At 35.2% G+C, this 57,671-nt stretch carries 59 protein-coding genes (2 of these 59 running past the window's edge); 48 read left to right on the top strand and 11 right to left on the bottom strand.

All coding sequences use genetic code 11. The features are described from left to right. The 8 genes from ACS8MM_RS13295 to argH form a co-directional block, all read left to right on the top strand. Positions 1-551, top strand: partial view of a GNAT family N-acetyltransferase gene (locus tag ACS8MM_RS13295; RefSeq protein WP_379717725.1) — the 3' portion only. The gene continues 22 nt to the left of window position 1, outside the view; 551 of the gene's 573 nt are visible here — the last part of the coding sequence; its start codon lies off the left edge, out of view; it ends in the stop codon at positions 549-551. Further along, positions 520-1,731, top strand: coding sequence for an argininosuccinate synthase (locus ACS8MM_RS13290; RefSeq protein WP_379717723.1), 1,212 nt, complete (start codon positions 520-522; stop codon positions 1,729-1,731). Before ACS8MM_RS13295 ends, ACS8MM_RS13290 begins: the two co-directional genes overlap by 32 nt. Next, a complete protein-coding gene (gene argC / locus ACS8MM_RS13285; RefSeq protein WP_379717721.1) occupies positions 1,718-2,680 on the top strand; it encodes an N-acetyl-gamma-glutamyl-phosphate reductase in 963 nt (320 codons plus the stop codon). The genes ACS8MM_RS13290 and argC overlap by 14 nt, the downstream gene beginning before the upstream one ends. A 129-nt stretch (positions 2,681-2,809) precedes the next feature. Continuing rightward, positions 2,810-3,934, top strand: a complete 1,125-nt coding sequence (locus ACS8MM_RS13280) for an aspartate aminotransferase family protein (protein WP_379719022.1) — start codon at positions 2,810-2,812, stop codon at positions 3,932-3,934. 33 nt (positions 3,935-3,967) lie between these two features. Then, positions 3,968-4,915, top strand: a complete 948-nt coding sequence (locus ACS8MM_RS13275; RefSeq protein WP_379717719.1) for an N-acetylornithine carbamoyltransferase — start codon at positions 3,968-3,970, stop codon at positions 4,913-4,915. 4 nt (positions 4,916-4,919) lie between these two features. Then, positions 4,920-5,693 carry an acetylglutamate kinase gene (gene argB, locus ACS8MM_RS13270; RefSeq protein ID WP_379717717.1) on the top strand — a complete coding sequence of 258 codons (774 nt, stop codon included), beginning with the start codon at positions 4,920-4,922 and terminating at the stop codon, positions 5,691-5,693. Positions 5,694-5,696: 3 nt separating this feature from the next. Then, positions 5,697-6,791: a M20 family metallo-hydrolase gene (locus ACS8MM_RS13265; protein ID WP_379717715.1), complete on the top strand. Its 1,095-nt coding sequence runs from the start codon at positions 5,697-5,699 to the stop codon at positions 6,789-6,791. Continuing rightward, a complete protein-coding gene (argH, locus tag ACS8MM_RS13260; protein ID WP_379717713.1) occupies positions 6,763-8,073 on the top strand; it encodes an argininosuccinate lyase in 1,311 nt (436 codons plus the stop codon). Before ACS8MM_RS13265 ends, argH begins: the two co-directional genes overlap by 29 nt. Here argH and ACS8MM_RS13255 read toward each other — a convergent pair. Together ACS8MM_RS13255 and tatA are read right to left on the bottom strand one after the other, a co-directional pair. Then, complete coding sequence (locus ACS8MM_RS13255) at positions 8,070-8,531, bottom strand: Lrp/AsnC family transcriptional regulator (protein WP_379717711.1); 462 nt, start codon at positions 8,529-8,531, stop codon at positions 8,070-8,072. The two genes, argH and ACS8MM_RS13255, sit on opposite strands and share 4 nt — an antisense overlap. Positions 8,532-8,554: 23 nt before the next feature. Then, positions 8,555-8,728, bottom strand: a complete 174-nt coding sequence (gene tatA, locus ACS8MM_RS13250; RefSeq protein WP_379717709.1) for a twin-arginine translocase TatA/TatE family subunit — start codon at positions 8,726-8,728, stop codon at positions 8,555-8,557. A 146-nt stretch (positions 8,729-8,874) separates the two neighbouring features. Between tatA and ACS8MM_RS13245 the strand changes: the two genes are divergently transcribed. Genes ACS8MM_RS13245 through ACS8MM_RS13205 form a run of 9 tightly spaced genes read left to right on the top strand, consistent with a single transcriptional unit; the run spans position 8,875 to position 18,000 of the window. Continuing rightward, positions 8,875-9,351 carry a peptidase gene (locus tag ACS8MM_RS13245; RefSeq protein ID WP_379717707.1) on the top strand — a complete coding sequence of 159 codons (477 nt, stop codon included), beginning with the start codon at positions 8,875-8,877 and terminating at the stop codon, positions 9,349-9,351. 52 nt (positions 9,352-9,403) lie between these two features. Then, positions 9,404-10,885, top strand: coding sequence for a GH3 auxin-responsive promoter family protein (locus tag ACS8MM_RS13240; RefSeq protein ID WP_379717705.1), 1,482 nt, complete (start codon positions 9,404-9,406; stop codon positions 10,883-10,885). Between the two features lie 12 nt (positions 10,886-10,897). Beyond that, a complete protein-coding gene (locus tag ACS8MM_RS13235; protein ID WP_379717703.1) occupies positions 10,898-11,776 on the top strand; it encodes a carboxypeptidase-like regulatory domain-containing protein in 879 nt (292 codons plus the stop codon). Positions 11,777-11,818: 42 nt separating this feature from the next. Next, positions 11,819-13,504: a DUF6909 family protein gene (locus ACS8MM_RS13230; RefSeq protein ID WP_379717701.1), complete on the top strand. Its 1,686-nt coding sequence runs from the start codon at positions 11,819-11,821 to the stop codon at positions 13,502-13,504. After that, entirely contained in the window at positions 13,504-14,055 is a 552-nt protein-coding gene (rfbC, locus tag ACS8MM_RS13225; protein WP_379717699.1) for a dTDP-4-dehydrorhamnose 3,5-epimerase, read from the top strand. The genes ACS8MM_RS13230 and rfbC overlap by 1 nt, the downstream gene beginning before the upstream one ends. Beyond that, positions 14,049-14,900, top strand: coding sequence for a dTDP-4-dehydrorhamnose reductase (gene rfbD, locus ACS8MM_RS13220; RefSeq protein WP_379717697.1), 852 nt, complete (start codon positions 14,049-14,051; stop codon positions 14,898-14,900). Before rfbC ends, rfbD begins: the two co-directional genes overlap by 7 nt. A gap of 1 nt (position 14,901) precedes the next feature. Next, entirely contained in the window at positions 14,902-15,885 is a 984-nt protein-coding gene (locus ACS8MM_RS13215; protein WP_379717695.1) for a UDP-glucuronic acid decarboxylase family protein, read from the top strand. 3 nt (positions 15,886-15,888) lie between these two features. Continuing rightward, the gene (locus tag ACS8MM_RS13210) at positions 15,889-17,247 is read left to right on the top strand and encodes an undecaprenyl-phosphate glucose phosphotransferase (protein WP_379717693.1); all 1,359 of its coding nucleotides are present in this window, start codon (positions 15,889-15,891) and stop codon (positions 17,245-17,247) included. After that, entirely contained in the window at positions 17,248-18,000 is a 753-nt protein-coding gene (locus tag ACS8MM_RS13205; protein ID WP_379717691.1) for a glycosyltransferase family 2 protein, read from the top strand. Here ACS8MM_RS13205 and ACS8MM_RS13200 read toward each other — a convergent pair. After that, positions 17,997-19,307: a phenylacetate--CoA ligase family protein gene (locus ACS8MM_RS13200; protein WP_379717689.1), complete on the bottom strand. Its 1,311-nt coding sequence runs from the start codon at positions 19,305-19,307 to the stop codon at positions 17,997-17,999. The two genes, ACS8MM_RS13205 and ACS8MM_RS13200, sit on opposite strands and share 4 nt — an antisense overlap. Before the next feature lie 112 nt (positions 19,308-19,419). On the opposite strand from ACS8MM_RS13200, the gene purD reads away from it, so the two are divergent. Then, positions 19,420-20,694: a phosphoribosylamine--glycine ligase gene (gene purD / locus ACS8MM_RS13195; RefSeq protein ID WP_379717687.1), complete on the top strand. Its 1,275-nt coding sequence runs from the start codon at positions 19,420-19,422 to the stop codon at positions 20,692-20,694. On the opposite strand, the gene ACS8MM_RS13190 is transcribed toward purD, so the two are convergent. Beyond that, complete coding sequence (locus ACS8MM_RS13190; protein WP_379717685.1) at positions 20,686-20,916, bottom strand: DUF6341 family protein; 231 nt, start codon at positions 20,914-20,916, stop codon at positions 20,686-20,688. The genes purD and ACS8MM_RS13190 overlap by 9 nt on opposite strands. 46 nt (positions 20,917-20,962) lie before the next feature. On the opposite strand from ACS8MM_RS13190, the gene ACS8MM_RS13185 reads away from it, so the two are divergent. Beyond that, positions 20,963-21,895, top strand: coding sequence for a DUF6427 family protein (locus ACS8MM_RS13185; protein ID WP_379717683.1), 933 nt, complete (start codon positions 20,963-20,965; stop codon positions 21,893-21,895). Here ACS8MM_RS13185 and upp read toward each other — a convergent pair. Beyond that, positions 21,890-22,543 carry a uracil phosphoribosyltransferase gene (gene upp / locus ACS8MM_RS13180; RefSeq protein ID WP_379717681.1) on the bottom strand — a complete coding sequence of 218 codons (654 nt, stop codon included), beginning with the start codon at positions 22,541-22,543 and terminating at the stop codon, positions 21,890-21,892. The two genes, ACS8MM_RS13185 and upp, sit on opposite strands and share 6 nt — an antisense overlap. 74 nt (positions 22,544-22,617) lie before the next feature. Between upp and ACS8MM_RS13175 the strand changes: the two genes are divergently transcribed. Beyond that, complete coding sequence (locus ACS8MM_RS13175; protein WP_379717679.1) at positions 22,618-23,223, top strand: DUF4254 domain-containing protein; 606 nt, start codon at positions 22,618-22,620, stop codon at positions 23,221-23,223. A gap of 9 nt (positions 23,224-23,232) precedes the next feature. Continuing rightward, positions 23,233-24,264 (top strand): glycosyltransferase family 9 protein, encoded by a 1,032-nt coding sequence (locus ACS8MM_RS13170; protein WP_379717677.1) that lies wholly within the window; start codon positions 23,233-23,235, stop codon positions 24,262-24,264. A gap of 11 nt (positions 24,265-24,275) precedes the next feature. On the opposite strand, the gene ACS8MM_RS13165 is transcribed toward ACS8MM_RS13170, so the two are convergent. Both ACS8MM_RS13165 and ACS8MM_RS13160 read right to left on the bottom strand, forming a co-directional pair. Continuing rightward, on the bottom strand, positions 24,276-25,061 hold the full coding sequence (locus tag ACS8MM_RS13165; protein ID WP_379717675.1) for a hypothetical protein: 786 nt from the start codon (positions 25,059-25,061) through the stop codon (positions 24,276-24,278). Between the two features lie 155 nt (positions 25,062-25,216). Continuing rightward, the gene (locus ACS8MM_RS13160; protein WP_379717673.1) at positions 25,217-26,269 is read right to left on the bottom strand and encodes a 2Fe-2S iron-sulfur cluster-binding protein; all 1,053 of its coding nucleotides are present in this window, start codon (positions 26,267-26,269) and stop codon (positions 25,217-25,219) included. Between the two features lie 161 nt (positions 26,270-26,430). Between ACS8MM_RS13160 and ACS8MM_RS13155 the strand changes: the two genes are divergently transcribed. Genes ACS8MM_RS13155 through ACS8MM_RS13140 form a run of 4 tightly spaced genes read left to right on the top strand, consistent with a single transcriptional unit; the run spans position 26,431 to position 30,032 of the window. Continuing rightward, positions 26,431-29,034 carry a tetratricopeptide repeat protein gene (locus ACS8MM_RS13155; protein WP_379717671.1) on the top strand — a complete coding sequence of 868 codons (2,604 nt, stop codon included), beginning with the start codon at positions 26,431-26,433 and terminating at the stop codon, positions 29,032-29,034. A gap of 6 nt (positions 29,035-29,040) precedes the next feature. Beyond that, entirely contained in the window at positions 29,041-29,427 is a 387-nt protein-coding gene (locus ACS8MM_RS13150; protein ID WP_379719019.1) for a bactofilin family protein, read from the top strand. Positions 29,428-29,446: 19 nt separating this feature from the next. Beyond that, positions 29,447-29,641, top strand: coding sequence for an AtpZ/AtpI family protein (locus ACS8MM_RS13145; protein WP_379717669.1), 195 nt, complete (start codon positions 29,447-29,449; stop codon positions 29,639-29,641). Beyond that, positions 29,631-30,032 carry a hypothetical protein gene (locus ACS8MM_RS13140; RefSeq protein ID WP_379717667.1) on the top strand — a complete coding sequence of 134 codons (402 nt, stop codon included), beginning with the start codon at positions 29,631-29,633 and terminating at the stop codon, positions 30,030-30,032. Before ACS8MM_RS13145 ends, ACS8MM_RS13140 begins: the two co-directional genes overlap by 11 nt. On the opposite strand, the gene ACS8MM_RS13135 is transcribed toward ACS8MM_RS13140, so the two are convergent. Next, complete coding sequence (locus tag ACS8MM_RS13135; protein ID WP_379717665.1) at positions 30,022-31,410, bottom strand: RCC1 domain-containing protein; 1,389 nt, start codon at positions 31,408-31,410, stop codon at positions 30,022-30,024. The genes ACS8MM_RS13140 and ACS8MM_RS13135 overlap by 11 nt on opposite strands. A gap of 300 nt (positions 31,411-31,710) precedes the next feature. Here ACS8MM_RS13135 and atpB point away from each other — a divergent pair, with 300 nt between their 5' ends. The 7 genes from atpB to ACS8MM_RS13100 all read left to right on the top strand — a co-directional run bounded on the left by atpB (position 31,711) and on the right by ACS8MM_RS13100 (position 37,998). Continuing rightward, positions 31,711-32,886 carry a F0F1 ATP synthase subunit A gene (gene atpB / locus ACS8MM_RS13130; RefSeq protein WP_379717663.1) on the top strand — a complete coding sequence of 392 codons (1,176 nt, stop codon included), beginning with the start codon at positions 31,711-31,713 and terminating at the stop codon, positions 32,884-32,886. 34 nt (positions 32,887-32,920) lie between these two features. Then, complete coding sequence (gene atpE, locus ACS8MM_RS13125) at positions 32,921-33,115, top strand: ATP synthase F0 subunit C (RefSeq protein WP_379717661.1); 195 nt, start codon at positions 32,921-32,923, stop codon at positions 33,113-33,115. 78 nt (positions 33,116-33,193) lie between these two features. After that, entirely contained in the window at positions 33,194-33,694 is a 501-nt protein-coding gene (locus ACS8MM_RS13120; protein ID WP_379717659.1) for a F0F1 ATP synthase subunit B, read from the top strand. 7 nt (positions 33,695-33,701) lie between these two features. Next, entirely contained in the window at positions 33,702-34,235 is a 534-nt protein-coding gene (gene atpH, locus ACS8MM_RS13115) for an ATP synthase F1 subunit delta (RefSeq protein WP_379717657.1), read from the top strand. Positions 34,236-34,249: 14 nt separating this feature from the next. After that, positions 34,250-35,827, top strand: a complete 1,578-nt coding sequence (gene atpA / locus ACS8MM_RS13110; RefSeq protein WP_379717655.1) for a F0F1 ATP synthase subunit alpha — start codon at positions 34,250-34,252, stop codon at positions 35,825-35,827. 73 nt (positions 35,828-35,900) lie between these two features. After that, on the top strand, positions 35,901-36,758 hold the full coding sequence (gene atpG, locus ACS8MM_RS13105) for an ATP synthase F1 subunit gamma (protein WP_379717653.1): 858 nt from the start codon (positions 35,901-35,903) through the stop codon (positions 36,756-36,758). Between the two features lie 85 nt (positions 36,759-36,843). Then, complete coding sequence (locus ACS8MM_RS13100) at positions 36,844-37,998, top strand: hypothetical protein (RefSeq protein ID WP_379717651.1); 1,155 nt, start codon at positions 36,844-36,846, stop codon at positions 37,996-37,998. Positions 37,999-38,067: 69 nt separating this feature from the next. Here the strand turns inward: ACS8MM_RS13100 and ACS8MM_RS13095 are convergent, their stop codons facing one another. Then, complete coding sequence (locus ACS8MM_RS13095) at positions 38,068-40,152, bottom strand: prolyl oligopeptidase family serine peptidase (protein ID WP_379717649.1); 2,085 nt, start codon at positions 40,150-40,152, stop codon at positions 38,068-38,070. A 53-nt stretch (positions 40,153-40,205) separates the two neighbouring features. Here ACS8MM_RS13095 and ACS8MM_RS13090 point away from each other — a divergent pair, with 53 nt between their 5' ends. The 14 genes from ACS8MM_RS13090 to ACS8MM_RS13025 all read left to right on the top strand — a co-directional run bounded on the left by ACS8MM_RS13090 (position 40,206) and on the right by ACS8MM_RS13025 (position 54,530). After that, positions 40,206-40,646 carry a GNAT family N-acetyltransferase gene (locus ACS8MM_RS13090; RefSeq protein ID WP_379717647.1) on the top strand — a complete coding sequence of 147 codons (441 nt, stop codon included), beginning with the start codon at positions 40,206-40,208 and terminating at the stop codon, positions 40,644-40,646. Between the two features lie 88 nt (positions 40,647-40,734). Continuing rightward, entirely contained in the window at positions 40,735-41,397 is a 663-nt protein-coding gene (locus tag ACS8MM_RS13085; protein ID WP_379717645.1) for a hypothetical protein, read from the top strand. Position 41,398: 1 nt separating this feature from the next. Then, the gene (locus tag ACS8MM_RS13080) at positions 41,399-42,520 is read left to right on the top strand and encodes a hypothetical protein (protein ID WP_379717643.1); all 1,122 of its coding nucleotides are present in this window, start codon (positions 41,399-41,401) and stop codon (positions 42,518-42,520) included. A gap of 29 nt (positions 42,521-42,549) precedes the next feature. Continuing rightward, positions 42,550-44,364 carry an OmpA family protein gene (locus tag ACS8MM_RS13075; protein WP_379717641.1) on the top strand — a complete coding sequence of 605 codons (1,815 nt, stop codon included), beginning with the start codon at positions 42,550-42,552 and terminating at the stop codon, positions 44,362-44,364. Between the two features lie 45 nt (positions 44,365-44,409). Continuing rightward, complete coding sequence (locus ACS8MM_RS13070) at positions 44,410-45,180, top strand: ABC transporter permease (RefSeq protein ID WP_379717639.1); 771 nt, start codon at positions 44,410-44,412, stop codon at positions 45,178-45,180. Positions 45,181-45,184: 4 nt separating this feature from the next. Beyond that, positions 45,185-46,015, top strand: a complete 831-nt coding sequence (locus tag ACS8MM_RS13065) for an ATP-binding cassette domain-containing protein (RefSeq protein WP_379717637.1) — start codon at positions 45,185-45,187, stop codon at positions 46,013-46,015. Between the two features lie 11 nt (positions 46,016-46,026). Continuing rightward, complete coding sequence (locus ACS8MM_RS13060) at positions 46,027-47,541, top strand: AAA family ATPase (protein WP_379717635.1); 1,515 nt, start codon at positions 46,027-46,029, stop codon at positions 47,539-47,541. Positions 47,542-47,543: 2 nt separating this feature from the next. Further along, complete coding sequence (locus ACS8MM_RS13055) at positions 47,544-48,023, top strand: hypothetical protein (RefSeq protein WP_379717633.1); 480 nt, start codon at positions 47,544-47,546, stop codon at positions 48,021-48,023. Positions 48,024-48,049: 26 nt separating this feature from the next. Continuing rightward, positions 48,050-49,498: a lipopolysaccharide biosynthesis protein gene (locus ACS8MM_RS13050; protein ID WP_379717631.1), complete on the top strand. Its 1,449-nt coding sequence runs from the start codon at positions 48,050-48,052 to the stop codon at positions 49,496-49,498. A 169-nt stretch (positions 49,499-49,667) separates the two neighbouring features. After that, positions 49,668-50,102 (top strand): dUTP diphosphatase, encoded by a 435-nt coding sequence (gene dut, locus ACS8MM_RS13045; RefSeq protein WP_379717629.1) that lies wholly within the window; start codon positions 49,668-49,670, stop codon positions 50,100-50,102. 53 nt (positions 50,103-50,155) lie between these two features. After that, positions 50,156-51,169: a sugar phosphate nucleotidyltransferase gene (locus ACS8MM_RS13040; protein WP_379717627.1), complete on the top strand. Its 1,014-nt coding sequence runs from the start codon at positions 50,156-50,158 to the stop codon at positions 51,167-51,169. 66 nt (positions 51,170-51,235) lie between these two features. Beyond that, on the top strand, positions 51,236-52,516 hold the full coding sequence (locus ACS8MM_RS13035) for a tetratricopeptide repeat protein (protein ID WP_379717625.1): 1,281 nt from the start codon (positions 51,236-51,238) through the stop codon (positions 52,514-52,516). A 5-nt stretch (positions 52,517-52,521) separates the two neighbouring features. Further along, the gene (locus ACS8MM_RS13030; protein WP_379717623.1) at positions 52,522-53,301 is read left to right on the top strand and encodes a DUF4292 domain-containing protein; all 780 of its coding nucleotides are present in this window, start codon (positions 52,522-52,524) and stop codon (positions 53,299-53,301) included. 14 nt (positions 53,302-53,315) lie between these two features. Next, a complete protein-coding gene (locus ACS8MM_RS13025; RefSeq protein ID WP_379717621.1) occupies positions 53,316-54,530 on the top strand; it encodes a murein hydrolase activator EnvC family protein in 1,215 nt (404 codons plus the stop codon). Between the two features lie 37 nt (positions 54,531-54,567). Here ACS8MM_RS13025 and ACS8MM_RS13020 read toward each other — a convergent pair whose 3' ends face one another. Next, a complete protein-coding gene (locus ACS8MM_RS13020) occupies positions 54,568-55,080 on the bottom strand; it encodes an acyl-CoA thioesterase (RefSeq protein WP_379717619.1) in 513 nt (170 codons plus the stop codon). A gap of 79 nt (positions 55,081-55,159) precedes the next feature. After that, positions 55,160-56,095, bottom strand: a complete 936-nt coding sequence (locus ACS8MM_RS13015; protein WP_379717617.1) for an SPOR domain-containing protein — start codon at positions 56,093-56,095, stop codon at positions 55,160-55,162. A gap of 101 nt (positions 56,096-56,196) precedes the next feature. Between ACS8MM_RS13015 and dprA the strand changes: the two genes are divergently transcribed. Continuing rightward, positions 56,197-57,300: a DNA-processing protein DprA gene (gene dprA / locus ACS8MM_RS13010; protein ID WP_379717615.1), complete on the top strand. Its 1,104-nt coding sequence runs from the start codon at positions 56,197-56,199 to the stop codon at positions 57,298-57,300. A gap of 74 nt (positions 57,301-57,374) precedes the next feature. Continuing rightward, positions 57,375-57,671: the 5' end (the start) of an oxygen-dependent tRNA uridine(34) hydroxylase TrhO gene (gene trhO / locus ACS8MM_RS13005; RefSeq protein ID WP_379717613.1), read on the top strand. 1,071 nt of this gene lie beyond the right edge of the window; only the first 297 of its 1,368 coding nucleotides appear in the window; it begins with the start codon at positions 57,375-57,377; its stop codon lies off the right edge, out of view.

The raw sequence follows: 57,671 nt of genomic DNA, 5'->3' as shown, positions 1-57,671 counted from the left end.
ATAATAACCACATTCACTTCGCCCAGACGATATGCGACGAGATGGAAGCGTCCGCGAAAGTGAGAGGAACGGGAATTGCAAAGCGATCGGCAGAATATATTATTGAAAAAATTCAAGAAGGAAAAGCGGTAATTGCTTTGACAGAAAATAACGAATGGGCAGGGTTTTGTTACATCGAAACTTGGCAAAACGAAAAGTATGTGGCCAACTCGGGTTTGATTGTTTCACCTGAATTCCGTCAAAGTGGATTGGCTCGGCAGATCAAGGCAAAAATTTTTGAATTGTCACGAACCAAATACCCGAATTCCAAAATCTTTGGATTAACCACAGGTTTAGCCGTGATGCGCATCAATTCGGAATTGGGTTATGCACCAGTAACGTATTCAGAGCTAACCACTGATGAAAAATTCTGGAATGGATGTCAGAGTTGTGTGAATTTCGAAATTCTGCAAAGTAAAAATTATAAAAATTGTTTGTGTACAGCCATGCTGTATGATAGTAATATAAAAGAACAGAAAAATGCAAAAGAAGAAAATAGTATTAGCGTATAGTGGTGGTTTAGACACGACGTATTGTGCAGTGTATCTGAGTAAAGTTGAAAATTACGAAGTGCATGCGGTGACCATTAATACAGGAGCTTTTGATCAGAAAGAGATTGAAGTCTTAGAAGAAAAAGCATTGCAGTGTGGTGCTGCTTCTTATACCTGTATTGATGTACGCAAGGAATATTATGACGATTGCATTAAGTATCTGATCTTCGGAAATGTATTAAAAAACGGAACTTATCCACTAAGTGTCAGTGCGGAAAGAGCGGTTCAGGCAAAAAGCATCGCTGAATATGCTATCCAATTGGGAATTAATACAATTGCTCACGGAAGCACCGGTGCCGGAAACGATCAAGTACGTTTTGATATGATTTTTAATCATTTGTTACCCAATGTGGAAATAATCACTCCAATCAGAGATCAAAAATTAAGCAGAGAAGCCGAAATCGAATTCTTGAAGTTGCATGGTGTAAACTTCAATTTCGAAAAAGCAGTGTACAGTATCAATAAAGGATTGTGGGGAACTTCTGTGGGAGGCAAGGAAACCTTGACTTCACATCAAAATTTACCCGAAGAAGCTTGGCCTACACCAGTTTCGTCAACAGAATCAATAGATATTATATTGGGTTTTGAAGCTGGAGAACTGATTTTAATTAATGGGGAATCCTTCGAACATCCATCAATCGCTATTGAATATTTACAACAATTGGCACAACCTTTCGGAATTGGAAGACACATCCATGTGGGGGATACGATAATAGGAATCAAAGGAAGAGTAGGTTTTGAAGCAGCTGCTCCGGAATTGATTATCAAAGCACACCATTTGTTGGAAAAACACACGCTGACCAAATGGCAATTGTTTTGGAAAGAACAATTATCAAGCTGGTACGGCAATTGGCTGCATGAAGGGCAAATGATGGATCCAACTATGAGAGATATTGAAGCCTTTTTAACCAATACTCAAAAAACAGTAAGCGGAGAAGTTCACATTACACTTCATCCGTACAGATATGAATTGAATGGGATTGAAAGTCCTTATGATTTAATGTCGGCTGAATTTGGATCGTATGGCGAAATGAATAATGGTTGGAGTGGAGAAGATGTAAAAGGATTTACCAAAATATTCGGGAACCAAACCTCGATTTACCATCAGGTTACAAAAGATTTGACACATGCAGACAATTAAAGCCGGAATTATTGGTGGCGCAGGGTATACAGCAGGGGAATTATTAAGACTCCTGATCAACCATCCGCAGGTAGAAATTGGGTTTGTACACAGTAAAAGTAATGCTGGCAAGTTCATTTATGAAGTACACGATGATTTGTTCGGAGATACCGATTTGAAATTTTCTGAAACTTATAATTCAAGTGTTGATGTGGTTTTTTTATGTGTCGCTCATGGTGAAGCTAAAAAAATAGTAAGCGAGTTTTCGTCTTCAGTGAAAATAATCGATTTAAGTCAAGACCACAGAATTAAAGGAGAGCATTCTTTTGTTTACGGTTTACCGGAATTAAACAAAGAAGCGATTCAAAATGCGGATTATGTAGCAAATCCGGGTTGTTTCGCAACAACAATCCAGTTGGCTATTTTGCCTCTGGCTGAAGCCGGATTATTGAACGGTGAAGTGTATGCTTCGTGTACAACGGGTTCAACTGGAGCCGGACAATCTTTGGCTGAGACTACGCATTTCAGTTGGAGACAGAACAATTTGTCGGTGTACAAAGCCTTTACACACCAGCATTTGGCAGAGATTAATCAAAGTCTAATGCAAGTTCAGAAAAACGATTTGGGCAACCTACATATTTTACCACAAAGAGGTTCTTTTACCAGAGGTATTTTGGCGTGTATTACATTAAAATCTGATTACTCTTTGGAGCAATTGATTGCCTTATTTGAAGAAAAATACAAAGACGAACCTTTTGTGTTTTTGTCACCCAAGAATTGTCATTTAAAACAAGTCGTGAATACCAATAAATGCTTGTTATATATCGAAAAAAATGAAGAGGACGTAATGATTGTAAGCGTAATTGATAATTTATTAAAAGGAGCTTCGGGACAGGCAGTACAAAATATGAATCTAATGTTTGGTTTACCCGAAGCAACCGGATTAAAATTAAAACCAAGTGCATTTTAAGTATGAAATCGCCACTAAATTTCAGTTTGCGTAAGCAAACACTAATGACAAAAAGGCGATAGTATATGTTACCGCTGAAAAATAAAATCAGAACATATGAAAACAAAAATTATAGATAGTTCAACAGGAATGAATTTGTTCGATGTGTATTCGGTTTCAGATATTGAAATCGTTAAAGCATCAGGATCTGATTTGTGGGATAAAAACGGAAAACACTATTTGGATTTATACGGTGGGCATGCCGTGATTTCCATTGGTCACACACATCCTCATTATGTTTCTAGCCTTACGAAACAATTGCAGAAAATTGGTTTTTATTCCAATTCGATTGTGATTGATCAACAGAAGCAATTAGCAGCAAAATTAGGCCAACTTTCGGGTTATACCGATTATCAGTTGTTCCTGTGTAATTCAGGCGCCGAAGCAAACGAAAATGCCTTCAAACTGGCATCTTTCCATAACGGAAGAAAAAAAATTATCGCTTTTAGTAAAGCTTTTCATGGTAGAACATCATTGGCTGTTGCCTGCACGGATAATCCTGCAATTGTGGCGCCAGTGAATGAAAACAACAACACAACTTTTTTACCATTAAATGATAGTAATGCTTTTGATCAGGCTGTAAACGATGAGATATGTTGCGTGATTATTGAAGGAATTCAAGGTGTAGCCGGAATCCAGGTTCCAGAGAAACAATTCTTAAAGTATGTTTCCAAAAAATGCAATGACTTGGGAATTGTTCTGATTCTGGATGAGGTACAGTCCGGCTACGGAAGAACGGGTAAATTCTTCGCGCATCAACATGCCGATATTCAACCGGATATCATCACTGTGGCCAAAGGAATGGGTAACGGTTTTCCAATTGCCGGAGTTTTGATTGCTCCCCACATTCAACCTAAAAAGGAAATACTTGGAACTACTTTCGGAGGAAACTATCTGGCTTGCACTGCCGGTTTAGCAGTTTTGGAAGTGATTGAAAAAGAGAACCTGATGGAGAATGCCCAAAAATTAGGAGATTACCTAAAAGAACAATTGCATACCATTACGAATATTAAGGAAATAAGAGGAAAAGGATTGATGATTGCCATCGAATTGTATGAGCCTTGCGCCGATGTCCGAAAAAGATTATTGGAGGAATTCGGAATTTTTACTGGAACCGCGAGCAATAAAAATACCCTAAGAATTTTGCCTTCATTGGCAGTAACCAAAAAAGAACTAGATGCCTTGTTAAAAGCTTTAAAGATTATTTTAAAGTAAACATCAGGATTTGAAACGATTAATGAAAGAGAAATGAAACATTTTACATCTGTAAACGATATAGAAAACCCTAAAACTTTGGTTAAAGAAGCTATAGCATTAAAAAATACTGAAAAGCAATCGGAGATTGGTAAAGGCAAAACTATCGGATTATTGTTTTTTAATTCAAGTCTTAGAACCAGAATGAGTACGCAAAAAGCAGCTCAAAATCTGGGAATGGAAGTCATGATTCTCAATGTGAACAACGATGGTTGGGCATTGGAATTTGAAGAAGGAGCCGTAATGAATGGTAAAACAGTGGAACACATTAAAGATGCAGCAGCTGTAATGGGTTTGTATTGTGATATTTTAGCCATTCGTTGTTTCCCGAATCTGGAAAATAAAGAAGAGGATTACGCTGATAAAATTATCAATCAGTTTGTTCAATACGCGAAAGTTCCGGTAGTGAGTCTGGAATCGGCAACGAGACATCCTTTGCAGAGTTTGGCTGATATGATCACAATTGAGGAGCACAAAACCAAAGAAAAGCCCAAAGTGGTGCTGACTTGGGCGCCACATATCAAACCGATTCCGCAAGTGGTTGCGAATTCGTTTGCTGAATGGACTTTGGCTAGCGGTTATGATTTAACCATTACACATCCTGAAGGATATGAATTGAGCGAGGAGTTTACAAAAGGCGCAACAATCGAATTCGATCAGGAAAAAGCATTACAGGATGCCGATTTTGTCTATGTGAAAAACTGGTCTTCGTATACCGATTATGGAAAGGTTTTACCAGTTACGGAAGATTGGATGTTAACTAATAAAAAATTAGAAGTTACTAATTCAGCTAAAGTAATGCACTGTTTACCGGTGAGAAGAAATGTGGAATTGTCGGATGAGGTTTTGGACAGCGAAAACTCTTTGATTCTGCAGCAAGCCGAAAACAGAGTCTATGCAGCACAGACAGTTTTGAAAAATATACTGGAAACTAATTTTTAAAGCTATGGTACATGTAATAAAGATTGGTGGAAATATTATTGATGATGCAACAAAATTGGATGATTTCCTCAACAGATTTGCCAAACTGAAAGGTTCAAAAATATTGATTCACGGTGGCGGAAAATTGGCTACCAGTTTAGCAAAAGATTTGAATATTGAACAGCAAATCATTGATGGTAGACGTGTTACTGATGCCGAAACTTTAAAAATTACAGCGATGGTTTACGCTGGATTGGTGAATAAAACCATTGTCGCCAAGTTACAGTCAAAAGCATGTAATGCCATTGGATTAAGTGGTGTGGACGGAAATATCATCCAATCGGCAAAAAGAAATCATTCGACTATTGATTACGGTTGGGTAGGTGATGTGGAAAGTGTTAACGCCGGGTTTTTGCAAAGTTTGATAGACAACGGAATTGTACCTGTTATCAGTCCGATTACCCACGATGGAAAAGGAAATTTATTAAATACCAACGCCGATACTATAGCAACAGAGGTGGCTATGGCACTTTCTGAAACCAACGAAGTGAATCTTAGATTTTGCTTTGAAAAATTAGGCGTGTTGACAAATCCTGAATTGGACGGTTCATGGTTAAGAGTTTTGGATAAAAACGAATACGATTATTTAAAAGAAGGAAAAATCATTTCAAAAGGTATGCTTCCGAAATTAGAAAATGCGTTTAGAGCCAGCGAATCAAATGTAGCAAAGGTGGAAATCTGTCATGCGGATTATGCGAGCGAGCAAGGCGAATCTTTTATCGGAACATTAATACTGTAAAAAATGGAACAATTACAAATAGAAGTGTTGGAACTTTTGCGAAAACTGATTGCCACACCTTCTTTCAGTAAAGAAGAAGGTAGAACAGCAGAAATTCTGAATGATTTCTTTATTCAGAAAGGAATTCCAACAACGAGATTGTTGCATAATGTTTGGGTAAAGAATAAGTATTTTGACGATTCAAAACCAACAATCTTACTGAATTCGCATCACGACACCGTAAAACCGAACAAACAATACACAAGAGATCCTTTTAGCCCGGATATCGAAGATGGAATTTTGTATGGTTTGGGAAGTAACGACGCTGGCGGACCGCTTGTTTCTCTAGCTGCCTGTTTTTTGCATTTTTATGACAGACAGGATTTGCAGTTCAACTTGGTTTATGCTGCGACTGCCGAAGAAGAAATATCCGGGAATAACGGAGTGGAAATCGTCTTACCGGAATTAGGAAAGATTTATTTCGGAATTGTGGGCGAACCAACAAAAATGGATATCGCCATCGCCGAAAAAGGACTTTTTGTGATTGACTGTATTGCACACGGAAAATCAGGACATGCCGCTAGAGAAGAAGGAGAAAACGCAATTTACAAAGCGTTGAAGGATATTGAATGGTTTCGAACGTTTGAATTTCCCGAAGAATCCGAGATGCTGGGCAAAGTGAAAATGTCGGTAACCATTATCAACGCAGGTGTACAGCATAATGTGGTTCCGGAAAGTTGTCAGTTTACGGTCGATATCAGAACGACGGATAAATACAATAACGAACAAGCTTTGGAAATCATTAAACAACATGTGGATTGTGAAGTGATTCCACGCTCGACTCGATTGAACCCTTCTTTCGCACCGAAAGAGCATCCGATTGTACAAAGTGGTATTGCATTGGGAAGAGCTGTTTATGCTTCACCAACCACTTCAGATCAGGCTTTAATGAACGGTTTTCCAACATTTAAAATGGGACCGGGCGACTCGGCAAGATCACATACGGCGAATGAATATATTTATGTTGAAGAGATCAACAAAGGCATTGAAATTTATATCAAAATGCTCGAAAAATTTAATACGATAGACTATGAAGTTGTGGCAAAATACATCAGGTAACGTAAAAACTTCCATCGAAGAAATGGTGGAACAATTTACGATAGGTCAGGATACAATTTGGGATTTATATTTGGCAGAAGCAGATATTAAAGGTTCCATCGCACATACTTCCATGTTGCACGAAATAGGATTATTAACGACTGAAGAATTAAAGGAAGCCCACGACGGGTTACAAGCCATTCTAAAAACAGTATATGATAAGACTTTTGTTATTGAAGATGGAGTAGAAGATGTACATTCTCAAGTGGAACTTTTGCTCACTCAAATGAAAGGGGAAGTCGGAAAAAAAATCCATGCCGGACGTTCCAGAAACGATCAATCATTGTTGGATATTAAATTATTCATAAAATCAGAATTGAAACAAATTGTTGAAAAAACAGAGAACGTGTTCAATAGTCTGATAGATTTGAGCGAGAAGCATAAAAACGATTTATTACCAGGGTATACGCATTTCCAATTGGCCATGCCTTCATCATTTGGTTTATGGTTTGGTGCCTATGCAGAAAGTCTTTGTGATGATCTGGAATTGATTCTTGCTGCATATCATATGGCAAACAAAAACCCATTGGGATCAGGCGCTGGCTATGGCTCTTCTTTTCCCTTGAACAGAACATTCACAACGTTGCTTCTTAATTTTGAATCGATGAATCATAACGTGGTCTACGCCCAAATGACAAGAGGTAAAATTGAAAAAGTGACAGCCATGGCTTTGTCCGGAATTGCTGCTACTTTGACAAAAATTTCAATGGATGTGTGTTTGTACATGAACCAAAATTTCGGATTCATTAGTTTTCCGAAAGAATTGACAACAGGAAGCAGTATCATGCCACACAAAAAAAATCCGGATATTTTTGAATTAATCAGAGCCAAATGCAATAGAATTCAGTCATTACCAAATGAGTTGACGCTACTGACCAACAATTTGCCTTCGGGTTATCACAGAGACATGCAATTAACCAAGGAATGTTTATTTCCAGCCATTATAACTCTTAAAGAATGTTTGGACATGCTTGAAGTGATGTTGGAAAATATGACTATTAAAAAGGATATTTTATCAGACGAAAAGTATTTGAATCTATTTACTGTTGAAGCTGTTAATGAATTGGTGTTATCAGGAATTCCATTCCGTGAAGCTTATAAAATAGTTTCAAAACAAGTGGAGGAAAATCAGTTTTTGTATAATAGCAAAACGATTCATCATACCCACGAAGGAAGTATTGGTAATTTGCAAAATGATAAAATCATTGCAGAATTTATTCAAAAGAAAAAGCAATTGGTTTAATCTTCCGGTAAGTAGTAGGAAGTTTCGTTTTTCACCATGCTCATCACAATATTACTGTGATATTGACCAATGTTAGGAATATTGGCTAATTTATTCACTACAAAGTCATTGTATGCTTCTATATCTGTAGTGGCAATTTTCAATACATAATCATAAACGCCTGAAAGACTGGTTACTTCCAGAATTTCAGGCATTTTCATTACTTCTTCTTCGAAGCATTGTAAATTTTCCTTGGATTGTTGTTTTAAGGTTACATTGCAGTAGGCAAACAGCTTGATTCCCACTTTTGAAGGATTCAAAATCACCGCACTTTTTTTAATAACTCCAGATTCTTCAAGATGTTTAATTCTTTCGTACGTTGGAGTATAAGATAACCCTACCATAGCCGCCACATCTTTCACAGAAAGCGTACAATCTTTTTGTAAAATATTCAGAATTTTTGCGTCTATTTTATCCATAAGAGAAAAGTAAACAGTTATGCTTACTCTTTAGTTTCGTCTTTTTTTGCAGCAGTATCTTCGCCTTTAGAAGCTTTTTTGAATTCATTCAATCCACTTCCTAAACCTTTCATTAATTCCGGTATTTTTTTACCTCCAAAAAGTAATAAAACAACAACTAATATTACAATAATTTCAGTAGTTCCAAATCTTCCCATGATAAATAAAAATTATGCTTCCGCATCTTAAATTATTCAACAAAGATATTAAAGAAAAGAACAACACTTTCATTTTTTAACGATTTATTATTTATTGTCTTCAGAAAATTCGAAATTGCTATATTTGTAGATTAAGTTGCCCTCTTATGACTAAAAAAAGATTAAAAAGAAAAGCTTTTTTTGATGCGATCAAAGCCAGACGACGCTTGGTTATTATCAATGAAGAAACTTTTGAAGAGCAGTTTTCTTTGAAATTAAGTATACTTAATGTGTTCATTTTAGGAAGTATTGGAGCAATTTTCCTGATTTCTGTTACTAGTTATCTTATCGCTTTTACACCACTCCGCGAGTACATTCCGGGGTATTCTTCAACACAATTGAAACAAGACGCTTTGTTATTAGGGATTAAAGCCGATTCATTGGAATTTCAACTGAATAAAAATGATGAATACATCAAATCGGTAAAAAAAGTATTGACAGGCGACCTAGAATATGCCAAAGTCAATAAAGATTCTATTCTAGCTTCTGATTATGTCGATCCATCCGAATATGAAATGGAAGCAAGCAAAGCCGAATTAGAACTTAGAAAACAAGTACAACAGGAGGCACAGAAGAGTAAATAATTCATCAGAATACATCCTATGAAAGTTTCTAGGAAAATAATACGTATCGACAATGTCTGTTAAATCAATAATTGCCAAGCAATTTGCCAAATACATTTATCGTAAAACCCAACGCTGGGCTAATAATCCGGTAAAAACTCAAAATAAGGTTTTTCAAAAATTAATCGCACAAGCAAAAGAAACGCAATTTGGTCAAGAGCATCATTTTCGTGAAATTCGATCATTTGAAGATTTTGCAAATCGGGTTCCTGTTAGAGATTACGAACAATTACGACCGTACGTTGATCGTGTGGTACAGGGTGAAGAAAATATCCTGTGGACAGGAAAACCGCTATATTTCGCCAAGACTTCAGGAACCACTTCGGGTGCAAAATATATCCCATTAACAAAAGAATCCATGCCATATCATATTGAAGCGGCACGAAATGCAATTTTAAGTTATGTTCATGAAACTGGTAAAGCCAATTTTGTCGATGGGAAGATGATTTTTTTGCAAGGTAGTCCAATTCTCGACGAAAAAAACGGAATTAAATTGGGTCGTCTTTCTGGGATTGTTGCACATTACGTTCCTAAATATTTACAGAAAAACCGTATGCCTTCTTGGGAAACGAATTGCATTGACGATTGGGAAACCAAAGTAAGTGCCATTGTAGAAGAAACTTTCCACGAAGATATGGCGGTGATTTCGGGTATTCCTTCTTGGGTGCAAATGTATTTTGAAAAATTAGCTGCAAAAGGAAAAAAACCAGTTGGAGAGATTTTCAAAAATTTCAACTTATTTATTTATGGCGGAGTGAATTATGAACCGTACCGCGCCAAATTTGAAAGTTTGATAGGTAGAAAAGTTGACTCAATAGAACTTTTTCCGGCTTCTGAAGGGTTTTTCGCGTATCAGGATTCCCAAAAAGAAAAAGGAATGCTGCTATTATTGAACTCAGGGATTTTTTACGAATTCATCAAAGTAGAGGAATTTTTTACCGAAAACCCTCGTCGTTATACCATAGGAGAAGTGGCATTGGGCGTAAATTATGTTATGATTATTTCCACTAATGCAGGTCTTTGGGCCTACAATATAGGTGATACTGTTCAATTTACCAGTTTGAAACCTTACCGAGTACTAGTTTCTGGACGAATCAAACATTATATTTCAGCCTTCGGAGAACATGTTATTGGAAAAGAAGTCGAAGAAGCACTCCGCTTGGCAATGGATGGGACAGAGGTTCGTATAAGTGAGTTTACTGTTGCACCACAAATCAATCCAGAATCTGGGTTGCCGTACCACGAGTGGTTGATCGAATTTGAAAACGAACCTAAGGATATCGACCAATTCGCTCTAAACATCGATCAGGCTATGCGTAAACAAAATGTGTATTATGATGATTTGATTACAGGTCATGTACTGCGAACAGTTGTAATTACCAAGGTTCCCAAAAACGGATTCCAAGAGTATATGAAATCTATCGGTAAACTAGGTGGACAAAATAAATTACCAAGGTTGTCTAATGACAGAAAGATTGCCGATTATTTCAAATAAATAAAAAATGCAATGAGGATAAAAGACGTATTGTTAGTTGGGTTTGGTTTTCTGAATGTACTGGTGAATGCTCAAATTAAGGGTAAAGTTATTGATGAAAACAATCAACCTATTCCTTATGTGAATATCTTGGTGGAAAACGAAAATATTGGAACAACCTCCGATCTTGACGGAAGTTTTGCATTAGGAATTAAAGAAGAAAAAACATTGATTTTTTCGATTTTAGGATACGAGAAATTAAAGTTAAAATCGACTCAAGCTACTGTAGTAAAAATGCGTTCTACTACATATCAGTTAGGAGAAATTTCCATTGTAAACAAGAAAGAAACCAAGCAACTTGAAATAGGTAAAACCGAAAATAGCATACGCCAAGCTTTTGAAAACGGCCCTAGATTTGACGCAAAGTTTTTCCCTTTTTTACCAAAATACACTAAAACCAAGTACGTAAAAAAAGTAATCATTTATACCGAGAGTAGTATTGAAAAGGCTACAGTGAAAATTCATTTTTATCAAATTGGAGATGACGGTTTGCCAGGAGAAGAACTATTAGAAAAGGATTATATCGCAACAGTGAAAAAAGGATCAAGGATGACACAATTTGATCTTTCAAGTTTGAATATTATTTTTCCTAAAAAGGGTTTGTTTGTAGCAATCGAACGATTATTTGTAGAAAGTAATAAATTGGAAAAAACAGTTGCTGCTTCCGATCCTTCAAAAACCAAAACACAGCGAATGTATTATCCTTTACCCTTTTACAACTTCGTGGAAAATGAATATACCTATACTTTTTTAGGCGGTAAATGGACCAAGGAATTCAAGAAAGATGAAAACGATAAACCCGTAAAATCAAGAGTTTTTGAGCCCGCTATCAATCTTATCCTTACAAACTAAAAATAAAATCGTACCTTTGCAGGTTAGAAAATATAAAATTTAATGAAAGAGATTAAAAACATTTCGCGCTCAAGAGCGCAAGAGTCTTCGGGAGCTATCGAAAGACTGTACATTACCATGAGACATTTATTTAACAGAGGTTTCTACAAACCAATGGGTGTTTCGGGTGAAACTTTAAGAGAAGCTTTATTGGAGCTTCGACCAGAAATTTACGGTTCAATTGCCGAAGAAAAAGTTGAATTGAACGGATTGTTGTATGTAATCGAACGTCTTCCCGTTGGAATAGAAGAATGTCGCTACATCAATTTAACCTCAGACGAAGGCTATTCAAAATCCCATTTCCAACCTATTGTTCCTCCAAAACGCCGCAGAAACTGTTATCGTATTGACGACGAACAAATGAATGTGGAAATCACCAGAGGACGTTCGGATATCTATGATATCTTAACTCACTTGACTTTTATCTTTATTGAATCACACAAAATCAAGGACAGGGTTTTGGTTGACGAAGAAGGAAAAGTATCACGCGATTGGGAAAAACTAGAACAAGCGGCACTTCAATCTAAAAAACTGACTTTAATTGAAAGAGAAAAAGCAATTTCTCATGCGGCTAACGTATTAGGAAGAACTTTTGCTGAAGTAAGTGATATTTACGATGATTTTGGAAATAGTGCTTCACCAGACCGCTTCTTACATATTGTATACTGGTTGGGTAAAATTGCTATTGAAGAAGTGGTTGACAATAACAAAAGAACCATCACATTCAGTCCCATTTTAAGAGAACGTTTAGGACACCACATCTACGGTGATATCTGGGCAACTAACATAAAAAAGACTTTGGCTGACAACGGCTTGTTGGAAAGACCTATTCATATTATCAGTGCCAATATGCACAGTGTAATGAACTCGGTTTTTGCACCTAGTGTTCTGGCTTCAAAATACAAAGGAAAAGGTGAGTATCAGATTTACGAAGATTTATCGGCTTCAGGAAGTAAAGAGCTACGTAAAAAAGTAGAAGACTTTGCTTTACAACATGGTATGATTTCGCAACCGGATGAATCAGGAACGAATATCGATGTTCAGATTTTTGATACAGCTAAATTCGATTGGAAGAAAACAGCATTCCCTAATGCAAAAATTAATGGGGAAGCTCCAGTATTAATCGTTATGGATTATGCATTTGGAGAGCAAGCTTTTGAGACTATCGATGAGCTTTTGAAACCTTATAAAGTAGATAAAAAGAAAACATTACTCAATGTAGAATCAGTTTCAATCATGGGTAAAGCTGGAATTCTAGAAGGTGGAAAAGGAGATATTATGATTCCGAATGCACACGTAAACGAAGGTACAGCAGATAACTATCCTTTTGAAAACGAATTAACAGCTGAAATGTTTGAAGGTAACGATATTCCAGTGTATGCTGGTCCAATGATTACTGTTTTAGGAACATCACTTCAAAATAGAGATTTATTGAAATTCTTCCACGAGTCAACTTGGGCAGCCATAGGACTTGAAATGGAAGGGGCATATTACCAAAAAGCGATTCAATCAGCCTCTAGAATTCGTAAAAGCATCAATCCAGATGTTAAAGTACGTTATGCGTATTATGCTTCCGATAACCCTCTAGAAACAGGTAGTACTCTTGCATCGGGAGGTTTAGGAACAACAGGAGTAAAACCAACGTACTTGATTACAATAAAAATTTTAGAGCAAATATTTAACTGTTAATGAATTTTATTGAAACCAATCTTCCAGGTTGTTTTATTATAGAACCTAAAGTTTTCCATGATGACCGCGGTTATTTCATGGAAAGCTTTAATCAAAATACATTTGAGAAGGGAATAGGACAAAAAATTAATTTTGTTCAAGACAATCAGTCTTTTTCTAGCAAAGGTGTTTTGCGCGGTTTGCATTACCAATGCGGAGAACACGCTCAAGCAAAATTAGTACGTGTTTTAGAAGGAGAAGTTTTGGATGTAGCTGTTGATTTAAGACAAGGTTCTCCAACATATGGTCAGTCGTATTCCATTTTACTATCTGCTGAAAATAAAAAACAGTTTTTTATTCCAAGAGGTTTTGCTCATGGATTTTTAGTACTGAGTGATACAGCAACTTTCTTTTACAAGTGTGATAATTTTTACAATAAGGAAAGCGAAGGCGGATTGATCTATAATGACGCAACGGTAAATGTGGATTGGGGATTTCCTACCAATGAGTTGATTATTTCCGATAAGGATCAAGTGTTACCAACTTTGGAAAACGCAAAAAAAGTATGGTAGTTTTAGTAACCGGTGCGTCCGGACAATTAGGACAGTCACTTCAATTTATCCAAAAAAAACATGCTGAAATTCGTTTTGTATTTGCGTCATCAGCAGATTTGGATATTACGAATGAAAAAAAGGTAACAGAATTTTTTGCATCTAATACATTTGATTTTTGTATCAATACAGCAGCATATACTGCTGTCGATAAGGCAGAATCGGAATCAGAAAGAGCACAATTGGTTAATGTTACAGGGCCGGAAAATCTGGCGAAAGCGTGTAGAAATGCTGGAACAACGTTGATTCATATTTCTACCGATTTTGTTTTTGACGGAACTTCATCAAAACCATATTTAGAAACAGATACAACAAATCCTATCGGGGTTTATGGGCAAACTAAATTGGACGGTGAGAAGAAAGTGATGGAAAATTGTGAAAACTACTTTATTATCAGAACTTCCTGGGTGTATTCTCAATTTGGGAATAATTTTATGAAAACCATGCTCCGTTTAGCACAAGACAGGAATGTTTTGAATGTTGTAAATGATCAAATTGGTACACCAACGAATTCGGTTGATCTAGCAGAGGCAATTGTAACATTGATTAAGCATCCCAATTCCAAGAAACTGCAATACTCGGGAATTTATAATTTCAGCAACGAAGGTATTTGTTCTTGGTTTGATTTTGCCAAAGAAATTTTTAGAATCAATACGATTCCAATAACCGTAAACCCAATACCTACAAGTGCTTATCCAACTCCGGCAAAAAGACCGGCTTACAGTGTTTTGGATAAGAATAAAATAAAAGCGATATTTGATATCAATATAAAATCGTGGCAGGAAAGCCTGTTACAAACCCTATAGAATGAAGAGAGTTTTAATTACCGGAGCAGCTGGCTTTTTAGGTTCACATTTATGTGACCGTTTTATTAAAGAAGGATACCATGTTATTGGTATGGATAATTTAATTACGGGCGACTTAAAAAATATTGAACATTTATTCAAATTGGAGCATTTTGAGTTTTATCACCACGATGTTTCTAAATTTGTACATGTTCCCGGCGAATTGGATTATATCCTTCATTTTGCTTCACCGGCAAGCCCGATTGATTATTTGAAAATTCCAATTCAGACCTTGAAAGTAGGTTCTTTGGGAACTCACAATTTATTAGGTTTGGCTCGTGTTAAAAAAGCACGAATTTTGATTGCTTCTACTTCTGAAGTATATGGAGATCCATTAATTCACCCGCAAACGGAAGAGTATTTCGGTAATGTAAATACAATTGGCCCCCGCGGAGTGTATGACGAGGCAAAACGTTTTCAGGAATCCATTACCATGGCTTATCACCGTTTTCACGGATTGGAAACACGCATCGTACGTATTTTTAACACGTACGGACCAAGAATGCGTCTCAATGATGGTCGTGTAATTCCAGCCTTTATCGGACAAGCATTGCGTGGTGAAGATTTGACCATTTTTGGTGATGGAATGCAAACCCGCTCGTTTTGTTACGTAGATGATCAAGTGGAAGGAATTTACAGGTTATTGCTTTCAGATTATGCATATCCGGTAAATATTGGTAATCCTGATGAAATAACCATCAAGGATTTTGCGGAAGAAATCATTAAATTAACTGGAACCAATCAAAAAATTGTATACCATCCGTTACCAGAAAACGATCCATTGCAACGTCAGCCAGATACTACTTTAGCCAAAGATATTTTAGGATGGGAAGCAAAAGTGAGTCGTTCTGAGGGTATGAAAATTACCTATGAGTATTTCAAATCATTACCCAAAGAAGAACTATTGAAAGAAGCACATAAAGATTTCAAAGATTATATCAAATAATAAGTGACTAAAGGAAGGTATTCAAAATACATTAGACCTATTAGCGTTTTGACCGATTTTTTTCTGTTGATTATTTTAGCAGAAATATTTCTGAAAAACTTCGCTATTTATTTACCGTATTTCTTTTTTTTTCAATTGCTTGCCTGGATTGTTATTGCTTATTTTACGGAATTCTACGAAGTTTACCGTTTTACAAAACCAGCCGAAATTTTAGCTAAACTAGCTAAACAGTTTACATTATTTACCTTAGTAGTTATTGCCTATTTCTCGGTAGCAAGAGAAATTATTTCAAGTTTTAGTAAATTATTAATTTTCATTGGTTTTGCTTTCCTTTATATTACCCTTTTTAAAGGTTTGCTTTTTTATTACTTAAAAAAATACCGTATTGTTTTAGGAGGTAATTATCGAAGAGCCATCATTATTGGCCATACAGAAAGCGCCATTAATCTTAAGGAGTTATTTGTTTCTAGACCTGATTATGGTTACCGGTTTTTTGGTTTTTTTTCGGATAAGGTAGTAGATAAAGATGTAATTGGACCAATCAAAGAAGTTCAAGATTACGTATTAGCAAATAAAATAGATGATATCTATTGTGCTCTTAAGGAATTATCAGAAGATGAACTGAAAGAGCTTGTAGAGTTTTCCGACTATAACCGAAAAACCATCAAATTTATTCCCGAAGGGAGCGAAATTTATTCTAAGAATCTTCAAATTGATTACTATGAGTTTTTCCCCGTATTGTCATTAAAAAGAACTCCATTAAATGATTTACCTAATAAGATAATCAAGCGATTATTCGACATAGTCTTTTCTCTTTTTATAGTCCTTTTTGTATTCTCATGGTTGATTCCTATTGTAGCCTTTCTCATTAAATTGGAATCCAAAGGACCGGTTTTCTTCAAACAAGGCCGTCCCGGTTTGGATCAAAATGAGTTTTTCTGCTATAAATTTCGTTCGATGAAAATGAATGAGAAAACGGAAGAAATGACTACCAAAAATGACCCACGTGTTACTAAAATAGGATCTTTTTTACGTCGGACCAGTTTAGATGAAATGCCTCAATTTTTGAATGTTTTATTGGGTGACATGTCTATTGTAGGTCCAAGGCCACATCTGTGGATCCACAACAATGAATACCAGAAAAAAATAAAAAAATACAATGTCAGGCTACATGTCAGACCTGGAATTACTGGATTAGCCCAGGTAAAAGGATATCGTGGAGAAATTGAGACCGATGATGAAATGGTAAACCGAATTAAATATGATGTTTTTTATATAGAAAACTGGTCACTGTTTCTCGATATTAAGATTATCATGCTTACCGTCATCAATATTTTCAAAGGTCAGGAAAAAGCATATTAGATGAATGAATTGGTTTCTATAATTACCCCAACTTATAATTCTGAAAAATTCATTTCAGAGACCATCCAATCTGTACAGAAACAATCTTACACGAATTGGGAAATGATTATTGTTGATGATTGCTCGTCAGATAAAACGGTTGAAGTAATTCAAAACATGATGGAGGAGGATACAAGAATCCATCTTATCCGATTAAATAAAAATTCAGGTGCTTCCAAAGCTAGAAATGAAGCCATTAAGCAAGTTCAGGGCAGGTATATGACATTTTTGGATGCAGATGATATTTGGTTTTCGGATTTCCTTAAGAACAGCATCAAAACAATACATGACACAGGAATACCATTTGTGTTCTCTTCGTATAGACGTTCCAATGAGATTTTAGAATTTGTGTATTCAGATTTTATTGTACCACAAAAGGTTACTTATACCGACATTTTAAAAACCAATTCGATTAGTTGTCTTACAGCCTTTTTAGATGTCGAAAGATTAGGTGTGAAATTTATGCCAGATATTCGAAAACGACAGGATATGGGATTATGGCTAAAATATTTAAAGGAAATTCCTTTTGCTTATGGAATTCAAGAACCACAGGCGATTTATCGTATCCGAGAAAATTCGTTATCGAGAAATAAAAAGAATCTGATCAAATACCAATGGCAGTTTTACAGAGAAGTAGAAAAATTGGGATTTTTCGAATCTGTTTATTACATGTTACATTGGATGTATCGTGGCTTTATGAAATATAGAAATTAAAGTATCGATTGAAATTGTTTCAGTTTTCCTCTGGCAGACCGCTGTAAAAATTCTTTTCGGTTGAAAGTAAAATGCAATCCTTTTTCTAAATACAAAGCAATTGCTTCTTCAATTTTTGAGATTTGTACAGTAGTTAATTCCACATCACTAACATAATCAATTTCGAAAGTATCCTTTTGTATTTGTCGAATGATGAATTCTTTGACATTTCCATCATCTTCAATAATGCTTTTGGTGACATAATAAAACGTTAGTCCCGGCGCTTTTTTTCCACTCGGTAGTAATGCTATATCACTAGTTCGGCCTATTAATGTCTTGAGCAATGGTTTTTGAGTTGTGCTTTTTTCGTCTACAATTCCAATATCACCAATATCATAGCGAATGAACGGATGTGCTTTGTTGAACAACGAAGTGATAACAATTTTTCCTTCCTGTCCGTTTGGTAACGGCTGGTTATTTTCATCCAAGACTTCAACAAACAAAGTTTCTGCATTCAACTGCCAATCGCCTGCACGATTTTGAAAAGCAATTAAATCCAGTTCAGAAGCACCGTATTCATTTACAACAGGAACACCTAAGTATTTCTCTAACAAGATTTTGTCTTCTTCAAAAAGCATCTCTGATGTGACCATGCAGACTTTCAATGTTGGACAAATAGTGGTTAAAATGATATTCTTTTGTTGGAGGAATTTGGCAAATAATACAATTGAGCTGGTGTAGCCATTGATATAGTCAAACTCCTTCTGTTGGAATTTTTTCAGTACGTTTTCTAAAACTTTATCCGATAAATCAAAAATGGTAAAACGATACCTTTTTCCTAAAAAATCTTTAATCCGTTCTTTGGTATAACCAAAAAAATCTAATGGAATACCGTAAAATCGTGCTTGAAAGGATTGATTAAAATCGATACCGTACCAGCCAAATCGGTAAATAATAGACGCCCACGTAATGGCATGCGCATATTTGTCCTTCGCAAAAACGAACGGATCACCGCTAGAACCGGACGTTTTATTTTTAAAGACACTTTTCTCAGAATAACCTCGGGATAACCTTTCTACTAAGGGTTTCTGAAAATCTTTTTTGGTCATGACAGGGATGTTGTTCCAGTCTTCAGTTTTAGTATTGCCAACAAAATTTTTGTAGTAGGGATTGTGCTCCAAATGAAAAGCGACAATTTCCTTTTTTTTGTTTTCAATAAATTGTTGGTGTTCAGTTTCTGACAAGGAAATAATGGCATCGAATTCTGCTGTGGCTTTCTTCATCGGAAAACCATTTATTCGTAACGACCAATCAAAAAACCGGATCATAATGTAAGATTTGCTCAAAAATAACAAATATGACACACAAAGCCATTGTCAATTGTTTTTTTTCTGTTGAAAACAAGCTATTTTTGCACCACAAAACAACAACACAACAACGATGACAATTTTACTTTTAGGTTCAGGAGGAAGAGAACATGCTTTAGCATGGAAAATGCTGCAAAGCGACAAATGCCAACAACTTTTTGTAGCACCGGGTAATGCCGGCACTTCACAAATCGCAACTAACATTAACCTTAATCCATTAGATTTTACTTCAGTTAAAGAGTTTGTTCTTCAAAATAAAGTGACAATGGTAGTCGTTGGTCCCGAAGATCCATTGGTTCATGGTATCTACGATTTCTTTAAAAACGACGCACAAATCAATCATATTCCCGTTATTGGCCCATCTAAAATCGGGGCTCAATTGGAAGGAAGTAAAGAATTTGCTAAAGAATTTTTGGTAAAACACAACATTCCAACAGCACGTTATGAAAGTTTTACCAAAGAAACGGTAGAAGCAGGAAGTGCGTTTTTGACCACATTAGACTCGCCTTATGTTTTGAAAGCCGATGGCTTAGCAGCAGGAAAAGGAGTTTTGATTCTGAATGATTTAGCCGAAGCACAACAGGAATTGCGTAACATGTTAGTAGATGCAAAATTTGGTGAAGCATCTTCTAAAGTAGTAATCGAAGAATTCTTGGATGGAATCGAATTGAGTTGTTTCGTTTTAACAGACGGAAAGTCCTATAAAATTTTGCCAACTGCAAAGGATTACAAGCGAATTGGTGAAGGCGACACAGGATTGAACACAGGAGGAATGGGAGCAGTGTCTCCAGTGCCTTTTGCTGATTCGGTTTTGATGGAGAAAATTGAAACCCGAATTGTAAAACCTACAGTGGAAGGTTTACAAAAAGACGGCATTGAGTATAAAGGATTTGTCTTTATCGGTTTAATTAATGTGAAAGGAGAACCAATGGTTATTGAATACAATGTTCGTATGGGTGATCCTGAAACAGAAGTGGTGATGCCAAGAGTGAAATCAGATTTAGTTGAATTGTTTGAAGCTGTTGGTGCTCAAAAACTTGATGAGGTTTCCTTAGAAATTGATGAAAGAAGCGCTACTACCATCATTATCGCTTCAGGCGGATATCCAGAAGATTATGAAAAAGGAAAAGTGATTTCAGGTATTGAAACAATTGAAGATTCTATTGTTTTTCATGCAGGAACTAAAGAAGATAATGGTCAAATAGTAACCAATGGCGGTCGCGTACTCGCGATTACTTCCTACGGTAATGATTTCCAAGAAGCCATAAAAAAATCTTACCAAAATATAGAGAAACTACATTTTGATAAGATGTATTTTAGAAAAGATATCGGTCGCGACTTACTTTAAGAAAGAGTGAGCGGTAGTATCTTGTTCGTCTTCGTTATTGTCTTTGAAAATCTGTAATTGCTTTGTCCAGTATACGATGTAGTAACTGATGATTCCCCAAAGAACCCAGTTTACTAGATTTGCGATCCACCAGTTGCTTAATTCCATTGAGCGCATTAGATCGTGTGGAGCAAAAAGGATTTGTTCAAATAACCAAGCAATTGCTTCAAAAAATGATTTCATCTTTTTTATGTATTATATTTACAAAGCAAAAATATAAAATATACTTATGATTACAAGCATTTTTAGTAAATCTAGACCAATAAATTATATTTTGACAACTCTACTGATGGTTGTCTGTTTTACAATTTATCAGTTTAGTACCAACTACAATACTATTTCCAGCTTTGAAATAGGCAAGAAAATAGTTTTTTTATTGTTGTTGATTGGTTCTTTGTTTGTGTCAAATTTTATCACTAAAAAGAATGGACTAACGAAAGACAACAGTTATACATTTTTATTGTTTTGTATATTTTTTATCCTTTTTCCTTCGACTTTGTCTAATGGGTATTTGATTGTCTCCAATGGGTTGATTTTGTTGGCTTTACGAAGATTGATATCCATGCAATCCTTAATCACTCCGAAAGAGAAAATCTTCGATGCGTCTTTGTGGATTTTTATAGCCAGTTTATTTCATTTTTGGAGCATACTTTTTATGCTTTTGGTTTTTATTTCCATTATTTTCCACGTTTCAAGAGATTACAGGAATTGGATTATTCCTTTCATTTCTCTGGTGACAGTAGTAGTAATTACTCTGTTGCTTGCGTTGATTTTTGATCCGACTTTTATCAATAGATTTATTGCTACGATTCAAGTTGATTTTGATATCAGGTATATCGAAAATGTATTCCAAAGTTTTTCATTGGGGATTTACATCTTAACAGCGTTGGTGGCTTTTCTAACCATGCTTTTTATTCTTTCGAATAAATCATTGAACATGCAAGCATCGTATAAAAAAGTGATTTTTGCCTTTATCATTGGATTAGTGATATTTTTTATTTCTCCAAATAAAGACAATAGCTACCTGATTTTTACTTTCGTACCTGTAGCAATTATGCTGACCAATTACTTGGAGACCATCGAAAAATACTGGATCAAAGAAACCATTTTGGGAGTTATCCTATTTGCAAGTTTACTAAATTATGCGCTGAGATTATTATAATTTACTGCCGTAAGCTAAATCTCCAGCATCGCCTAAACCAGGAACGATGTAATTTTTCTCATTCAATTTTTCATCCAAAGCTGCTACCCATAAATGGCAGTTTTCTGGAAGATTTTCTTGAAGATAAGCTACTCCTTCTGGTGCAGCAATAACTACAGCAATGTGAATTTCTTTTGGTTTTTGTTCTAAATGTAATTTCTGTAAAACCGCAACAATAGATTGACCTGTAGCCAACATTGGATCGATTAGAATCAGATTTTTTCCTTCGAAAGAAGGAGCAGCTTGGTATTCTACCAGAATATCAAATGCATCATCGTTATTATAGTGATGACGATAAGCAGAAACGAAACCATTCTCTGCATCGTCAAAAAAGTTCATAAAACCTTGGTGCAAGGCTAAACCAGCTCTCAAAATAGAACATAATACAACCGGTTCAGCAATAGTAGTAGTATGTTTTATGCCCAGTGGTGTTTGCACATCAATATTTTTATAATCCAAGGTCTTACTCAATTCATAGGCCATAATTTCTCCAATACGTTCGATATTTTTACGAAAACGCATGCTGTCTTTTTGAATATGAATATCGCGCAGTTGCGTAAGAAAATGATTCAGAATACTGTTTTGTTCCGAAATGTAATGGATGTGCATCTTGATAAATTTTACAAATTCAGGATAAAAGTACAAAAAAACGCTACTTTTGTAAAAAATAAAGAGTCAAAACTATGTTTGCAGAATTTGCTTTTCCAATATTTGAGCGTTGTATTAACGATTATCATGTTATTGATGATGTATATCAACCTGCTTTGAATCCTTATGAAAAAGGATCAATTGAATATTTATTATATGCTAAAAACTGGGTTGATACCGTTCAATGGCATTACGAAGATATTATTCGTGATCCGCAAATCGATCCGGTAGCTGCCTTGGATTTAAAACGAAAAATTGATGCTTCAAATCAGGTTCGTACTGATATGGTGGAATATATCGATAGTTATTTTTTACAAAAATACAGTAATGTTGAGGTTAAAGCAGCTGCAAAAATCAACACAGAGAGCCCTGCATGGGCTATTGACCGTTTGTCAATTTTAGCATTGAAAATATACCACATGAGCGAAGAGGCAAATCGTGCTGAAGCTACTGCGGAACATAGAGCAAAATGTCAGGAAAAACTAAATGTTTTATTGGATCAGAAAAATGATATGTTCGTTTCGATTAGTCAGTTAATTGAAGATATCGAAAATGGCGACAAATACATGAAGGTATACAAGCAAATGAAAATGTACAACGATGAGGAGTTAAATCCAGTGTTGTACCAGAACAAAAAATAAAAGGTTTCGATGTCAAACATCAAACACATTTTAGTTATAAGGCTCTCAGCTATGGGTGACGTTGCAATGACGGTTCCTGTTTTGAGAGCTTTTTCTTTGGAATATCCTGAAGTAAAAATCACAATAGTTTCAAGACCTTTTTTCCAACCTTTTTTTAATGGTTTACCTAACGTTACTTTTTTTCCAGTCGATTTGAATTATAGGCATAAAGGAATGATCGGTTTGGTGAGATTGTATAACGATCTTAAAAAACTCGATATTGATGCTGTTGCCGATTTACACAATGTGCTCCGTTCCAAAGTGATTAGGGGATTATTTGCTGTAAATGGAAAAAAAGTGGCTTTTACGGATAAAGGTAGAACGGATAAAAAAGCATTAACTCGAGCCAAAAATAAAGTTTTTGTTCCAGTAAAATCAATGTTCGACAGACACGCTGCAACTTTTGAAAGTTTAGGTTTTCCATTGAATTTTAATTCACAACATTTTCCTGCCAAAGCAATATTATCACAAGAAGTTACTTCTATCACCGGAACTAAAAATGAAAACTGGATTGGTATTGCGCCTTTTGCTCAATACGAATCAAAAATTTATCCTTTGGATTTAATGCAGATTGTAATTGATGGGTTAGCAGTTTCAAAATGTAAGTTATTCTTATTTGGTGGAGGAGAAAAAGAAATTCAACTTTTGAATCAATTAAGTGCCAAACATGAAAATGTTATCGTGGTGGCTGGAAAAATAAAATTACAACAAGAGATGGATTTGATATCTAATTTGGATATCATGCTTTCGATGGATTCGGGCAATGCTCACATTGCTGCCATGTTAGGGATTAAAGTTGTAACCCTTTGGGGTGCTACACATCCCTATGCGGGTTTCAAACCATTTAACCAACCTTGGGAATTTTGTATTACTGCAGATCGTGAACTTTTTCCTTTACTTCCAACATCCGTCTATGGAAATAAAAAAGTGGAGGGCTATGAAAACGCTATGCGAAGCATCACTCCCGAGACGATACTAAATACAATAAAAAAGGAGCTGTAAAGCTCCTTTTTTTATCTTCCGATATAGGTAACATTCACTTCACAAAAATTTCCTAAAGCCGTAGATCTACCTACGACATGGGCATTATTTTCTGTGATATTATCATCAGCCACACCATTGTAAGAACAATTGATAGTACAGGTTTGTCCAGCTGTTAAATAGACATTTACATTGATGTTGGTTTCATTAAATAATTCATAATATTCAGTTGCCGTATCACTATTGTAAAAACTTGAAGAATGAGAATACTTTCTGTAATCAGTTCCATTAATAGTCATTTTAAAATTTCCTTCCACAAAACCAACTTTAGAAGAATTATTGTCTACTGTGCCAGCTCCTAAATATCCAGAAAATAGTAATGTATATCTTCCTGTATAGGGAGCAGTGAACGATTTGGAATTTAGTCCTGGTATATTCGTATATGAGGCTGAAGTAGCCACTGTAAGGTCTGATGTTTGTGTGAATTTAGTTTCGTAATAACGATGTACTTGTGATACCCAATTGGTTCCATCCCAGTAGTATATTCCAGGAATTACTCCATAAGTTCCACCAGTTGTTGCGGTATTGAAAACGGCTGTGCCTATTTCTAACGCACTAGTTCCAGTAGCTGGATTTATTACCGGGGAAGCTACATTTGAAGCGGTGAGAGCAATTCGAGGCATTAAGAAACCATTGGTAGTACTTGTAATGTCTAAGGCACCTTTGGGTGTAGTTGTGCCAATTCCAACTTGAGCCCAACTTGCAGAGGTGAAAAACACCAATAGCAAAGCAAGCGAATTTATTGATAAATTCTTCATTTTTTGGTTTTTAGTTAGTTTGTTTTTGAAAAAGTTTCGGCGAAACTAACTAAAAACCAATTATTTATTAAAAGAGATAGTGTTTATTCGATAAAGTAATTAAAAAAATCGATTAAATGTAAGACAATCAACTAATTAAGAAAAAACTTACACATTTATACATCGTCATAATCGACAACAATTTCATTTGAGGTTGGATGCGCTTGACAAGTTAAAACCAACCCGTCTGCAATTTCTTTGTCTGTTAAAATTGAGTTTTTCTTCATTACAGCAGATCCTTTTGTAACTCGAGCAATACAACTACTACAAACGCCACCCTGACATGAATAAGGAGCATCTAAACCTTGTTTTAATGCAGCTTCTAAGAGTGTTTGTTTAGCCGACATTTCGAAAGTGGTTTCATCGGCATCTACGATAACGGTGATGTTGGCATGATCCGTTGCGCCCAAGTCAACTTTATTTTCAGAAGGTGATGCCGAAAACAGTTCGAATTTGATGGCTGATTCCGGAATGTTTTTTTCTTTCAATGTACTACTAACTATGTTGATCATTTCTTCAGGACCACATAGATAGAATTTTGAAAATTCCTTTCCAATATGTTTCGTATTCAGTACATTACTTATAACAGATTTATCGACTCTTCCAAAAAATGCATCAGAAACATTTGCTTGACTGTATACAAAATGAATAAAGAAACGTCCTAAATATTTTTGCTGTAAAGCTTGTAGTTGATCGTGGAAGATAGTTTCTTCAGGTGATTTGTTTCCATACACCAAAACAAATGTACTTTGTGGTTCACCAATTAATACAGACTGAATAATAGACATAATGGGAGTGATTCCACTTCCAGCCGCGAAAGCCATGTAATTGCGTTGTCTTTCAGCATTCGGTTCAAAAGTAAATTTTCCCTCAGGAAGTCCTACTTCAATCACATTTCCAACAGCCAATTGTTCATTAGCAAATTTTGAGAAATTACCATTTTTTACCGCTTTGATAGCGATGCGTAAATCACCACTAGTTGGTGCTGAACAAATTGAATACGCTCTACGTAATTCTTGCCCATCTAGCGTTAGCTTTAAGTTAACGTATTGACCAGCAGTAAACTTGTAAAATTCTTTGAATTCTAAGGGCATATTGAATAACACCGAAATGGTTTGCGGAGTTTCTTTAATGATTTCTTTTATAGCTAATTTGTAGAATGTTGACATAGCGATTTCTTTTTAGCAAAATTACTAAACAACATTGATAATATGACTTTACTGATTAAAATTAAACACATTTAAATAGTTGGAATTTCAAAAAGAAGCGTACATTTACGGGTTATAATACTAAAAAACAGATTTTGAAGTTTATATTTTAAAATTTTTTTATGTTGAAAATTAAGCACTTAAAATATTTCCCCCCATTTCTTTTACTTTTATTTATTGTAGCCTGTTCTACTAAAAAAAATTCGTTCGTAAACAGGAACTGGCATGCTATAAATACCGAATACAATACTTTGTACAATGGAGACATTGCGCTTCAGTCAGGTATAAACGAATTGAAATCAGGTTATTCGGACAATTTTTGGGAAATTTTACCAGTAGAACGTATGCAAATTGAAGAGGATGCAATGTTACCGGGTGAAAAGGGGAAAAATAAAAATTTTGAACGTGCTGAAGAAAAAGCCACGAAAGCGATTCAAAAGCATTCCATGAATATTGGAGGTAAAGAAAAAAACATGCAGATGGACGAAGCTCATCTGTTGTTAGGAAAATCGCGTTATTACGATAAAAGATACGTGCCTGCTTTGGAGGCGTTCAATTATATCTTGTATAAGTATTCCAATTCTGATAAAATTTATGAAGCTAAAGTTTGGCGTGAAAAAACGAATATCCGCCTCGAAAACGATGCTTTGGCAATAAAAAACCTCAAATTGTTACTGAAAAGAGATCAATTAAAAACGCAGGTTAAAGCGGATGCTAATGCAATTTTAGCTCAAGCGTTTATCAATTTGGAACAAAAAGACAGCGCCATCGCACCTTTAAAAATTGCGATCGAGTCTACCAAATTGAAAGAAGAAAGAGCGAGATATCATTTTATCCTTGGACAAGTTTATCAATCATTGCAATATAACGACAGTGCTTACGCTCAGTTTCAGGAAATCATCGAGATGAAGCGAAAATCACCGCGTCATTATGTAATTAGAGCACATGCGAAACAAGGACAACTTGTTGATGCGACAAAAGATACCGTAGCTTTTTTAGAAAAATATGAAAAATTACTGAAAGACAGAGAAAACCGTCCGTATCTAGACGTGCTGAATTATGAAGTTGGTTTATTTTATGATCATCTGAATAAGAAGCAACAAGCAGTTAAATTCTACAACAAATCGTTACGCTCTACTTCTACAGATTCCTATCTACAGGCGCAAACGTATAAAAATCTGGCGACTATTTATTTTGACAGAACAGAGTATGTTACTGCGGGTAAGTATTATGACAGTACTTTAATTCGTTTGGTTAAGAAGAATAAAGAATACTTCGCAATTGCGAAAAAACGTGAAAATTTAAATGATGTCATAAAGTATGAAGGAATTGTAAAGCACAATGATAGCATTTTAAATATAGTTTCGCTTTCTCAAGCAGATAGGCTAAGCTTTTTTGAAAAACACATTGCGGATTTAAAAGCAAAGGATGATGCCAAAAAAGAGTTTGAAAAAAAACAGCGAGAAGCTGAAGAAAATGCTCGTGGCGTTCAGGATATCAAACCTAACCTAGACATTAGCACAGGAAGAAAAACACTTTCACAAGATCCATCTTTGAGTCCACCGGGATTTAATACTGGTCAAGACAAAGGTTTGTTTTATTTCTACACACCGACTACAGTAGCTTATGGTAAAGTAGAGTTCCAAAAGCGATGGGGAAAAAGAGCTTTAAAGGACAATTGGCGCTGGTCTGTTCTAACAGAGAATGAGACAACAGATGGCGAAGTCAAAACGAATGAAGTCAAAAAAGACGAACCTGTTTCTGAATTGTATACTACGGAATATTATCTAAAAAAATTACCTACGTCTCAAGTTGTATTGGATAGTTTGGCTAGAGACAGAAATTTTGCCAATTACCAGTTGGGTGTTATATACAAGGAAAAATTTTTGGAACAAGAATTAGCATCATCAAAGTTTGAAAAGGTATTGGCAAGTAATCCTGAAGAGCGATTGATCCTGCCGTCAAAATACAATTTGTATCAAATTTATCAGAGCAAAAACCCGGCAAAAGCGGATGAAATAAAAAACAGTATCATTGCAGATTATCCAAATACGCGTTATGCGCAAATTTTGAGCGGTCAGATTGTTGATGAACCCGCTTTGAACCAGACACCTAGTGAAGTATACAATACTAACTTTAAATTATTCGGAAATCAAGAATATGTTCAGGTACTTCAGAATATTGATAAGTCTTTGGAACAATTTGCGGGAGACGATTTGATTCCGAAATTCGAATTGCTTAAAGCAAGTGCAGTTGGTAAACTCCGTGGTGTAGAAGAATATAAAAAAGCGGTGAATTATGTTGCGATGACATACCCTGACAGCAAAGAAGGAAAACAAGCGGAAGATATCTTGAAAGTAAGTATTCCTCGATTAGAACAAATGGCAATTTCTTTGGATACCGTATCTACGAATTGGAAGATTTTGTATAAAGTTGGAAAAAAAGACGATGCTGCTACTGTCGATTTGATGGATAAAATTAATCGATACATCAAAGAAAAAGACTATACAAAATTCAGAGTATCTTATGATGTGTATAATGAAACTGAAAACTTTGTGGTAGTTCATGGTATTTCATCGAAAGAATTTTCTAGGTATTTAATTGAATTGCTTCAAACCAATAAAGAATATAAAATCAAAATACCGGCAAATGTGATCTCTTCGGAGAATTACGCCGTAATTCAGGTAAGAAAAAATTACAATCAATTTTTAGAACTTAAAATTTAAAAAATGATGTTTAAAGAAAGCTCAAAATCATATACCGATGCACTTGGTAAAACAAACCGAATTGTTGAAGGAACCTCTATTGAAGGAAATATTGAATCACTTGCAGATTTTCGTCTTGATGGAAAATTGAAAGGGAATTTTACTTCTAAAGGTAAATTGGTAGTCGGTCCTGCAGGAATTGTTTTGGGTGATATCAATTGTCCCAATGTAGATGTGGAAGGAAAAGTAGACGGTAAAATTGTAGTTACTGAAATTTTGAATGTAAAGTCAAAAGCCGTTATTAATGGAGAAGTGATTTGCGGTAAATTGGCTGTTGAACCAGGAGCTGATTTTAATGCCAGTTGTGTAATGAATCCAGACTCCAAAGCGGAACAACCAGCAGATGGAAAATAACCAGCCGAAAAAGCCTAAGATGAACAAATGGTTGGGATTAATTAATATTCCCATCCAAATGGGGTTGATTATTTTTTTATTCTTTAAACTTGGAGAATGGCTTGACGTCAATCATCCGAGTGAAAAAATTTATTATAGTCAATTGTTAACGGTTGTAGGAGTTTTTATTGCGTTGTATAACGTTATCAAACAAGTGAATAGAATTGGAGAGTAATACAATGTTGTCAGATAATAAAGTGATTGTTCAAATTAGTAGTATTGGATTAGTAGTCTATACAGTTCAAAAAATTCTTTTTAAAATACTGAATGTAGATACCGCTTCTTTTCAAATCAACCTAGAAATCATACATGCAATTATGTTGGTATTCTCTTTGATTATTATGATAATTCTTAACGTTGTTTTTAAAAAAAATAAAGATGTGGTCGGCATGACTTTTTTATTGATCACTTCTATAAAAGTCTGCCTTATTTATGTCATAGGTTCATATTTCATTTTAGATTCTGGGAATGCAATTGAAAAATGGAATTTCTATGGACTGTTTGTACTATATCTTGGTTTAGAAACTTTCTTTACCGCACAAAGACTCAATCGGACTAGTTTTTAATAAACTTCACTTGGTACAATTGATTATCAGTTGTGATTTGCAGAATATAGATACCTGAAGATAAAGGATCAATAGCTATTTCTTGACCATTGTTGGTGTTTAACAGTATTTTACCGGATAAGTCCAAAACGCGTAAAGTTGAAATAGTCAAGTTTTGGTTGTTTTTTAAACGCAAAATCGAACTCACCGGATTAGGATACACAGAAAAATCTTCTGCTGAAACAAAATCATCGGTCGCTAATGTTGGACACGAAACGTTTACCGGAGCGCTTTTGGCAGTTTGTGAATTATCTCCTAATTGTCCCCATAAATTGGCACCCCAAGTATATAGAGTACCATCACTTCGGATAGCCGCAGTATGTGTGATTTTTGAATCGATATATATCCACGTATTGTTAAAGGTGTTTTCTTGAGTTGGATTTAGTGTTGGTGAAGGAGCAGGTGATAGTGGCGTACCAATTCCTAACTGACCCGAAGCATTGCCTCCCCACGACCAAATCGTTCCGTCATTTTTAATTACCAAAGTATGTTGATGCCCTTTTGCTATTTTTATGGCACCATTGAGAGAAGCTATGTTGATAGGGGTAGTTTTATCTACAGTTGTTCCATCACCCAATTGTCCAGTTGCATTCGAACCCCATGTCCAAAATGTGCCATTGGTTTTCAACGCCGCACCATGATCTCGCGATGCAACTACTTTTGACCAATCGGTATCGGTTCCCATTTGAATCGGTACATAAGAAAATGCAGGTAGCGTTGTACTGAATCTTGCTGTGTTATTAGTTCCCCAAGCCCACAATTCTCCATTAACTTTTAAACCTAATGCATGTTGTGTTCCGGCCGATACTGATGCCCAATTAGTTGCGGTTCCAATTTGTACCGGGGAATTTCTATCGTCAGTAGAAGTATCTCCTAATTGCCCAAAAGCATTATCTCCCCAAGCCCAAAGTGTTCCGTTGGTTTTTATGGCCAAAGAAAATTCATCTCCAGCAGATATGAAAGCCCAATCTGTATCCGTTCCAATTTGTTGTGGTGTATTAAAAGTGGACGCATTGGATCCTATGCCTACTTGACCATCTGAATTTCTACCCCATGCCCACAACGTTCCGTTGGCTTTTATTGCCAAATTATGAGCATTTCCAGCTGAAATTTTTAGCCAATTGGATTCCGTTCCGATTTGTTTAGGTAGTAAATTGATCGTTGAAGAATTTTGGCCAGTACCTAACTGCCCTGAGTTATTTCTTCCCCAAGACCATAATGTACCACCATCTCTTATTCCTATAGTATGTATACCCCCGGTGGATATTTCAGACCAACATTGAGAATAAGTAGTTATGGAATAGGAAAAGAGAAAGAAAACAAGTAAAGTTTTTCTCATATTTTACAGATTTAAGGAGCCTGCTAAAATAGGAAAAAATAAGTTATTAACAATTTCATTGCGCTTATATCGACGAAATAACCGCTTTTACCGCTGAAATACAGGGTTTTAGCAAATAAAAAAGCCTAAAAATTGTTGATAACTATGACTAAAACTCTTGATTTTTAAGGGAAAAGCCTTCAAAAAAGCCTTCAAAAAGCCCTAAAAACGATCTTAAATAAAAAAAATAATTTAAACGTTTCGGATATTAATAAAAAATGTACCTTTGCACCAAATTTAAACACTAGCATTATAGTTTTTATGGTGATTACAAAAAAACCGGTATCATTAATATTATCAGCATTAGTAGGGCTATTTGCTTCGGCAGTTTTAGCCAATCCTACAACTGATTCTACCCACGTAACTACGCAAGAAAAACACGAAACACATGCTGTTGCTCATGATTCTACTCATGCGGCTGCAACACATGAAGAAAAAGCATTAACCCCTGAAGAGGAAAGAGCGGAATACATCCAGCATCACCTTTTGGATTCTCATGACTTTACCTTTTTCTCTTACGGTAAAGAATCAGGACATGAAAAACATATTGGTTTTTCGTTGCCTGTAATTTTATGGGATAATGGTTTTCAAATTTTCTCATCGTCTAAATTTGAACACGAAACTAAAGTTGCCGAGAATAATGGTAACTATTATAAAATTGTACACGGACAGATTTTTAAAACAGATGCTAACGGTACAATCAATATGGATGAAAAACACCATCCAACAAATGTGAAGCCTTTGGATTTATCTATAACTAAAAACGTTTTCATGATTTTAGTAACAGGTATTCTATTGTTGTTATTGTTTTCAAGTTTAGCAAAATCTTACAAAAAGAATAATGGTATTCCTTCTGGAGTTGGAAGATTCTTTGAACCTATCATTATTTATATTCGTGATGAAATTGCGATTCCGAACATCGGAGAGAAGAAATACAAAAAATACATGCCATTCTTGTTGACAGTATTTTTCTTTGTGTGGTTTTTAAATATCTTCGGATTGACTCCGCTAGGTGTGAACGTTACTGGAAACATTGCAATTACGGCTGCATTGGCTATCTTAACGTATTTGATTACAACTTTTACAGCAAATAAAAATTACTGGGGACACATTTTCTGGATGCCAGGAGTGCCAGTTCCAATGAAAATTATTTTGGCTCCAATCGAATTATTGGGAACAATCATTAAGCCGTTTTCATTAACAATTCGTTTGTATGCAAATATTTTGGCAGGTCACGTAGTATTGATGAGTATTATTGCATTAATGTATACTTTCAATAATATGGTAGGAAGTACTTTATCTTTCTTCTTAGCTTTTGTACTTTCGTTACTTGAAATTTTAGTTGCCTTATTACAAGCATATATTTTCACGATGTTGTCTGCTCTTTATTTTGGAGCGGCTAACGAAGAACATCATCATGATGAGGATCATCATTAAAATTTGAATGTTTAATTAATTTAATATATACATTATGACTATTCCAAACATTGTAGGAGCTGGTTTGATCGTTATCGGAGCAGCATTAGGTATCGGTAGAATCGGTGGTTCAGCTATGGACGCTATCGCTCGTCAACCAGAAGCTTCAGGTAAAATCCAAACTGCTATGCTTATCGCTGCAGCTCTTATCGAAGGTATTGGTTTCGCTGCTTTATTCGCAGTAAGATAATCAAAAAAGCTAAATACAGTTGCAACGGTTGGTTGCAACTGTACTTTTTAAAATTTAATTTACTTAATAAAAAATATAATGGAAGAATTATTAGGACAATTTTCGTTAGGTCTATTCTTAATGCAAGTTTTATTATTTGTAGGTCTTTTACTTTTATTAAAAAAGTTTGCGTGGAAACCAATTTTGGACGCAGTTAATGAAAGAGAAGAAGGTATTAAGGATGCTTTGCTTTCGGCTGAAAATGCTAAGAAAGAAATGCGTGAATTACAAGCTAATAATGAGCGTATTTTACAGGAAGCACGTTTAGAGCGTGACACATTGTTGAAAGAAGCTCGTGAGATTAAAGAAAAAATGATTGCTGATGCAAAAGAAGAAGCGCAAGTACAAGGTCAAAAAATGATCGAACAAGCCAAAGCTTCTATCGAAGGTGAGAAAAATGCAGCTATGGCTGAATTGAAATCTCACGTATCTTCACTTTCATTGGAAATCGCTGAAAAATTATTAAAAGACGAATTGTCTAACAAAGAAGCTCAAGTAAAATTAGTTGAGAAATTGTTAGGTGATGTAAAATTAAACTAATTCAAGCATGTCAGGTACAAGAGCAGCCATTCGCTATGCGAAAGCAATTTTAGACTTAGCTCACTCAAAAAGCGTTGCTACTGAGGTGAGTCAAGACATGACTTTAATTGCGAATACGATTAAAGAAAGTAAAGAATTACAAGATTTTATCGTAAACCCAACTTTAAGAAATGAAGTAAAAAATAGTGCATTATTAGAGGTATTCGCTTCTGTAAATGGTGTAACTAAAAGTTTATTTCACTTGTTGTTTGAAAACAAAAGATTCGAAATCTTAGAATCAATTGCTGTTGAATACAACAAACTGTTTGATGAAGCTAATGGTGTTGAAGTTGCTAAAGTAACTACAGCTGTTGCTATGACTCCAGAATTGGAAGCGAAAGTTTTGGCTAAAATCAATGAGTTTTCAAACAAAAAAGTAACCATTGAAAATACAATTGATCCATCTATTATTGGGGGATTTATTTTAAGAATAGGCGACAAGCAATACAACGCTTCAGTTGCTAATAGATTACAAGTTTTAAAAAGAGAATTAAGTAATTAATTATTTATATAATTATGGCGGATATTAAACCTGCTGAAATTTCAGCAATCTTAAAAAAGCAATTATCAGGTTTTGAATCTGGTGCTACGCTAGAAGAAGTAGGAACAGTACTTCAAGTAGGAGATGGTATTGCTCGTATTTACGGACTATCAAATGTACAATACGGTGAGTTAGTAGAATTTGATAACGGTATGGAAGGTATCGTTTTGAATCTTGAAGAAGACAATGTTGGTGTGGTATTATTAGGCCCATCTACAGGTTTAAAAGAAGGTTCAACTGCTAAAAGAACACAACGTATTGCTTCTCTTAAAGTAGGTGAGCAAATGGTAGGTCGTGTAGTAAACACATTAGGTCAACCAATCGATGGTAAAGGTCCTATCGGTGGTGACTTATACGAAATGCCTCTAGAGCGTAAAGCACCAGGAGTAATTTTCCGTCAGCCAGTAACTGAACCATTACAAACTGGTATCAAAGCAGTAGATGCAATGATCCCTGTTGGTCGTGGACAACGTGAGTTGGTAATTGGTGACCGTCAAACAGGTAAATCAACTGTTTGTTTGGATACTATCCTTAATCAAAAAGAATTTTTCGATGCTGGTAAACCAGTATTCTGTATTTATGTAGCTATTGGACAAAAAGCTTCAACTGTGGCAGCTATCGCTAAAACATTAGAAGAAAAAGGAGCAATGGCTTATACTGTGATTGTTGCAGCTAATGCATCTGATCCAGCTCCAATGCAAGTTTATGCTCCAATGGCAGGTGCTGCAATTGGTGAATATTTCCGTGACACTGGTCGTCCTGCTTTAATCGTTTATGATGATTTATCAAAACAAGCTGTGGCTTACCGTGAGGTGTCATTATTATTAAGAAGACCACCAGGACGTGAAGCTTATCCTGGAGACGTTTTCTACTTACACTCTCGTTTATTAGAGCGTGCTGCTAAAGTAATCGCCGATGACGATATCGCTAAAAACATGAACGACTTACCTGAGTCATTGAAACCAATCGTTAAAGGTGGTGGTTCATTAACAGCTTTACCAATCATCGAAACGCAAGCAGGTGACGTTTCTGCCTATATTCCAACTAACGTAATTTCGATTACTGACGGACAAATCTTCTTAGAGTCTGATTTATTCAACTCTGGTGTACGTCCGGCAATCAACGTAGGTATTTCTGTATCGCGTGTTGGAGGTAATGCACAAATCAAATCGATGAAAAAAGTATCAGGTACTTTAAAATTAGACCAAGCGCAATTCCGTGAATTAGAAGCTTTCGCGAAATTTGGTTCTGACTTAGATGCTGCTACATTAAACGTAATCGAAAAAGGTAAACGTAACGTAGAAATCTTGAAACAAGGATTAAACTCTCCGTTTACTGTAGAAGATCAGGTAGCTATTATCTATGCTGGTTCTAAAAATTTATTGAGAAATGTTCCTGTAAATAAAGTGAAAGAGTTCGAGAAAGATTTCTTAGAATTCTTGAATGCAAAACACAGAGATACATTAGACGCTTTAAAAGCTGGAAAATTAGATGACAACATTACTGATGTTATCGAAAAAGTAGCGAAAGAAGTTTCTGCAAAATATAACTAATAATTTAGTGAAGAGTAAGTAGTGATTGAACCAAAACAATCACTACTTGCCAATCATTATTTACTGATAAGAAATGGCGAATTTAAAGGAAATCCGTAATAGAATTACTTCCGTTTCATCAACGATGCAAATTACATCTGCGATGAAAATGGTTTCTGCTGCAAAGCTTAAAAAGGCACAAGATGCCATTACAGCAATGCGTCCTTACGCTGAAAAATTAACCGAATTATTGCAAAATCTTTCGGCTACTTTGGAAGGCGAAGTAGGAGGAGACTATACTACGCAAAGAGAAGTAAAAAAAGTACTATTGGTTGCTATCACCTCGAACAGAGGATTGTGTGGTGCCTTTAATACTAACGTGATTAAAGAAATCAAAACGATCACCGAAAAATACAAAGGTATTCAAGTGGATGTGTTGGCTATTGGGAAAAAAGGTAACGATGTTCTTAAAAAGACACATACTATTGTTGAAAACCAAAGTGCTATTTTTGACAATTTAACGTTTGATAATGCTGCTACAGTTGCTGCATTACTTACAGATAAATTCATTTCTGGAGAATACGATCGTGTTGAATTAGTATACAACCAATTTAAAAACGCTGCCACACAAATCGTGAAAGCAGAACAGTTTTTACCATTGGCTCCAATTGAAAAAGGTACGGCAGTAGCTGGAGATTATATCTTTGAACCTTCTAAGGAGGAAATTGTGATGACTTTGATTCCAAAATCATTGAAAACACAATTGTATAAAGCCATTCGCGATTCATTTGCTGCTGAACATGGTGCTCGTATGACGGCAATGCACAAAGCAACAGATAACGCTACAGAATTAAGAAATCAATTGAAATTAACATACAATAAAGCGCGTCAGGCTGCAATTACTGGGGAAATCTTAGAAATTGTAGGTGGAGCTGAGGCTTTAAATGGTTAATACTATTGTACTATAGTATCAATGAGCCTCATGATTTGAGGCTTTTTTTTTATTTTATTTTTTCAATCCTAAACATTAAAACGTAATGAAATTTAGAATTACAATTTTCACTTTATTCATTGTTACGATGAGTTTTGCTCAAAAGGTTAAACCACCAAAAGTTGACCTTGATAGATATTCCTTCCGTGTTAGCTATCAAAAATTACCTGAGATTTTTGTTCCACTCGAAAATATGACGTATTCTACATACGTAAGTACAGCATTATCATTAAGAAGCGCTAATGTTGACGGATCAGTTTTGAATAGCCAACTTCAAATTTTTGGTTGGAAAAAAGTTGATGATAGTCCTAATCTAAAGGTTTCTCTTAATTTAAACGAGTACAACCAACAGGGTTCAAAAGTGAATACAGAGGTTGTTGAAAATAAAGATAAGGATGGAAAAGTTACAGATAGATATAATTTATATCAACTTGTCGCAGATTATTCCGGAAGTGCAGTTTGTTATACTGAAGGTATTAAATCCGGTGAGGTAGAAGCTCCAAAACAAGAAACCAAAACAGAATCGAAAGTAAATCGCTTTTTGCAAAAAGTAAGTGATGGTGCCGCTAAATTAGATGATTCAGACTCAAACAATAAAAGCACTTTGAAAAGGAGTTTTGGGTATTCGTACCAGTATAAGTCGGATCAAGTGAAACACTCTTCTAATGAAATTGTTAAAAATTACAATTTAAGTAAAGGGGATTTATTTAGAACTTACGCATTAAAGTTTTCAAATGATGTTTTAAATGGTGCAAATGAATTTATAAACAATAAATACGGTTACACACCTCTAACAATTTCTGATAATCTTTGGATTATAGATTCTGAGGATGAAGAAGGTAAAATTCAAAAAGAAGCCGTTGACGCTGTTAGAACTATTTTTAACACCATGAATCCTAATATGCCTTTGGATGATATTAAAACTAATATTCAACCATTAATTGAGTATTTTGATTCTTTAAAAACTAAATATACTGGTGATGACAAGGGGAGTAGAAAGATTAGATATTCTGCGTATTACAACCTTGGAAAGATTTATTTATATTTGGATATGCCAGAGAAAGCAATCGCTGAAGGTGAAGGTTTGATTGCAAATGATTATGATAAGAAAGATGGGAATAATATCATCAATGATGCAAAAAGATTAATGGCTGATTTTGAAAGAACAAAACTTAAAAGCAGACATAATGTTTTGAATTAATAGTGCTTTTTCTATTGAATTATTTAAAAATAGCTGGTAATAATAAATTACCAGCTATTTTTTTTAGTATTATTTCATCAAGAAGTATAAGAGATAATCATAAAACTCCGCTTGTTCGCGTACATATTTCTCATAAGTATTACCACCGTAATGACCTAAATCTTTCCTCACAACCAATAAGATTTTATTTTTTTGAGCTTCTCTGTTCTTTAGCGAAGCATAAAATTTATAGGATTGAAAGGGAGGTACCCTATCATCATTGTCCGCAGTAAACACAATAGTTGTTGGATAGTTGACCTCATTTTTAATTTTATTTAAAGGCGAATAATTAAAAATTGCTTTGTATTCTTCCTCTATCTCTGGGTTGCCATATTCTATCGTATTATATACACCCACTGTATACTTGTGTTTATTAATTACATCAAATACACCCACTTTGGGCAATGCCAATTTGTACAAATCAGGTCTTTCGGTCAGTGCATAGCCAACAACCAAACCCCCATGTGATCCTCCAGTTATCGCCAATTTTTCTGAATTGGTATATTTTTCCTTTATCAAAAATTCAGAAGCATCTATAAAATCATTCAGACAATTTATTTTATTGATACCACTTCCTTTTTTATGCCAATCGGGTCCTTTTTCTCCACCACCTCTAATTTCTGCAAAAGCATAAATACCGCCTTTGTCTACAAAGTGCAAAAGCCCATTATCATATCTTGGTCCACTGATTATTCCAAAACCTCCATAGGCTTCTAGTAAACATGGATTTTCACCATTCAGTATTGTTCCTTTTTTGTAAAGTAGGGTTATTGGAATATCAATGTTATCTCTGTTTTTATAAGTGATACATTTCGTTTCAAAATGATCTAATGGGAAAACGGTTGGCCTTTGTCTATTAACGGATGTAAATACTTGTTCAGGCTCACCATTATTTAAACTTACTTTAAAGTTTCTATTGGGTATTGTATACGAAGAAACGCCAAAATAAATTTCGTTAGTTTTTTCATCGTAATTCTGAAAATTGATGTTCATGGCTAAAGGAACTTCAATTTTCTTGACGAATTTACCTGAATAGTCATAAATTGAAAGATAGATTTTACCGAGAGTTTTGTATTTACAAATAATATAATCATCTGTAAAATAATTATTTACAAGTAAATGATTGTAGAATTGAGGAATAATTTGTTTGTCATCTTCTTTATTTTTCAAATCAAATGACCTTACTTCGCCCCAATTGAATTTATTGGAAGAGTAATAAATTCTTCCATTATGGTAATTGATGAAATTAAATGTATCATCATTGTTTTCATAAAATTTGATAAGTTCAAATTTATCGTTGGTCAAATCACTGTAATAGAAATTGGTTTTGGTGTAATTGAAGTTTTTCTCAATCACAAACAGTTTTGTTCTAGTTGTAAAAAAAGAGATATGATTTTTACTGTCGCTTGTATCAAATAATAGTTCATCTGCTTTTTGAGGTGTATTCAATCTATGGTAATATAGTTTGAAAGTTGAGTCTTTGGCAAATTTTGTTTGATTTGAATTTTGCTTATAGAAAACACCTAAATCTTTATTCCATGCTACAGTTGAAAACTTAACATTAAGCAATGAATCTTTAATGGGTTTACGTAGATTTAAATCGTTAAAACGAATCTCTAGTTTGTCACTTCCATTGATTCGAATACTGTAAGCAATATAATTTGAGTTTTTGGAAGGATAAAAATCTTCAATGTTTACATTTTTAGAGGTATAAATCTTAGTTGGATTGATGATTTCAAACGGCTCATCTTGAATCGTTTTAAACATAAATAATGAAGGCGCTTTTTTTCTGTCTACAGTCATGTATTTGTAGAAATACCTACCTGCTCGCATTGGTAAAGTTCCCGTTGAATTGGAATTATACAATTTAATGGTTTCTAAAGTTGAAACCTTTTTTTTAATTGTTGCGTAATAGCCTGCAGAATAACCACTTTGATAAGCTACCCAACTTTTAACGTCTTCCGATTCCAGATTTTCCAACCACGAATATTCGTCGTTGAATTGTAAGTTAAATTTAGAAATTTTATTGTCAACTTTTTTGGTTTGGTAAGAGCCGGTCTGCGAATAAGCGTTTACAGTCAACAAAGCAAAAAAGAAAAAGCTTTTTAAATTCATGGTATTATTTTTTGCAAAAGTAATGTAATTTTATAGACATTAACAGATACTATATGGAACTTAGAGAACTCACCACTATAGAAGAAATGTTGGCTCAAATTGAAGCCATCCATTTTTTATATCCCAAAATGACATTGGAAAAATACAGACAGTATTTATCACAAATGATACCTCATAATTATAAACAATTGGCAGTTTTTGACGGTGAAAAATGCGTAGGAATTACCGGTTTTTGGAAAGGAGTCAAACTTTGGTCTGGACCTTATTTGGAAATCGATAACTTTGTTGTGCACCCCGATTATCGTAAAAATGGCATCGGAAAATTAATGACAGATTATATTGACGCTCTAGCTCATGAATTGGGAAGTACCATGATAGTACTCGATGCCTATGTTGAAAATTTTACAGCTCATAAATTTTATTACAATCAAGGATTTGTTCCCAGAGGCTATCATTTCCTGAAAATCATTAATTCTGAGCAATTAAGCTCGTAATTCTAAAACTTTTTATATTTTTATTGGGAGTTATAGTAACTTTTTTTAAGAGCTTACGTATAAATGATGTAAACAAAAACCAAAGTACATGTCAAAAGAGAGTTTTAATTGGAAGAGTCTTTTTATAAATGAAGAGACTGGCAAATCTGAATCTTCAAGCCAAGAACCTCAAACCGTAATACCAGTAAACAAATTTCCGGAAGTCAACGCACCCGTAAATATTCCATCCAATTCCAACAATCCTTTTTTAAATGAAATTTTGGAAGTATATCAAAAAGGATTTGAAGGATTGAATCATGAAGGTTTTGATTTTTTCGAATTGTATAAATCAGTATCGGCAGTTGGGGTAACCAATCCACAAAGTTATCAAATGGCATTTGCCATGGGTAAATCACTTAATCCAAGTTTAAGTAAAGAATTACTTGTCGAAAAGGCAAAACATTATCTGACTGAAATTGATAAAGTACACCAAAAATACGATGCTACCGGTAATGCCAAAAAAAGTGATTTGAATAACAAAATCACTCAAGAAAAAAACACACTTTCAAAAGCAGTTTCCGATTTGGAACAGAAAATTGCACAATTGCAACAAGAATTGAATCAAAAGAAAATTGAATTGGAAAAAGTAGATTTAGTAAACCAAGAAGATTTTTCTGAAATTGAATTGAAAATTGAAGCCAATAATTTGGCAAAACAAAGAATAGTTGATTCAATCAACACAGTTTTAACAGGAGTAAACCAGTATTTATAAGATGAATAAATTCGAACAGGAAAAGAGCACTTTATTAGAGTTGCCTATTCTTAAGCACTTTGACGAAACAAAAGGGGAAATTGCATTAAAAACGGATGCACTAAAAAAAGGAGAAAAATCATTATTTTGGGTAATAGCACTTGGATTACTTGGTATTGGAGGTTATTTGACTTGGACTTATATCATTCCGCCATTGTTCACCATGCTAGGTCAAGCGATTGCTTTGTCGGCCACCGGAATTTTCTTGATTTTCTTGGTAATTATGTTTCCTGTAATCATGAAAGCACTGCGTTTTTCAGCTAAAAATCTTCACAAAGCACTAATCCACAGCAACCCGTTCAATGAATTGGAAGAACAAAAGCAAAAAATGATCAAAAATCGTGAAGTTTTTAAAAACACAAAAGCCAAGCTTAAAGGTTTGAAAAACGAAATGGAAATTGAAGCTGGTAAATCTGAGAAGGAAGCAAAAGATTTTCAAGAACAAGTATTAAGCTTACAACGCCAAGCGGAAAAATTAAAATCTGCGATGGATGAAATGGTGAAGCAACACGGAATCGGAGCTAAAGATACTGATGAATATGTAGCGCTTCAAAGTGAATTGGCTAAAAAATTAAGTGATTCACAACGTGTTTCGAATCAGTACGAACAAAGCAAAACCTTCATTCAAAAGTATGGGGTTAGAGCGAATGTTCTTGGAAAAATGGACAGAAAACTAACACTTGCCGGAACAGCTATTGATATCAAAATTGCCGATTTTGACACTACAATTACCATGTTGCGAAAAGAATATGAGTTTGCTAAGAATGCCAAAGCAGCTACAGAAAGTGCCAAAAACGCCATGATGTTTACTAAAGACTGGGAACTGGAATATGCTCTAGAAGTGGTAACGTCGACTATCGCTCAGGATATTGCCAGAACATCTGAAAATTTAATTGACATCGATTCGTTAACATCACAATATTCGGTTGATAATGATGAGTTGTACACACGATTGGATTCGTTGGCAGACAAAATTAAAACAGGAGATAATACAATTCCGGACTCTACCAAATATACAAGTCCGAATTATAAAATGTCAAAAGAAGACAAACAAAACGCCGGAGGATTTGGCGATATATTTTAATAAACACACGTAAAACAAAATTTATAAAAATGGGAAAAATTTTAAGAATGGCTAAATTGACAACTCTTTCTGAGTTATTGATTGTAGCTGTAGGTATTGGAGGAGTTCTTGGTGGAATCTATTTTATTTCTCCTGGAATTAAAACTGCCGTTTCTAAACAATTAGGTGGAATGGAATTGAATTCTACCGATGTGAATAACGTTACTAATGCTGAAAAAATTGAACTTCCTTCAAAAGAAGTATCCACAGCAGTTGCTGATAAACCTTTAGTTCGTATCGCCGGATACGCATGGAACGGTCAATCAGGTATTATCGTTTCTAATGGCGGACCTAAAACAACTAAGGGTTCATTAATGGAGAAAAACGGAGTGAACCTACAAATCATCCGTCAAGACTGGTTGTCAGAACTTCGCAATATGCAAATGAAATTTATTGAAGAATTCGACAAAGGACAAGAATTCCCTTCTTCAGATAAAAGTGCTTTTGCTGTTATGATCATGGGTGACGGTGCACCGTTCTATATCAGTTCTGTTCAAAAATCGTTAGACGAAAAATACGGAAAAGATAAATACCATGTTCAGGTAATGGGAGCAATCGGTATGAGTTATGGTGAAGATAAATTAATCGGACCACCAAGCTGGAAATCAGATCCAAAATCAATGAAAGGTTCAGTTATTTCAGCTGTATTAGGAGACGGTGACTGGGTAACAACTGTTAATTACGCTTTCGCTAACGGTTTGAAAGTAAATCCGGATCCAACAACATATGATGCAGAAGCCGTAAATATCTACCCTTCTGAAAATGACGATTACATGAAATCAGCTGAAGAGTTGATCAAATCGCAAACCACTGGATGGACAGTTACTTTGAAAGAAGTAAATAACGGAAAATTAACAGGTAAAACGGTGAACCGTAAAATCGATGGTTGTGCAACTTGGACGCCTGGTGATAAAACAGTTTTTGATAAATTGTCAGGTTTCGTAGATATCGTTTCTACAAAAGAATTCAATAACCAAATGCCAACGGTTTTAATTGGTGTAAAAGAATGGGCAACTAAAAACCCGGAAATCGTTACAAATATTTTGAAATCGGCTTTGACAGCTTCCAACCAAATGAAAAACTATGAGGATTGGAAAGTGAGAGCTTCTGAAGCAGTTGCGGATACGTACCAAATCGAAAATGCAGAATACTGGTACAAAATGTTCAAAGGACAACAAGGAACTAAAAACGGATTAACTTACAACATGGGTGGATCGAAAGTATTCAACTATGCTGATGCAATGCAATACTTCGGTATGTCTGATGGTGTAAACAGATACAAATCGGTTTATAATCAAGTATCGGGTTATTTAACAGAATTGAACCCATTCAACTTCAATGAAAACGTGGGTGGTGTAGTAGCTTATGAAGATGCAGTAAACTTATTCTTCTTAAAAAATATCAACGATATCGAATCAACTTCAGCAGATAAAGCAGATTATTCAAAACAATCTACTGAAATTATGGCTTCTGGTGAATGGAAAATCAACTTCTCATCGGGTAGTACTAATATTCAAAACAACTCTACTAGAGATTTGGAAAAAATCTACAACTTGTTAATCCAAGCGGAAAATTCTAAATTGACTATTGTTGGACATACAGATAACGTAGGTAAGCCGGAAAGTAATTTATCTTTATCAAAAGGTAGAGCACAAGCTGTGGTGGATTATCTGAAACAAAAAGGTATTCCTGAAAATCGTTTCCAAATGATTGATGGTAAGGGTTCAAACGAGCCGGTTGCGGATAATAATTCAGAGTCTGGAAAAGCACAAAACAGACGTGTTGTAATCACTTTCTTAAAATAAAATTCAATAAAACAGGCTATCCTTCGGGGTAGCCTTTTTACTCTTATGATAAAATTAATTACGCCTTTCGAGAAAATTTCCAAAGCCAATAAAACAATTATTTTAGCGGTATGGATTATTGCATTATTAGCAATTTGGTTTCTAGGAACCATGGGTGAAAAACATTTGTTTCCTTCACCGGCACAAGTATTTAAGGGTTTTTCAGAATTGTATAATGAAGGTTTGGTAGTACACATTTTTAATTCGTTGAAATTGTGTTTTCTGTCTATTTTTTTGGCAGTCATCTTATCCATGATCTTTGCTTATTCGTTTCCGATTCCTATTCTGAAACCAATCGCTGAGTTTGTAACCAAACTTCGTTTCTTGCCGTTCACCGGATTATCATTTTATATCACGATGGTTATTCATGAAGCACGTAATATGCAAATTTGGATCATGGTTATTTTCTTGACAACGTTTTTAACTACGTCATTGATTGCCGTAATTTCAGCGATACCACAAGAAGAATTCGACCATGCCAAAACATTAAAATGCTCAAGATGGGAAGTCTTGTGGCAGGTAATTATTTTGGGAAGAGTAGATCATGTTATCGATGTAATCCGTCAAAATCTGGCGATTACTTGGATGATGTTAGTAACCGTAGAATCCATCGTTGTGGCTTCCGGTGGCTTGGGATTCCTAATCAAAAACTCGGATAAATTCATGAATCACGGACGTATCATCGCCTTGCAAATTATTATTTTATTAATCGGTCTCTTTTTAGATTGGGGAATAAATTTCTTACGTAAATCAATTTTTAGATACTCAAAAATATAAACTGATGGAATTTCATTTTAAAGACACTTTACTTTATGTAGAGAACTTAAGCGTAGCGTATGATGGTGTTACAATTATCAAAGACATTAGTTTAATTGAAAAAGATGTAGTTCGCAAGGATAAGGATCAAACCGGGCAAATTATTGCAGTCGTAGGAAGATCAGGTCGAGGTAAATCGACTTTTTTTAAAGCGCTTACCGGACTAGTTCATCCCGAAACTGGAAAAATCTTAATTAAAGATTTTGAAAGTAATGAACCCAATGCAGCCAAACCAGTTAAAGAAGGAGATATTGGTTTCGTAGATCAGAAATATACCTTATTCCGTCATAAAACGGTACGACAAACTCTCGAATTTGCCTTACGAAAAAGTACACTTTCCAAAACAGAAAAAGACAAAAAAATCAACGATCATATCCAGAAATGGGGTTTGGAAACATGTGAAGACAAATACCCAAATGAACTTTCCGGCGGACAAAGACAACGAACCGCTATCATTGAGCAATTGTTTTCTTCGGATAAATTTATTGTTATGGATGAACCTTTTTCAGGTTTGGATATCGGGAACATTCAAGAAGTAAAAAAATCGTTCGATTTGTTGTGCGACGAATCAGAATTTAATACGGTATTGTTTTCAACACATGATATCGAATTGGCTATAGAAATGGCACAAGTTATATATGTTATCGGTCATCCCACAGTAAACGGATCCAAACAAAAATATGGTTCGATTATCGCACATTACGATTTGAGAGAAAAAGGATTGGCTTGGAAAGAGTTCGGAGACGATCACCGTAAATTGTACAAAGAAATCGTTCATCAAATGATGGAATCTTAATTCACACTGCCTTGAAAAACCAAAATCCAATAACAATTTTACAGGAATACTTGCTTTCACTCAAAAACAATATTGAAGGACAAGTCGAATCCGGACAGATGATTATCAAGAAAGAAGATATCGTAGCATTAAAAGAAGCGGCGTCTAAACTGCTTACTTTTTGTAAAGAGCTCAATAAAGATGCTCAGTTTGTTCAGCAGAGCAATGCGTTGGTTCATAAAGAGGCGAATCAAATAGGATTGTATAAAGCCGAACACTTTTTCCTTTCCGATATCATCACATTGATCGAAAATCAAAAAGAATTGACCGAGAAACAATGGTTTTCTTTGGCGTATTTTTATGATGTATTGCGAAACGAAAAATTTGTAGACGAAGCAGCTATCAATACACTGAACCGATTAGCAGTTTCCCCAGATTTCAAACACAATATTCAAAAATTGTTGTTGGGTTGTAAAATTGCTTCCGCTACAAAAGAGACGCAAAATTTTGTGATTGAAGCTTTAACCAATGCAAAGAATTCAAAATTGGAAGAAGCAAAAAAACATTTTGAAAGTGTGGGCCAATTGGTTTTTGGATCTTCAACTGAAGTTCAATCGAAAATCCAAAAAATAGTGGAGAATCAAGAATTAAAACAACCTGTAAATACAGCAATCAGCTTGCCTCCCGAAAATGATTCACTGGAAAAAGTCATGGCCGAGCTCGAAGCTTTAATTGGTCTTGAAGAAGTGAAAGCGGATATCAAGGAACTGATTAATTTGCTAGAAATTCAGAAGAAAAGAAAAGAAGCCGGATTACAAAATATTGACATTGCCTTACATACCGTTTTTCTTGGTCCTCCGGGAACAGGTAAAACCACTGTGGCTCGATTATTGAGTCGTATCTTTAAATTACTAGGGTTTTTATCCAATGGTCAATTGTATGAGACGGATAGGGAAGGATTGATTGCTGGGTATGTGGGACAAACCGCCATTAAAACAGACAAAGTAGTCGATGAAAGTATAGGAGGTGTTTTGTTTGTGGATGAAGCTTATGCACTGAATCAAAATGCCATGCAAAGTGATTACGGTGCTGAAGCAGTGAATACCATCCTGAAACGAATGGAAGACAATCGGGATAATTTGGCAGTAGTTGTAGCTGGCTATACAGAACCGATGCAACTTTTTATTGAGTCGAATCCAGGTTTGCGTTCACGATTTAATAGGTATTTCCATTTTGAGCATTTTAAGCCACAGCAATTGTATGCCATATTTGAAGCTTCATGCCAAAAATTGGATTTTGTTTTAACGGAAGATGCAATAGATAAAGTAAAAGAAACGTTCGAATTGTTATACGACAAACGAGATGAAAGTTTTGGAAATGCTCGTGTGGTTCGAAATTTATTCGAAAAATGTGTACAAAATCAAGCGAACAGGGTAATACAGATTAAAAATATAACTAGAGATGTATTGCGCGCTTTGACCGATGAAGACATCCCTGAACCAAAAGAAACTGTAGAAGATGTATTTTTCTTTTCTAAAAATGAGTAGTTATGAAAGTACTAAATATAATATTACTGTTACTGTTACAGCTTAGTTGTTGTAATAAGTTAGCGTATCAGGAAACAAGCACATTCCCAGTTAAAATTAAAGAAGTCTATTTTCAAAACTGGGTTGCAGGAGTTCGTGGGGGAGGTTCTGGCACCAATTTTCATCTGGAATTTGAACAGGAATTACCTACCGATATTATTTTGAATCAAGTCTATTTCAGAGGAAAAAAAGCCGTTGTCCAAAAAAATAGTGAAACACAATACGTTATTGCTTTTCACGGAACAGCTAATCTGCATAACAATGAAGAGCTAGTTTCTGATGCTCCACCTGTCGAAGTAAAGAAGATTGAAGCACCAATTCCTATTTCTGATGATGAAGCTGTTTTAGAATTTACCCAAAAAGGGAAACTCAAACACTACAAAATCAAAAATGTTACCAGAAAAGAAATGCTAGCGTATCCTTCAGTACGACCAAGAAATTAATTATTTTTGTTGCAAATAAATTCACTTTGAGCGTTTATAAAAGCCTTTTCAAACAAACACTGATTTATGGTTTGGCAACCGTTTTGCCAAGAATGATAAGCTTCATGCTTAATCCGTTGTATGTGCATGCATTACCAAAAACGGAGTTTGCGGATGTTTCCATTATTTTCGCTTACCTGGTTTTTTTCAATGTCATCTTATCCTACGGAATGGAAACCGCTTTCTTTCGGTTTTACAATCTGGAAGAAGATAAAAAAAATGTTATTGCTACATCCACCATATCACTGTTCTGGTCGTCTCTTATTTTTCTGTTTTCAAGTTTAATATATAGGGAAACCATCGCTGATTGGATCAATGTGAAAACCGAATACATTACGTATACCATTTGGATTTTAGTGTTGGATGCCTTGGTCATCATTCCGTTTTCAAAATTAAGAGCCGAAAGCAAACCCATGAAATACGCGATAATCAAAATCGCCAACGTTGGGATTAATTTTGGATTGAATATTTTCTTCTTGATGATTTTGCCAAAGTTGTCCAAAGACAATCTTTTAAGTACCATCTATTTTGAAAATTTTCAAGTCGGTTACATTTTCGTTTCGAATTTGTTGGCCAGTTTGTTCACTTTTGTGGTAGTATCAAACAACTATTTTAAAATCAATTGGCATTTCGATTTTGCACTTTGGAAAAAAATGATGCGCTACGGATTGCCTATCCTGATTGCCGGAATCGGTTTCGCCATCAACGAGCATTTTGATAAAATCTTATTGGAAAAATTAAATGTTCCCAAAGCGGATATCGGTGCTTATTCAGCCTGCTATAAACTGGGAATGTTCATGGTATTGTTCCGCACAGCCTATACACTGGGAATCGAACCTTTTTTCTTCAGCCATGCTGATAAGGAAAACGCTTCACAGACGTACGCCACCATCACTAAGTATTTCGTAATTTCGGGCTCATTCATTTTACTGTTTGTCATCGTTTTCATTGATCTGTTGAAATTGCTTTTAGTTCCCAATAGCAACTATTGGGATGCTATGAATGTAGTTCCGTTAATTATTATAGCCAATTTCTTTTTAGGCATTTACACCAATCTTTCGGTGTGGTACAAACTCATCAATAAAACACATATTGGGGCTATTATTTCTATAATTGGTGCAATTCTCACGTTAGTGCTCAACTATTTGTTGGTTCGTTCAATGAGTTATTATGGTTCCGCAATCGCGACTATTGTGGCTTACGGAAGTATGATGTTTATTTCGTATTTTCTGGGTCAGAAAAAATACCCGATTCCTTACGATAAAGAAAAAATTGTTGCTTATCTTGGGCTGTCCATTTTTCTTTCGGCCTTGTCATTTTATGTTCCCAAATTTAGAGAAAGCTATATCTTCGGGATATTTGCTTTAGTAATTTTTGGTTATTATATTTATCGAAACGAAAAAGAAACGATTTTAAAAATAGTAAAACGAAAATAATTTTCAGGAGCTGATCGCGCTGTACGCTGTAAGCTTTTGTATTCCTGTTGGTTTTCCTTTGTCCCAAAAAGAGCTTACTTCGTTCGCTTTTTCAGTACGGGAAAACAACAACAGTAATTTCAAAAGGCTTTTCGCTACCATCACGGCTAGCCACAAAGAAACTAAGAATATGCAAATCAAAATCATTAATAAATCACAGCATCTATTACCCAATTACGAAACCAATGCTTCTGCAGGAATGGATCTTCGTGCCAATATAGAAGCGCCCATTACACTAAAACCATTGGAACGCGCGTTGGTTAAAACAGGATTATTTATCGAGTTGCCCATTGGCTATGAAGCTCAGGTTCGTCCGCGAAGTGGATTGGCATTCAAAAAAGGGATCACGGTATTGAATTCTCCCGGTACTGTCGATGCCGATTATAGAGGCGAAATTGGTGTAATTTTAGTAAATTTATCCAACGAAGCTTTTGTAGTGGAAAATGGCGAGCGCATTGCACAGCTTGTCATCGCCAAACACGAGCGTGCCGAATGGATCGAAGTAAATGAATTAACCGAAACCAATCGTGGTGAAGGTGGCTTCGGAAGTACAGGAGTAAAATAAATAATAATACATCGATTAAAAGATTTTTTTAATCATTCAATCTTTCAATAAATATGAAAATAATCGTCCCTATGGCAGGCCGTGGCTCACGTCTTCGCCCACATACATTAACCGTTCCAAAACCGTTAATCCCAATTGCCGGAAAACCTATTGTGCACCGATTGGTTGAAGATATCGCAAAAGTAATCGATCATAAAATAGACGAAATTGCCTTCATTATTCATAAAGATTTTGGTGATAAAGTACCACAAGAATTAATTGCCATTGCAGAAAAATTAGGTGCGAAAGGGAGCATTTATTACCAAAATGAACCTTTAGGAACGGCACATGCTATTCTTTGTGCGAAAGAATCTATGGAAGGACCAATCGTTGTGGCGTATGCCGATACACTTTTTAGAGCCGATTTTACGTTAGATACTACAGCAGATAGTGTGATTTGGGTAAAACAAGTAGAAGATCCAAGTGCTTTCGGAGTGGTACAATTAAACGATGCGAATGAAATAGTGGATTTTGTCGAAAAACCAAAGGAATTTGTTTCGGATTTAGCTATCATCGGAATCTATTATTTCAAATCAGGAGAAACGCTAAGAAGTGAGTTGCAATTCCTGTTAGACAACAATGTAGTAAAAGGTGGAGAATACCAATTAACCGACGGTTTGGAGAACATGAAACAAAAAGGCATGAAATTTGTGCCAGGTAAAGTAGAGGAATGGATGGATTGTGGTAACAAGAATGTTACGGTGGAAACCAATTCGCGTATGCTGAATTTTCTACAACATGACGGAGAGGAAAATTTAATAGCCGATACTGTTCGTATTGAGAATTCTACCATCATTCCGCCATGTTTCATTGGGGAAGATGTAATTTTAATTAATTCAACAGTAGGACCGAATGTGTCATTAGGAAAAGCAAGTCATCTAACGAATGTGAAAATTCAAAATAGTTTGGTGCAAACTCATGCGCATATCCGTAATGCAAAATTAGACAATGCGATGATAGGGAATCATGCAACATTTGATGGTGATTTTAAAAGTATCAGTATCGGAGATTACTCCGTTTTAGAATAAATGGTGAAAAAGGGGTTGGTAAATATTGCGTTAGCTTTTGGGATGTTTTGCATCTCAACTGTCGCTATGGCCCAAACCGAACCGGATGAAATTGCATTAGCGGAAGATGATTTTCAAGAAGCCTATTATGAATCGCTCAAACAAAAAGGCATCGAAAATTACGACAAAGCAATTGCTGCTCTGGAAAAATGCTTGAAATTGCAACCCAATAATTCGGTAATTTATCATGAATTAGGAAAAAACTATAGCTACCAAAAGAATTTTATTGAAGCTGAAAATGCGCTGATTAAAGCTACGCAAATGGAACCCAATAACAAATGGTATTGGATCGATTTGTACGAAGTGTATTATGAAACTAAAAATTACAATCAGGGAATTTTAACACTTCAAAAAATTATTCCACTAGATAAAAACTACAAGGAAGATTTATTGTCACTTTACATGTACACGCGACAATACGATAAAGCCTTGGTTTTAATCAACGAATTAGACGAAGCATTCGGTAAAACGGAAGTTCGTGATCGCTATCGATTGGAAATTAATGCACAAGCGTTAAACAACAGTACTGGAAAAAGTGACCTCGAAAAAGCCATAGAGCAAAATCCGCTAAATGAGGAAAATTACATTTCTTTAATTTACAAATACTCGGAGAATAATCAAGAGGAAAAGGCGAGGCAGATTACCCAAAAGTTGGAACAAAATATTCCCAATTCAGAATGGGCGCAAGTATTCCTGTTCAAATACCATATCAATGAAAACAAAGGAAATGAAGCTTTAGGATCTTTGTTGAAAGTTTTGGATGGTAGAAAAATTGACAAGAAAATAAAATTCAGAATGTTTAATGAATTTCTGATTTTTACAACGAAAAACCCAACTTTCGAAAATCAATTGACAAAAATCGCAACCTATTTTGAAAACGACACCGATGTGAATGTTTACAAAGAACTGGGGAAATTTTATTACAAAAGAAAAGATTGGTCAAAAGCAACGCAATATTTAGAGAAATCATTTGTAACAAACAATAGCGATATAGAAGCCAATATTTTCTTATTAGCTTCGTACGAAGAGGTCGCTAATTTTGAAAGTATGTTTAAAAAGGCATCAGAATTGGTAGACACCTATCCAAATCAGCCCGAATATTATTATTTCGCTGGAAAGGCTTCCAGTAAACAAAAAAATTATAAAAAAGCTATCGACTTTTTGGAAACAGGCATAGATTATGTAGTAGACAATGTAGCACTGGAAACCGATTTTTGTCAGGTTTTATCAGATGTGTTTAAAGCATTGGGAGATAGTAAAAAAAGTGATGAATACGCCCTAAGGGCCAATCGTCTTAAAAAGAAATAAAAAGAATGCAAAAAATAATTCCTATACTGCTTTTGCTAGCAGTGGTTTCTTGTAAACCCAAACAGAATTTAGTAGCTCCTGTGGATGTCGAAACCACAGTGTCGAATGAAACGGTAAAAAATATCATTTCGAATCATTATGCCGTTAATCGTAACTTTAAAACGTTAATGATAAATGCTAATGTTAGTTACGTAAGTCCAAAACAATCAATGAACGTTGCGGCTGATATCCGCATCAAAAAGGACGAAATGATTTTGGTGACAGTCAAGTTTTTTGGTATTACAGGAGCAAAGGCTTTAATAACGCCTACTCAAGTAAAATACTACGAAAAAGCAAGAAATACCTATTTTGAAGGAGATTATAAAATGTTAAGCCAATGGCTTGGAACCGATTTAGACTTTCAAAAGGTGCAGAACATGCTCATCGGACAAGCAATAGATGATTTATCAAAGGCAAAATATGATGTGGTTCAGGAGGAAAGCGCACCACGATTGGATGAAGTTACTACTGGAAATTTCATAAAATCGTTTGTGTTTAACCCCGACACTTTTACCATCAAAAAGCAAGAAATCAAACAATTGACACCAGAACGTAAAATGTTGGTGAATTATTCAGAGTATAAATCGTTCCCAGAAAGTGTTTTACCACAAGAAGTTGCTATTTTTGCAATGCAGAACAATCAAACTACTTCTATTGGTGTCGAATACAAAGATGCAAAATTCAATGAAGATTTGAATTTTGTGTACAATGTACCCAATGGATATGAACAAGTAATCATCAAATAGCCAAATAACACCGAATGTCAAAATATTTTATACTCCTTTTCGCTTTGTTTACAATAACTTCTTCTGTAGCACAAGAAGAAGAAAGACAACGCAAACTTGAAGAGCAAAAAGCGCGATTGCAAGAAGAAATCCGTCAGCAGGAAAAATTATTGCAAACACAGAAGAAAAAAGAAAAGTCGGCCGTAAAAGTGGTGGAACAGCAAAATGTGAAAATCGGTTTGCAACAAAAATTGATTAATACTACCGAAAAGCAAAAAAAGGTTTTGGGTAATAGTATGTACATCAATCAAGTGAAGGTAAATAATCTTAAAAAGGAATTGGTGGTATTGAAAGAAGACTATTCGAAGAATATCGTGAAGTCTTATAAAAGCCGATCGGAACAAAGTAAAGCCATGTTCATCTTGTCTTCTGATAATTTTTTGCAGGCCTACAAGCGTTTTCAATACATGAAGCAATATTCAAGTTTCCGTAAAGTGCAAGGAGAAGAAATTAAAGCCAAAACTTTAGAGTTGGAGAGATTCAATAATAAGCTATCAATTCAAAAGAAAGAAAAGGAAAAACTTATTGCCGAAAGCGAACAAGAGAAGAAAGAATTAGAAAAACAACGTCAAGAACAGCAAAGAGAACTGAATTCTATTAAAAAAGATAAGAATAAAATCATTGCTGACATACGTAAAAAACAAAAAGAAGCGAAGGCAATCGAACGTCAAATCGAACGATTGATTCGTGAAGCAATTGCCGCTGCCAACAAGAAGGCGGGTAATACCACCAATACTACTACTTTCGTATTAACACCGGAAGCCAAAGAGCTAGCGAATGATTTTAAAGCCAATCGAGGCCGTTTACCTTGGCCAGTAGAAAAGGGAGCATTAACCAAACGTTTTGGTCGTCAACCACACCCATTAGAACCTTCCATTATGATTGAAAGTAGTGGTATTGAAGTTTCTTCTGAAAGAGGAGCTAAAGCACGTGCAGTCTTCAACGGTGAAGTCAGTGATGTGCAAATGGCACCAAACGGTACAGCTACGATAATGATTCGTCACGGGGATTATACCACTACCTATTCTAACATTGGAAAAGTGTTTGTAAGTAAAGGAAGCAAAGTAACAACCAAACAAGCATTAGGAGAAATCTTCTACAATCAATCAGCAGGAAAATCGGTTTTGAAATTCTTGATTTACCAAAATACGACCAAATTAAATCCACAATCCTGGATTATCAATATGTAATAAAAAAGTCCCGAATTCGGGACTTTTTTTATTGTGATTAGGAAGTGAATAACGCTTTCAATTCTGTTGCTTCGTCGGGTTTCATTTTTCCGGCCAAAACCAAACTCAATTGTTTTCTGCGTAATGCAGCATCGAAACGCGCTTTTTCTTCTTCGGTTTCGGGTACAATTTGAGGCACTTCTACAGGACGCCCCGTTTCATCAACAGCTACAAACGTATAAATGGCTTCATTCGCTTTGGTTTTACTGCCAGACTCACGATCTTCAATCCAAACATCAATATAAATTTCCATTGATGACTTGAAACTTCTAGAGACTTTCGCTTCTACAGTGACTACACTTCCTAATGGAATGGCTCTGTTAAAAGCAACGTGATTTACAGATGCAGTGACGGTGATGCGACGGGAATGACGACGTGCAGCAATACTTGCAGCTCTATCCATTCTGGCTAATAGTTCGCCACCAAATAAGTTATTCAAAGGATTGGTCTCACTAGGTAAAACCAAATCGGTTAAAACCGTTAAGGATTCTGAAGGGAATTTAGTTTGCATGTTAATTTTTTATAAAGATACTAAGTTATGATGTTTTGTAAATAAAAAAGCCTTTCAGTAGTGAAAGGCTTTGCGTGTATTATTTTTCTTCCAGGAGAATCCAAGCGTCTTTGTTTTCTTCACTTTGGATTTTCAATAATGCTTCGTCAGCCTCAACTTGAGATGAATACGTTCCATACAATACAGAAAATAAATCATCTTCATTTCTTGCTAAAACCGATGCCTGATACCCTTTTTGAATTAGTAAGTTCATCGCGTTTTCTGCATTTTTCTTATTTCTGAAAGAACCGGAAACAATGTGAAAATCGTAATTCAAGTTCGGGTTGATTGTTGCCTCAGTAATAGGATTGCTAATAAAAAATGTAGCTTCCTGTATTTTGTTTTTCAATTCTTTTTGAACCTCTGCTTGAACTATCATGGTTTCGGTTTGTTCCTGTTGGGTGATGTAAGTGGCATAACCAAATCCTGCGCCTCCCAAAGAGAGAACAAACATTGCCGCATATCGTAAATAAGGACGGCTAATCTTTCGCTCTTGGATCAATTCAATTGTTGGCTTTTCTTCAACTGAAGCATCAATAACTTTCTTCAATTCTTCACGCTTAACTACCGGAGAAACAAACGAACTTAATCCGAATGCATCGGTAAGATAGTTTACATGACTAGAAGCTTCAAAGACAATGTTGTTTTCAGGATTTAATTTCAAAAGTCCAATACCTTTGAAAATCAAATAATCGCGATTCTCTAATTTGATATTCCATTCTGCAACTTCTGTTTTAACTTTACCAAGAGCTTCCGCATAGGTGGTTTTTTCAACTTGAGCAATGTGATTGGCTAATAAGCCATCGTTACTTTTTATATTCGCATTAAAAGCAATAACTTTTTTCGGTGGGAAAAAGGTGTGGTTACTTTCCTGTATGTTTGCAGATATGGTTTCGGTTAAAAAAGCACCAAAACCCGGAACCGTTACACATTGATAACGGTACAATAACTGAGAAATGTATTGTGAGATATTCATAGCAACAAAAATAAAGAATACAAGACGAAATAAAAATTTTATCAACAAATGTTATTAACAATTTAAATTTCGTTTATTTTGTGATTCTATTTTTATACGCCATGTTACAACAAGATTTATTATATGCCTTAGCCTTATTAAAGGTAGAAGGGATCGGTGATGTCACCGCAAAAAAGTTACTACAGCATTTGGGTTCAGCAGAAGAAGTCTTCAAAGCCAAACCTAAGGAGTTGGCAAAAATTGACGGTATCGGACCTTTACTTAGTAAAAGTCTTCAAAAGAACACTTACTTGCAACTAGCGGAAGCAGAATTGCAATTCATACAACAACAAAACATTCAGGTTTTACATTATCAGGAAGCGCTGTACCCAGAAAGACTCAAACATTGTTTTGACGCTCCTGTTTTACTCTTCACGGCAGGAAACATCAATCTGAATAATCGAAAAATAATTAGTCTCGTAGGAACTCGAAAGGTGACTTCTTATGGTGCCGAATTTTGTAAAAAACTTATTGCTGATTTAGCACCACTGAATCCTATTATCGTTAGCGGGTTTGCTTATGGTGTTGATATTATTGCACATCAATCGGCGATGGAAAATAAACTACAAACAATTGGTGTTTTAGCACACGGTCTCAATCAGATTTATCCGAAAGTACATAAAAAGTATATGGCCAAAATGGAAGAAAATGGAGGCTTTATAACCGAATTTTGGAGTACTTCCAATCCGGATCGAGAGAATTTTGTCAGACGAAATCGTATCGTAGCCGGAATGTCTGAAGCGACTGTTGTGATTGAAAGTGCTGAAAAAGGAGGCTCATTACTTACTGCTACCATGGCTAATGACTATAATCGTGATGTGTTTGCCGTACCAGGCCGTACCACCGATAAATACAGTCAGGGATGTAACGAACTAATTAAAAACAATAAAGCACAAACTTTAACAAATGCCTGTGATTTGATTTATCACCTGAATTGGGATATTAAAAAATCAACTCAAAAAGCGATTCAAAAACAGTTGTTTGTTTCGTTAGATGGTGATGAACAAAGTATTTATAATTATCTACAAAAACAAAGTAAGGCGCACTTGGATACAATCGCCATCGAATGTGGAATTCCAGTCTTTAGACTTTCTTCTATTCTGTTAAATATGGAATTGAAAGGAGTGTTGAGGCCTTTGCCTGGGAAAGATTTTGAAATTATATAAAAAGCAATACCTTTGCATCGGAATCCTTCCATCTAGGGTTTGTATTTATTAATTTCTCACTTAACGTTTATAGCATGCAACTGTATAACACCTTAAGCGCAGAAGAAAGAAAAGAACTGATTGATCAGGCTGGTCAACAACGCCTTACGTTGTCTTTCTATGCGTATGCAAACATTGAAAATCCTCAAAAATTCAGAGACGATTTATTTATTGAATGGAATAAGCTAGATGCTTTAGGCCGAACTTATGTGGCCAAAGAAGGTATCAATGCGCAAATGTCGGTTCCGGCTGAAAATTTCGAAGCTTTCCGTGAAACTTTGGAAGCCTATGATTTTATGAAAGGTATTCGATTGAATGTTGCTGTGGAACAA

Origin of the sequence: Flavobacterium sp. MAHUQ-57, assembly GCF_051908335.1 — a bacterium.
Lineage (GTDB): Bacteria > Bacteroidota > Bacteroidia > Flavobacteriales > Flavobacteriaceae > Flavobacterium.
The sequence above is the reverse complement of the archived record's forward strand: the minus strand, read 5'-3'. Positions and strand labels throughout refer to the sequence as shown.

Coding starts and splice junctions, on each gene's coding strand:
- ACS8MM_RS13290 (WP_379717723.1), top strand. CDS start 520: ATGCAAAAGAAGAAAATAGTATTAGCGTATAGTGGTGGTTTAGACACG.
- argC (WP_379717721.1), top strand. CDS start 1,718: ATGCAGACAATTAAAGCCGGAATTATTGGTGGCGCAGGGTATACAGCA.
- ACS8MM_RS13280 (WP_379719022.1), top strand. CDS start 2,810: ATGAATTTGTTCGATGTGTATTCGGTTTCAGATATTGAAATCGTTAAA.
- ACS8MM_RS13275 (WP_379717719.1), top strand. CDS start 3,968: ATGAAACATTTTACATCTGTAAACGATATAGAAAACCCTAAAACTTTG.
- argB (WP_379717717.1), top strand. CDS start 4,920: ATGGTACATGTAATAAAGATTGGTGGAAATATTATTGATGATGCAACA.
- ACS8MM_RS13265 (WP_379717715.1), top strand. CDS start 5,697: ATGGAACAATTACAAATAGAAGTGTTGGAACTTTTGCGAAAACTGATT.
- argH (WP_379717713.1), top strand. CDS start 6,763: ATGAAGTTGTGGCAAAATACATCAGGTAACGTAAAAACTTCCATCGAA.
- ACS8MM_RS13255 (WP_379717711.1), bottom strand. CDS start 8,531: ATGGATAAAATAGACGCAAAAATTCTGAATATTTTACAAAAAGATTGT.
- tatA (WP_379717709.1), bottom strand. CDS start 8,728: ATGGGAAGATTTGGAACTACTGAAATTATTGTAATATTAGTTGTTGTT.
- ACS8MM_RS13245 (WP_379717707.1), top strand. CDS start 8,875: ATGACTAAAAAAAGATTAAAAAGAAAAGCTTTTTTTGATGCGATCAAA.
- ACS8MM_RS13240 (WP_379717705.1), top strand. CDS start 9,404: ATGTCTGTTAAATCAATAATTGCCAAGCAATTTGCCAAATACATTTAT.
- ACS8MM_RS13235 (WP_379717703.1), top strand. CDS start 10,898: ATGAGGATAAAAGACGTATTGTTAGTTGGGTTTGGTTTTCTGAATGTA.
- ACS8MM_RS13230 (WP_379717701.1), top strand. CDS start 11,819: ATGAAAGAGATTAAAAACATTTCGCGCTCAAGAGCGCAAGAGTCTTCG.
- rfbC (WP_379717699.1), top strand. CDS start 13,504: ATGAATTTTATTGAAACCAATCTTCCAGGTTGTTTTATTATAGAACCT.
- rfbD (WP_379717697.1), top strand. CDS start 14,049: ATGGTAGTTTTAGTAACCGGTGCGTCCGGACAATTAGGACAGTCACTT.
- ACS8MM_RS13215 (WP_379717695.1), top strand. CDS start 14,902: ATGAAGAGAGTTTTAATTACCGGAGCAGCTGGCTTTTTAGGTTCACAT.
- ACS8MM_RS13205 (WP_379717691.1), top strand. CDS start 17,248: ATGAATGAATTGGTTTCTATAATTACCCCAACTTATAATTCTGAAAAA.
- ACS8MM_RS13200 (WP_379717689.1), bottom strand. CDS start 19,307: ATGATCCGGTTTTTTGATTGGTCGTTACGAATAAATGGTTTTCCGATG.
- purD (WP_379717687.1), top strand. CDS start 19,420: ATGACAATTTTACTTTTAGGTTCAGGAGGAAGAGAACATGCTTTAGCA.
- ACS8MM_RS13190 (WP_379717685.1), bottom strand. CDS start 20,916: ATGAAATCATTTTTTGAAGCAATTGCTTGGTTATTTGAACAAATCCTT.
- ACS8MM_RS13185 (WP_379717683.1), top strand. CDS start 20,963: ATGATTACAAGCATTTTTAGTAAATCTAGACCAATAAATTATATTTTG.
- upp (WP_379717681.1), bottom strand. CDS start 22,543: ATGCACATCCATTACATTTCGGAACAAAACAGTATTCTGAATCATTTT.
- ACS8MM_RS13175 (WP_379717679.1), top strand. CDS start 22,618: ATGTTTGCAGAATTTGCTTTTCCAATATTTGAGCGTTGTATTAACGAT.
- ACS8MM_RS13170 (WP_379717677.1), top strand. CDS start 23,233: ATGTCAAACATCAAACACATTTTAGTTATAAGGCTCTCAGCTATGGGT.
- ACS8MM_RS13165 (WP_379717675.1), bottom strand. CDS start 25,061: ATGAAGAATTTATCAATAAATTCGCTTGCTTTGCTATTGGTGTTTTTC.
- ACS8MM_RS13160 (WP_379717673.1), bottom strand. CDS start 26,269: ATGTCAACATTCTACAAATTAGCTATAAAAGAAATCATTAAAGAAACT.
- ACS8MM_RS13155 (WP_379717671.1), top strand. CDS start 26,431: ATGTTGAAAATTAAGCACTTAAAATATTTCCCCCCATTTCTTTTACTT.
- ACS8MM_RS13150 (WP_379719019.1), top strand. CDS start 29,041: ATGTTTAAAGAAAGCTCAAAATCATATACCGATGCACTTGGTAAAACA.
- ACS8MM_RS13145 (WP_379717669.1), top strand. CDS start 29,447: ATGAACAAATGGTTGGGATTAATTAATATTCCCATCCAAATGGGGTTG.
- ACS8MM_RS13135 (WP_379717665.1), bottom strand. CDS start 31,410: ATGAGAAAAACTTTACTTGTTTTCTTTCTCTTTTCCTATTCCATAACT.
- atpB (WP_379717663.1), top strand. CDS start 31,711: ATGGTGATTACAAAAAAACCGGTATCATTAATATTATCAGCATTAGTA.
- atpE (WP_379717661.1), top strand. CDS start 32,921: ATGACTATTCCAAACATTGTAGGAGCTGGTTTGATCGTTATCGGAGCA.
- ACS8MM_RS13120 (WP_379717659.1), top strand. CDS start 33,194: ATGGAAGAATTATTAGGACAATTTTCGTTAGGTCTATTCTTAATGCAA.
- atpH (WP_379717657.1), top strand. CDS start 33,702: ATGTCAGGTACAAGAGCAGCCATTCGCTATGCGAAAGCAATTTTAGAC.
- atpA (WP_379717655.1), top strand. CDS start 34,250: ATGGCGGATATTAAACCTGCTGAAATTTCAGCAATCTTAAAAAAGCAA.
- atpG (WP_379717653.1), top strand. CDS start 35,901: ATGGCGAATTTAAAGGAAATCCGTAATAGAATTACTTCCGTTTCATCA.
- ACS8MM_RS13100 (WP_379717651.1), top strand. CDS start 36,844: ATGAAATTTAGAATTACAATTTTCACTTTATTCATTGTTACGATGAGT.
- ACS8MM_RS13095 (WP_379717649.1), bottom strand. CDS start 40,152: ATGAATTTAAAAAGCTTTTTCTTTTTTGCTTTGTTGACTGTAAACGCT.
- ACS8MM_RS13090 (WP_379717647.1), top strand. CDS start 40,206: ATGGAACTTAGAGAACTCACCACTATAGAAGAAATGTTGGCTCAAATT.
- ACS8MM_RS13085 (WP_379717645.1), top strand. CDS start 40,735: ATGTCAAAAGAGAGTTTTAATTGGAAGAGTCTTTTTATAAATGAAGAG.
- ACS8MM_RS13080 (WP_379717643.1), top strand. CDS start 41,399: ATGAATAAATTCGAACAGGAAAAGAGCACTTTATTAGAGTTGCCTATT.
- ACS8MM_RS13075 (WP_379717641.1), top strand. CDS start 42,550: ATGGGAAAAATTTTAAGAATGGCTAAATTGACAACTCTTTCTGAGTTA.
- ACS8MM_RS13070 (WP_379717639.1), top strand. CDS start 44,410: ATGATAAAATTAATTACGCCTTTCGAGAAAATTTCCAAAGCCAATAAA.
- ACS8MM_RS13065 (WP_379717637.1), top strand. CDS start 45,185: ATGGAATTTCATTTTAAAGACACTTTACTTTATGTAGAGAACTTAAGC.
- ACS8MM_RS13055 (WP_379717633.1), top strand. CDS start 47,544: ATGAAAGTACTAAATATAATATTACTGTTACTGTTACAGCTTAGTTGT.
- dut (WP_379717629.1), top strand. CDS start 49,668: ATGCAAATCAAAATCATTAATAAATCACAGCATCTATTACCCAATTAC.
- ACS8MM_RS13040 (WP_379717627.1), top strand. CDS start 50,156: ATGAAAATAATCGTCCCTATGGCAGGCCGTGGCTCACGTCTTCGCCCA.
- ACS8MM_RS13035 (WP_379717625.1), top strand. CDS start 51,236: ATGGCCCAAACCGAACCGGATGAAATTGCATTAGCGGAAGATGATTTT.
- ACS8MM_RS13030 (WP_379717623.1), top strand. CDS start 52,522: ATGCAAAAAATAATTCCTATACTGCTTTTGCTAGCAGTGGTTTCTTGT.
- ACS8MM_RS13025 (WP_379717621.1), top strand. CDS start 53,316: ATGTCAAAATATTTTATACTCCTTTTCGCTTTGTTTACAATAACTTCT.
- ACS8MM_RS13020 (WP_379717619.1), bottom strand. CDS start 55,080: ATGCAAACTAAATTCCCTTCAGAATCCTTAACGGTTTTAACCGATTTG.
- ACS8MM_RS13015 (WP_379717617.1), bottom strand. CDS start 56,095: ATGAATATCTCACAATACATTTCTCAGTTATTGTACCGTTATCAATGT.
- dprA (WP_379717615.1), top strand. CDS start 56,197: ATGTTACAACAAGATTTATTATATGCCTTAGCCTTATTAAAGGTAGAA.